General features: G+C 46.9%; 53 protein-coding genes (1 of these 53 running past the window's edge). 18 read left to right on the top strand and 35 right to left on the bottom strand.

All coding sequences use genetic code 11. The annotated features are described in order from the left end of the window. The 4 genes from Nant_RS13080 to Nant_RS13065 form a co-directional block, all read right to left on the bottom strand. Nucleotides 1-211, bottom strand: partial view of a hypothetical protein gene (locus Nant_RS13080; RefSeq protein ID WP_054342111.1) — the 5' portion only. The gene continues 173 nt to the left of window position 1, outside the view; only the first 211 of its 384 coding nucleotides appear in the window; the start codon lies at nt 209-211; its stop codon lies off the left edge, out of view. A 306-nt stretch (nt 212-517) separates the two neighbouring features. Then, complete coding sequence (locus Nant_RS13075) at nt 518-1,081, bottom strand: lipid-binding SYLF domain-containing protein (protein ID WP_054342110.1); 564 nt, start codon at nt 1,079-1,081, stop codon at nt 518-520. 178 nt (nt 1,082-1,259) lie between these two features. Beyond that, nucleotides 1,260-1,448 carry a PLDc N-terminal domain-containing protein gene (locus tag Nant_RS13070; protein WP_054342109.1) on the bottom strand — a complete coding sequence of 63 codons (189 nt, stop codon included), beginning with the start codon at nt 1,446-1,448 and terminating at the stop codon, nt 1,260-1,262. A gap of 476 nt (nt 1,449-1,924) precedes the next feature. Beyond that, nucleotides 1,925-2,506: a PIN domain-containing protein gene (locus tag Nant_RS13065; RefSeq protein ID WP_054342108.1), complete on the bottom strand. Its 582-nt coding sequence runs from the start codon at nt 2,504-2,506 to the stop codon at nt 1,925-1,927. A gap of 158 nt (nt 2,507-2,664) precedes the next feature. Here Nant_RS13065 and Nant_RS21925 point away from each other — a divergent pair, with 158 nt between their 5' ends. Further along, nucleotides 2,665-2,859 (top strand): fatty acid cis/trans isomerase, encoded by a 195-nt coding sequence (locus Nant_RS21925; protein WP_420798930.1) that lies wholly within the window; start codon nt 2,665-2,667, stop codon nt 2,857-2,859. A gap of 134 nt (nt 2,860-2,993) precedes the next feature. Here Nant_RS21925 and Nant_RS13060 read toward each other — a convergent pair whose 3' ends face one another. The 7 genes from Nant_RS13060 to Nant_RS13030 form a co-directional block, all read right to left on the bottom strand. Then, nucleotides 2,994-3,641, bottom strand: a complete 648-nt coding sequence (locus Nant_RS13060; RefSeq protein WP_238377139.1) for a lysophospholipid acyltransferase family protein — start codon at nt 3,639-3,641, stop codon at nt 2,994-2,996. A gap of 14 nt (nt 3,642-3,655) precedes the next feature. Further along, a complete protein-coding gene (locus Nant_RS13055; RefSeq protein WP_054342106.1) occupies nt 3,656-4,591 on the bottom strand; it encodes a phosphatidate cytidylyltransferase in 936 nt (311 codons plus the stop codon). Between the two features lie 57 nt (nt 4,592-4,648). Beyond that, nucleotides 4,649-5,116, bottom strand: coding sequence for a hypothetical protein (locus Nant_RS13050; RefSeq protein WP_054342105.1), 468 nt, complete (start codon nt 5,114-5,116; stop codon nt 4,649-4,651). A gap of 50 nt (nt 5,117-5,166) precedes the next feature. Beyond that, nucleotides 5,167-6,513 carry a phosphatase PAP2/dual specificity phosphatase family protein gene (locus Nant_RS13045; RefSeq protein ID WP_202905015.1) on the bottom strand — a complete coding sequence of 449 codons (1,347 nt, stop codon included), beginning with the start codon at nt 6,511-6,513 and terminating at the stop codon, nt 5,167-5,169. A 59-nt stretch (nt 6,514-6,572) separates the two neighbouring features. Continuing rightward, nucleotides 6,573-8,399: a bifunctional alpha/beta hydrolase/class I SAM-dependent methyltransferase gene (locus Nant_RS13040; protein WP_202905014.1), complete on the bottom strand. Its 1,827-nt coding sequence runs from the start codon at nt 8,397-8,399 to the stop codon at nt 6,573-6,575. A gap of 3 nt (nt 8,400-8,402) precedes the next feature. Then, nucleotides 8,403-8,936: a CDP-alcohol phosphatidyltransferase family protein gene (locus Nant_RS13035; RefSeq protein ID WP_202905013.1), complete on the bottom strand. Its 534-nt coding sequence runs from the start codon at nt 8,934-8,936 to the stop codon at nt 8,403-8,405. Nucleotides 8,937-9,596: 660 nt separating this feature from the next. Then, nucleotides 9,597-10,940, bottom strand: a complete 1,344-nt coding sequence (locus tag Nant_RS13030; RefSeq protein WP_054342103.1) for an ABC1 kinase family protein — start codon at nt 10,938-10,940, stop codon at nt 9,597-9,599. Between the two features lie 286 nt (nt 10,941-11,226). Between Nant_RS13030 and Nant_RS21835 the strand changes: the two genes are divergently transcribed. Next, nucleotides 11,227-11,358 (top strand): hypothetical protein, encoded by a 132-nt coding sequence (locus Nant_RS21835; RefSeq protein WP_274378334.1) that lies wholly within the window; start codon nt 11,227-11,229, stop codon nt 11,356-11,358. Between the two features lie 373 nt (nt 11,359-11,731). On the opposite strand, the gene Nant_RS13025 is transcribed toward Nant_RS21835, so the two are convergent. The 7 genes from Nant_RS13025 to Nant_RS12995 all read right to left on the bottom strand — a co-directional run bounded on the left by Nant_RS13025 (nt 11,732) and on the right by Nant_RS12995 (nt 20,115). Next, a complete protein-coding gene (locus Nant_RS13025) occupies nt 11,732-13,366 on the bottom strand; it encodes a GMC family oxidoreductase (protein WP_054342102.1) in 1,635 nt (544 codons plus the stop codon). Nucleotides 13,367-13,395: 29 nt separating this feature from the next. Beyond that, nucleotides 13,396-14,787, bottom strand: coding sequence for an aldehyde dehydrogenase family protein (locus Nant_RS13020; protein ID WP_054342101.1), 1,392 nt, complete (start codon nt 14,785-14,787; stop codon nt 13,396-13,398). Between the two features lie 78 nt (nt 14,788-14,865). Continuing rightward, complete coding sequence (locus Nant_RS13015; protein WP_054342100.1) at nt 14,866-16,230, bottom strand: glutamine synthetase family protein; 1,365 nt, start codon at nt 16,228-16,230, stop codon at nt 14,866-14,868. Nucleotides 16,231-16,322: 92 nt separating this feature from the next. Further along, nucleotides 16,323-17,075, bottom strand: a complete 753-nt coding sequence (locus Nant_RS13010; protein WP_054342099.1) for an N-formylglutamate amidohydrolase — start codon at nt 17,073-17,075, stop codon at nt 16,323-16,325. Between the two features lie 41 nt (nt 17,076-17,116). Continuing rightward, complete coding sequence (locus tag Nant_RS13005; protein ID WP_054342098.1) at nt 17,117-18,445, bottom strand: TRAP transporter large permease; 1,329 nt, start codon at nt 18,443-18,445, stop codon at nt 17,117-17,119. After that, nucleotides 18,442-18,981, bottom strand: coding sequence for a TRAP transporter small permease subunit (locus tag Nant_RS13000; RefSeq protein ID WP_054342097.1), 540 nt, complete (start codon nt 18,979-18,981; stop codon nt 18,442-18,444). The genes Nant_RS13005 and Nant_RS13000 overlap by 4 nt, the downstream gene beginning before the upstream one ends. A gap of 81 nt (nt 18,982-19,062) precedes the next feature. After that, nucleotides 19,063-20,115 carry a TRAP transporter substrate-binding protein gene (locus Nant_RS12995; protein ID WP_054342096.1) on the bottom strand — a complete coding sequence of 351 codons (1,053 nt, stop codon included), beginning with the start codon at nt 20,113-20,115 and terminating at the stop codon, nt 19,063-19,065. 208 nt (nt 20,116-20,323) lie between these two features. On the opposite strand from Nant_RS12995, the gene Nant_RS12990 reads away from it, so the two are divergent. Further along, nucleotides 20,324-21,217: a MurR/RpiR family transcriptional regulator gene (locus tag Nant_RS12990; protein ID WP_054342095.1), complete on the top strand. Its 894-nt coding sequence runs from the start codon at nt 20,324-20,326 to the stop codon at nt 21,215-21,217. Between the two features lie 54 nt (nt 21,218-21,271). On the opposite strand, the gene Nant_RS12985 is transcribed toward Nant_RS12990, so the two are convergent. Next, nucleotides 21,272-21,625: a hypothetical protein gene (locus Nant_RS12985; RefSeq protein WP_143773584.1), complete on the bottom strand. Its 354-nt coding sequence runs from the start codon at nt 21,623-21,625 to the stop codon at nt 21,272-21,274. Nucleotides 21,626-22,119: 494 nt separating this feature from the next. On the opposite strand from Nant_RS12985, the gene Nant_RS12980 reads away from it, so the two are divergent. Next, entirely contained in the window at nt 22,120-22,434 is a 315-nt protein-coding gene (locus Nant_RS12980; RefSeq protein WP_054342093.1) for a hypothetical protein, read from the top strand. 198 nt (nt 22,435-22,632) lie between these two features. After that, nucleotides 22,633-24,234 (top strand): diguanylate cyclase domain-containing protein, encoded by a 1,602-nt coding sequence (locus tag Nant_RS12975; RefSeq protein WP_054342092.1) that lies wholly within the window; start codon nt 22,633-22,635, stop codon nt 24,232-24,234. A gap of 16 nt (nt 24,235-24,250) precedes the next feature. Here Nant_RS12975 and Nant_RS12970 read toward each other — a convergent pair whose 3' ends face one another. Further along, nucleotides 24,251-24,883 carry a MepB family protein gene (locus Nant_RS12970; protein ID WP_202905012.1) on the bottom strand — a complete coding sequence of 211 codons (633 nt, stop codon included), beginning with the start codon at nt 24,881-24,883 and terminating at the stop codon, nt 24,251-24,253. Nucleotides 24,884-25,424: 541 nt separating this feature from the next. Between Nant_RS12970 and Nant_RS12965 the strand changes: the two genes are divergently transcribed. Continuing rightward, a complete protein-coding gene (locus Nant_RS12965; RefSeq protein WP_202905011.1) occupies nt 25,425-27,983 on the top strand; it encodes an EAL domain-containing protein in 2,559 nt (852 codons plus the stop codon). 82 nt (nt 27,984-28,065) lie between these two features. On the opposite strand, the gene moaA is transcribed toward Nant_RS12965, so the two are convergent. The 6 genes from moaA to Nant_RS12940 form a co-directional block, all read right to left on the bottom strand. Continuing rightward, on the bottom strand, nt 28,066-29,061 hold the full coding sequence (gene moaA / locus Nant_RS12960; RefSeq protein WP_054342090.1) for a GTP 3',8-cyclase MoaA: 996 nt from the start codon (nt 29,059-29,061) through the stop codon (nt 28,066-28,068). Between the two features lie 14 nt (nt 29,062-29,075). After that, the gene (locus tag Nant_RS21580; protein ID WP_076496083.1) at nt 29,076-30,335 is read right to left on the bottom strand and encodes a bifunctional molybdopterin-guanine dinucleotide biosynthesis adaptor protein MobB/molybdopterin molybdotransferase MoeA; all 1,260 of its coding nucleotides are present in this window, start codon (nt 30,333-30,335) and stop codon (nt 29,076-29,078) included. Then, nucleotides 30,332-31,444, bottom strand: coding sequence for a molybdenum cofactor guanylyltransferase MobA (gene mobA / locus Nant_RS21920; RefSeq protein WP_076496082.1), 1,113 nt, complete (start codon nt 31,442-31,444; stop codon nt 30,332-30,334). The genes Nant_RS21580 and mobA overlap by 4 nt, the downstream gene beginning before the upstream one ends. Beyond that, a complete protein-coding gene (locus tag Nant_RS12950; protein ID WP_054342089.1) occupies nt 31,431-32,144 on the bottom strand; it encodes an energy-coupling factor ABC transporter ATP-binding protein in 714 nt (237 codons plus the stop codon). The genes mobA and Nant_RS12950 overlap by 14 nt, the downstream gene beginning before the upstream one ends. Nucleotides 32,145-32,208: 64 nt before the next feature. Beyond that, entirely contained in the window at nt 32,209-32,910 is a 702-nt protein-coding gene (locus Nant_RS12945; protein WP_054342088.1) for an ABC transporter permease, read from the bottom strand. A 58-nt stretch (nt 32,911-32,968) separates the two neighbouring features. Next, the gene (locus tag Nant_RS12940; protein ID WP_054342087.1) at nt 32,969-33,796 is read right to left on the bottom strand and encodes an ABC transporter substrate-binding protein; all 828 of its coding nucleotides are present in this window, start codon (nt 33,794-33,796) and stop codon (nt 32,969-32,971) included. A 318-nt stretch (nt 33,797-34,114) separates the two neighbouring features. Between Nant_RS12940 and Nant_RS12935 the strand changes: the two genes are divergently transcribed. Together Nant_RS12935 and Nant_RS12930 are read left to right on the top strand one after the other, a co-directional pair. Beyond that, complete coding sequence (locus Nant_RS12935; RefSeq protein ID WP_054342086.1) at nt 34,115-35,524, top strand: sigma-54-dependent transcriptional regulator; 1,410 nt, start codon at nt 34,115-34,117, stop codon at nt 35,522-35,524. Continuing rightward, nucleotides 35,521-37,698 (top strand): sensor histidine kinase, encoded by a 2,178-nt coding sequence (locus tag Nant_RS12930; RefSeq protein WP_054342085.1) that lies wholly within the window; start codon nt 35,521-35,523, stop codon nt 37,696-37,698. The genes Nant_RS12935 and Nant_RS12930 overlap by 4 nt, the downstream gene beginning before the upstream one ends. 20 nt (nt 37,699-37,718) lie before the next feature. On the opposite strand, the gene Nant_RS12925 is transcribed toward Nant_RS12930, so the two are convergent. Together Nant_RS12925 and fdhD are read right to left on the bottom strand one after the other, a co-directional pair. Continuing rightward, complete coding sequence (locus tag Nant_RS12925) at nt 37,719-38,627, bottom strand: helix-turn-helix transcriptional regulator (protein WP_054342084.1); 909 nt, start codon at nt 38,625-38,627, stop codon at nt 37,719-37,721. After that, nucleotides 38,624-39,493, bottom strand: coding sequence for a formate dehydrogenase accessory sulfurtransferase FdhD (gene fdhD / locus Nant_RS12920; RefSeq protein ID WP_054342083.1), 870 nt, complete (start codon nt 39,491-39,493; stop codon nt 38,624-38,626). Before fdhD ends, Nant_RS12925 begins: the two co-directional genes overlap by 4 nt. On the opposite strand from fdhD, the gene Nant_RS12915 reads away from it, so the two are divergent. From Nant_RS12915 to Nant_RS12875, 9 genes are all read left to right on the top strand, one after another. Next, entirely contained in the window at nt 39,492-39,821 is a 330-nt protein-coding gene (locus tag Nant_RS12915; protein WP_054342082.1) for a hypothetical protein, read from the top strand. The genes fdhD and Nant_RS12915 overlap by 2 nt on opposite strands. A gap of 81 nt (nt 39,822-39,902) precedes the next feature. Then, a complete protein-coding gene (locus tag Nant_RS12910; RefSeq protein ID WP_076496081.1) occupies nt 39,903-40,352 on the top strand; it encodes a DUF3305 domain-containing protein in 450 nt (149 codons plus the stop codon). Further along, a complete protein-coding gene (locus tag Nant_RS12905) occupies nt 40,342-41,121 on the top strand; it encodes a DUF3306 domain-containing protein (RefSeq protein ID WP_054342080.1) in 780 nt (259 codons plus the stop codon). The genes Nant_RS12910 and Nant_RS12905 overlap by 11 nt, the downstream gene beginning before the upstream one ends. 279 nt (nt 41,122-41,400) lie before the next feature. Continuing rightward, nucleotides 41,401-43,203: a 4Fe-4S binding protein gene (locus Nant_RS12900; protein ID WP_054342079.1), complete on the top strand. Its 1,803-nt coding sequence runs from the start codon at nt 41,401-41,403 to the stop codon at nt 43,201-43,203. Between the two features lie 19 nt (nt 43,204-43,222). Continuing rightward, complete coding sequence (locus Nant_RS12895) at nt 43,223-43,855, top strand: TorD/DmsD family molecular chaperone (protein ID WP_054342078.1); 633 nt, start codon at nt 43,223-43,225, stop codon at nt 43,853-43,855. A 75-nt stretch (nt 43,856-43,930) separates the two neighbouring features. Beyond that, complete coding sequence (locus Nant_RS12890; protein ID WP_054342077.1) at nt 43,931-44,134, top strand: twin-arginine translocation signal domain-containing protein; 204 nt, start codon at nt 43,931-43,933, stop codon at nt 44,132-44,134. A gap of 26 nt (nt 44,135-44,160) precedes the next feature. Then, nucleotides 44,161-47,028, top strand: a complete 2,868-nt coding sequence (locus Nant_RS12885) for a formate dehydrogenase subunit alpha (RefSeq protein WP_054342076.1) — start codon at nt 44,161-44,163, stop codon at nt 47,026-47,028. A 13-nt stretch (nt 47,029-47,041) separates the two neighbouring features. Continuing rightward, complete coding sequence (fdh3B, locus tag Nant_RS12880; protein WP_054342075.1) at nt 47,042-47,668, top strand: formate dehydrogenase FDH3 subunit beta; 627 nt, start codon at nt 47,042-47,044, stop codon at nt 47,666-47,668. Nucleotides 47,669-47,725: 57 nt separating this feature from the next. Beyond that, on the top strand, nt 47,726-48,784 hold the full coding sequence (locus Nant_RS12875; protein ID WP_054342074.1) for a formate dehydrogenase subunit gamma: 1,059 nt from the start codon (nt 47,726-47,728) through the stop codon (nt 48,782-48,784). 177 nt (nt 48,785-48,961) lie between these two features. On the opposite strand, the gene katG is transcribed toward Nant_RS12875, so the two are convergent. From katG to Nant_RS12850, 5 genes are all read right to left on the bottom strand, one after another. Then, nucleotides 48,962-51,136, bottom strand: a complete 2,175-nt coding sequence (gene katG, locus Nant_RS12870; protein ID WP_054342073.1) for a catalase/peroxidase HPI — start codon at nt 51,134-51,136, stop codon at nt 48,962-48,964. Between the two features lie 141 nt (nt 51,137-51,277). After that, nucleotides 51,278-52,906: an alkyl hydroperoxide reductase subunit F gene (gene ahpF / locus Nant_RS12865; protein ID WP_082400251.1), complete on the bottom strand. Its 1,629-nt coding sequence runs from the start codon at nt 52,904-52,906 to the stop codon at nt 51,278-51,280. Nucleotides 52,907-53,089: 183 nt separating this feature from the next. After that, nucleotides 53,090-53,659, bottom strand: a complete 570-nt coding sequence (ahpC, locus tag Nant_RS12860; protein ID WP_054342072.1) for an alkyl hydroperoxide reductase subunit C — start codon at nt 53,657-53,659, stop codon at nt 53,090-53,092. Nucleotides 53,660-54,040: 381 nt separating this feature from the next. Then, nucleotides 54,041-54,559: a DinB family protein gene (locus tag Nant_RS12855; protein WP_054342071.1), complete on the bottom strand. Its 519-nt coding sequence runs from the start codon at nt 54,557-54,559 to the stop codon at nt 54,041-54,043. 130 nt (nt 54,560-54,689) lie between these two features. After that, a complete protein-coding gene (locus tag Nant_RS12850; RefSeq protein WP_054342070.1) occupies nt 54,690-55,097 on the bottom strand; it encodes a GFA family protein in 408 nt (135 codons plus the stop codon). A 175-nt stretch (nt 55,098-55,272) separates the two neighbouring features. Between Nant_RS12850 and Nant_RS12845 the strand changes: the two genes are divergently transcribed. Next, entirely contained in the window at nt 55,273-56,316 is a 1,044-nt protein-coding gene (locus Nant_RS12845) for an IS110 family RNA-guided transposase (protein ID WP_054342069.1), read from the top strand. 549 nt (nt 56,317-56,865) lie between these two features. Here the strand turns inward: Nant_RS12845 and Nant_RS12840 are convergent. Beyond that, entirely contained in the window at nt 56,866-57,171 is a 306-nt protein-coding gene (locus tag Nant_RS12840; RefSeq protein ID WP_054342068.1) for a hypothetical protein, read from the bottom strand. 33 nt (nt 57,172-57,204) lie between these two features. Beyond that, a complete protein-coding gene (locus Nant_RS12835) occupies nt 57,205-57,588 on the bottom strand; it encodes a hypothetical protein (protein WP_054342067.1) in 384 nt (127 codons plus the stop codon). Between the last annotated feature and the right edge of the window lie 83 nt (nt 57,589-57,671).

Here is a 57,671-nt window from a genome sequence, read left to right as displayed (position 1 = left end):
GATGACCAATTACCTTAAAAGCACGTTCAAAGGGAAGTTCTCTAACCTGAAAAGAGGAGGCTATATCATTTTTATTTTTTAACATGATGGGTACATTGGCATCGATCACTTCTACGTCTGCAACTACATTACTTATAAATAATGACATTGATAAAACAAGAAGAAGACTAGATTTATTAACAACAACTTTCAATGGAAAAGTATTAAACATAATATTCCCCTGAATGCACTATCATCGACTAACAACCTAACTATTAATCAAATATTTGCTTATTTTAAATTTCAGAAAAAACACATCACTATTATTAATATCTATATTCATTGGAAAGTATAATCAATTAAAATGAGTTTTATTGATTTTTTGAGGTGACAGAAACGTAACACAGAGGCTATATCATAAATTTTTAAGCACTAATGAAAAATCCATCTGCAGTATTGCTTTTACTATAGAGCCCTCTTCAGTTGAGTGCAGCGACGACTCAGGGCGGACGCAAATCGCATCCGCCATTTTGTTAGTTTACCGCTTGATACGGGAAATTTTTGTGCCCTCAATACTAATCCCTGCCATCAATCCCTGCTGGCTGAATATAAAGGCATAGGCATCATCTTTTAGTGAAGATGTCGACAGATTCTTTGCAACTCCTTCGTCAACTACAACGACGGTTGGACCCACTCCAATTTCCCAACCGTTCGATTTCTTGAGATAGTTAACGGCATTATCGGTCATCAGAAAGACAGCATAACCATAGGACTGGGCTCCGATCTGCATCCCCCAGGACCCGGTAACGGTGTTGTAATAATCTATAACTTGCGAACCCACAAGCAACTCCCCTTCACCATAACTGCCACCAAACACTAAGCCGGCCTTTACGATATTCGGAAATACGAGCACTGCCTTTGCACTGCGCGATAGGATTTTAGCAACAGGCCGAGTATCAGAAAGTGTCTGCAAGGCCTGTCGGGAATCCTTGTCCAGATCCTCAGCGGTTGCCGCGTTGGCCTGAGTCATTACGCTTATCGAGACGATAGCGGTCGCCGCAAACAACATGAGTGTTCTGATATAACTTCGTATGTTGTACATGTTAATACTCCTTTTTACTTTATGCATGGATAGTATGTACGCTTTCGCACATAACACTGCACTTGCCCCAGAACCCAGTGCCTAGGCGACGCTGCGTTCCCTATAGTAGTTTGAAGATCCGCCCCTTATACCTATACAGGCATAACTGTGTCATTTATCATAAAGAGTAGTAAAAAAGCTAAATTTTCTTCCTGCCTGGACCTAAAAACAACCAAAAAACAAAGCCCAGCACAGGTAAAAATAATATTAATAAAACCCACAGAATTTTTGAACCTGTAGTGGCAGAACTTTGCATTGCTTGAATAATTGCCCAAATATCAAAAACAAGAATGAGCAGCCCTAAAATCCCACTTACTTCAATACCCATAATACTTACTCCTCAAATTTTACATGCACTGGTGAGTAAACCCGACGTTGGTATTTAAGGAAAAACGTGCATCTGTTTACTCATGCCACTATGGAAAAACAATGTCACGCAGAATAGTTTCACCTATTACCCAATAGTTACCCCAGGTTATCAGGACTTTAAAAACTAATAATACATATAAAATCTTTTTTATCAAAAGCATAAAGCGCTTTATGAAACATTATGTATAAACTACTTTGCTACTAATTCCATGCTTTATTATCATAGATTAATAAGGCTAATAATTTATTATTTTTGATTTTTTTTCACTTATTACAAATAACTTACCGTTAAAAATATGATATTTATTATGCTCTCTTGTTAAATTTTAAGAACTTTAAATCAACTCAAAAATACTTAAGAAAGTGTAAAGGAACATATATGACCCCTATGGTAATCATCCCAGTTATAACGAGGGCTAAAGCAGAAGTAATGCATCATTTGTACTCAACACTATCACCTGAGACCTTGATGATTTTCTCATTAACTAATTGATTGACATAATTTTGTATTGCGACTTCATTTCCTTTGACACCCATATGTGCAGCAATGTGATTTCGAAGGCTAATGATTTTTTTAGGACGCTTGTCTTTTGACGTAGAGGTTATAAATGATATTAGTTTGCTCTTTGGGGTGGGAACCGAAGCTACTTTTACTTGCTTACCCTTTGCGCTGAGAGCAACCGTCACTTCCACTTGCTTACACGCTCTGCCGTTTATCTTGATGTGAGCGATGAGGGGAGAAAAACCTTTGTCGTTGCTGATAATATCAAAGCTAACCCCGACGGGAGCATCGCCGTCATATTTCCCAAGGTAATAGGAAAGATGAAAGTCCAGATTATTGGACTGGGTCGCTTTCAGTTGAATCAGAACCAGCTCTATCGGTGAATCGTATTTTTTGTCTCCGAGGTCGATTTTCGGCTGTTTTGCTCCAACAAACAGAACGACTTTACTGTAAATCGAAAGATCGACTTTACTCAAACATCCGGTGTTTTCATAATCGATAAATGCCCACTTCATTGTGAAACCTCCTTGTAATTTATATAAGGGAACGCAGCAAAGCCCTGCTGTAACATGATACAGCGCGCACATGTAACAGATAAGGGGTCATATATGGTCCGCCCAGCGATGCAAGGTTACTGGGTGAGTCATTACGCTATTAAGAAGAACTCGACAGTTTGACCATTATGCCCGCCCCTATAGGAAGTTACCCTAATTGGATCCTACAAATGAACTTAGCAGAGCTACGTAGTTTTGTGACGTCATTCCGTGCCATAAATTCCGAAAAATCCTTCAAACAATTTATCCAACGCTGGAGCTTAGGTCCTATGAATCTGCAATTCTGGAATGTATTCCATAGTTTCAAAGATTAATTACAAGCAACCAGACCACTAGAAGCTGGCATCTATGACATGAACCGTTATGGGAATTGGTAACACGCAGCCCAGACGGTATCTATGATGATGTGGCGTTAAATTTATTATCAGACTTCTTAAAAAATGCCCTTTTAAAGGCTTTCCTCCGCTGTATCGCTTTTAGTTAAGCAATACTGGGACAACTGCTTAAATTGCTCAGATATAGCGTCCACGTAGGACGATGAATTATCTGTTACGGGTACGCTGTTTCCCACCACAACATCACAGTTAAACGGCACTAACAACACTTCGCCTTTGGGTAACGAGCGGCCTAAGCCATGCATCATAACTGGCGTTACCGGGATATGGGGACGATCTTTAACGATAAAATACACACCCTTTTTTAACGCACTCATCTCTTCAGGCTTCCCACGGCTACCCTCGGGGAACAATATCAGAATGTCATTATTATCTAGTGCTTGGTGACAACCCTTAAATAAACCTTCTTTGCCAGATTTACCGCTTCTATCCATCCCGATAATGCCAATACAGACAAGTGACAACCATGCCAGAAAGCCTCCATTCCCCAAAAAGTAGTCGGCAGCTGCCACCGGCCTTACTTTATGAATCATTGATAATGGGTATAAACTCATTAATACTAATGTATCTAAGTGGCTGTTATGGTTGGCGACTATGATGGCAGGCCCTGACATCGGGAGCTTTTCTCGATTTCTCAAGTTGATTCCAAGCACAATCAACACAACCGGCTTAACAATCAGGGCAAAAAACAAAATTTTCATAACTCGATTCATGATTAATAGTACGTGTAATACAAAAAATGGAAAAACAGCGGAGCAGTGTAGGTCAGGCTATCGAGTCGATCCAATATGCCACCATGCCCAGGTATAAAATTGCCACTGTCTTTTATATCCAGATCACGCTTAACTGATGAAATCACCACATCTCCGATAAAACCACTGGCGCCAATCAGGGCTCCCGCCATCAGGCCTTGTAGGTTGCTTAAGGGCGTCAATAGTGGCGCCACGAGACCCGCACAAATCGTGATAGTGACTAGTCCGCCAAGAAAGCCTTCCCATGTTTTATTGGGACTAACTTTAGGAATAATTTTATGCTTACCTAACAGCTTGCCCCATACATACTGGCAGACATCATTAAACTGCGTCATAAACAGTAAAAACAGTACAGGTCCGACAAAGCCTGCCAGTTCATTTTTAACAGGCAGCATGAGTAAAAAGGCAATATGACTGATACTAAACACAGTGAGCATGGTTGCCCAATGGATAATACCCGCCGATCGGATAAAGCCTTTTGTATCCCCCTTCAGTACCATACACATGGGCAGGAAAAGAAAAACGTACACGGGTATAAAGATGATAAACATCCCGTACCAGCCAGCACTCACCCAATAATATTGAAAAGGTATGGACAAATACGCCCAGAAAATAACCTTTCGGTCAGTTAAGCGCGTCGGCACAATCGAGAGAAACTCTTTGAGCGCCAAAAAACTTAAAAAACCAAAAAAAACAACTGCCGCTGTTTTACTCACCGTCAGCACCACGAACAGGAGCCCAATCATGACCCACCATGACTGAATTCTTTGCCGCAGCTCTGTGTAATCTGTTGCTGGATATTTATTCTTTAAATACAGCCTGACTACGGTCGCTAAAACGAGTAAGCCGACAACTGTCGCCATCGTATAAAATGAATATTGGGGAATATTAAAAAACATTGAACAAATCACTTCCTTAGTAAAATAAATATAATCGACACCCAGCCGGGGCGAATATCATACGCTAAACACGTTCACCAATAAGATACCGAGCAATAACACACCTTGTATCGACAGGCATGCAACCTGACCCTTAAATAGCCTGAATGCTCCCTGACACCGGTCTCGCAATGACCGAGTTCCTTCATTCGCTTTGATTAACCCTAAATGTAGCATTGCACTATCGAGATCTTGAAGTTCACTCTCAATTTCACCGGCTTTCACTTCCCGCCTGGCGGTAATCAGCGGCACTAATTGAGCAAATATTTCAGCATCTATACTTACTCGGATTGCGTAATATTTTTGCATAATACCGACGAGTACTATGATGCCAAAAGCGATCATTTGAAACGTATTAATTAATAGACTGCGCTGCAAGAATGACATGACGATACTTAATAATGTAAAGCCAAGCGATGTTCTATCAATAGCAACTCCACACTTTAATAAGCTGACCTGGAGTAACACACTCATTTGCTGGCTCATCCATTTTCCTTACGATTCAGCATTGTAGATTTCGCATTTAGCGGCCCTATTTAGCCACGCTTTTCAGTCACTCTTTGAAGCAACTGATAATCATAAAATTCGGGAAGGAACACCATCTCATTAAGCATCTCCAAATGGTATGGTTTAATCACTACTTGTGGCCGAGCATGTTCAATTATCAACTTCGCATGCTCAGGATTTTTTGCCTGCTCAGTCAGTAATAGCCACGCCATCAATGCCACACTACTGCGTGAATAACCTAATGCACAAAATACTAAAATCGGCTGGCTATCCGCGTTAACAAGGCCATCAATAATGCGTGCCGCTTGCCAACATTGCTCAGGAGTCAACGGCGTTAAATCGAGCACTGGCAAATAACGGTAATCGCAACCATCAGCCACTGTGACGGGCAGTTCGGCACACATGTCCATTAATCCCGCGTATCGCTTTGCTTCCCTTGCATCTGGAATACGCCCAAGCCAGACACCGGCAACTACTTCATCTGCAGGGGATTGCCCTTTTGTCCAATACTTAGTATTAATCCAGGCCCCCAATAAATAGGGAGCAAATAATATAGTGGCAGCAATACTGAGGCGCCCCGATGGTTGCTTCTGAAACCCCTGAGCACCCCAAAAAGCATAATTAATAGCAACCAGCATTAGCGTAATACAAGGCCAAATCAGCAGCAGCGCTATACCAGGAAAACCGGCCGCACCGATGCTAAGAATAATTCCCAAAATAAGACTCGCCAGCGCGTAATAACAAGCCAATATCCAACGCCGTCGACGCACTATTCGAGAGATGTTCTTTCCACGCTGCGGGACAGAGTTCAGGCTTTTCATTGGGCAACACCACAAACAAAAATACCCCGCTAAAATACCGGCAGGAAGATCAATAAAGTGATGCTGCCATGTGGTTAATACCGACAACCCTATTAATGCAAACCAACCGTGCATCAACCAGCGCCAAGCGCCCTTTAAGTGCACAGCATAACAAGCCCAGAGCACCACTAATAAAGTGATATGCAAGGAGGGTGCTTGATTAAACGGCTTATCAAAGCCCATTAAGAGGTCAAACATCGAGCCAAATAAACCGTCTAGTTCGGGACGTTCAACACTAAAACGCAACGGCCAAAGGAAGAAGCATGCAATGCAAACAATTTGGGCCGTAAGCAGTCGCCAACCCAAAGTATCAATATGCCTACGTTCACATGGCAATAAAAAGGCTAAACCGTAGAGCAAATCAATAGACCAGTAAGGAATAATGGTCCATGGCACTAATGGAATGGCACTTTCCCATCCAAACACCACGCTACCAACGTCTGGCAAACTGGCTGCATACTGATTAGACAGGTTATAACTCAGAAAAAAGAGGGGCGCTAATAAAGCCAGCCACATCAAACTTCTTAGCCATAAAACAGATTTATAAGATGAAAAAGTCCATTGAAACATCCTTTTTAAGCTACTTTCTGCGCGATTGATACGCTAAAAATACCCATTTCATCAATGCGTTGTTCAAGCTTTTTAAATCCGGCAGCAGCAACTAGTTGATCCATTTCTGCTTGGCTACGGCGACGCATCACCCAAGCCTCTCCTTCACGGTGGCTTGTGAGCGCACGCGCAATCAGGGCTAACTGCGGATGCCAGGGTTGCCCGGTGTAAATTAAATACCCTCCTGCTTCCATGCTTTGGGATAGCCCCGCTAATGATGCTGATACCATGCTATTGTCACTAAACAGCTCATATAACCCGGAAACAACAGCTAGATTTGGTTTAGGATTCAATGCAGCCAAATCGGCTTTATCAAAAGCATCGCCTTTAACAAATTGCACTATGTCAGCAAGGCCCTTCTCTTTAATAAGGTTATTGCCATCTCTAACGTTAATATCACTGTAGTCACGCAACAATACAGACGTAGGCTTAACGTTGGCTTGTTCGATAGCAGATAAAATATAACGCCCGTGGCCTGCCGCAATATCTACCAACTTCACATCACGATTCTGTGCTTGTAGCTTATCCATAACGATGCACAGCAACTCTTCCAGGTTCATTCTGCGTTGACGAATACCTTTCCAACCGACCGAATTTAAATAGTTTTTATCTATAAACTCCCCGAATTTATTGGTGCCCGTTGGTTTGTTACGATAGACATAATCTAAGGTACTCCCAGAATCAAACCCCGTATCAATGCCTAATTTAACACCCGCAGAAAAACGGCTGCTAAATACAAGTGAGGCGCGATAAAAAGACCAATAACGCGCTTGCAGGGATTTTTCCGGAAGCGGCGATGCGAGCGATTCGGCTTCAGCACAAAAATAGCCTACCTTATCGGCATCAAGTAACACTTTGCTGTAATGAACCTGCGCAAAAGAGCGTCTAACGAAGCGTTGAATGCGCGATAATGTCTCAGCCCTCGCCAGTTCGCCTAATGTGTCATGATAGAAACCCGGCAAAATATGTTGCTCTTTACAGTCGGATCCCAAACGCTCATAGAACTGCTGTTGGGGCTTACTCCGCACGACCCAATCGGAACCTGAAATAAATAACTGCGTTGGCACAGTGATAGAAGCGGCATCGGCAACTACTCTTTTAGCGGCATCATGCAGCCCAAGTAACATGTCGACCGAAATAGCGCGAGCGATGAGAGGATCATTTTCAAATGATGAAATACGCTCAGGATCATGGGTTAATAAATTAGCTTTAACATAGCTATTAACAAAGAAATTACCTTTTAACTTCCTTAATATGCGCAGGCCAGGAATAGCGAAAGGCACATATAACTTAATACTAAAAGCGGGAGAGGCTAACACTAAAGCACGGATATTCGGCGCGTAATCATGTACCCACGTCGATGCCAGCACGGCTCCGACACTTTGAGCCAACACCACCGTGTGCTCAACATCAACATTATGCTGCACAGCCAAATGATCAAAAAAAGTCTGAACATCGCGCACGCTGGTTCCAAAACTCGGACTACTTCCCCTCACCCCCGGAGAATTGCCGTGTCCTCGGGCATCCCATGCAAAGAAATCACATTCATCGAGTTCTAGTTCATCCACTAAATGCGCCATACGCGCGCTATGTTCGTGGCCTCGATGGAACATCACAATACTTTTCTTAATGCCGGATACCGGCTTTTTAGCGGGCCAATGGCGATACTTGAGTTCAACACCATCATGGGTGGTAAAACTCAAGATAGAGTCGAATGGCACTTCACTGTCCACCGAATCGACAAGTCTATCGGTTGCAGTGAGATCTGATGGTCCTTTCATGGATGATTGCATAAACTATCCTTGCTTATGTGCGTTAGTTGCAGGCTCGGCTAAACCGCATCGAATCCGATTGATGATAGTGACGAGTAGTAACAATAGGGTGATAACTAAAGCGGCATTAAACCAAAAAGAGGTAATACCATTGAACGCCCAAAGTATAGCGATCAAACCAAATACAAAGGCGCGATCGCTTTTCCCCATAGGCCCGTCATAACGCCGGGATGCCCCGACCATAAGCCCTAGCACACCCGTAAATTCACTCAATGCCGCCAGAAAAACAACCCCGAAAACCAAACTCGACTCCACACCCAATAACAACGCAAAAGGCAGCAACAGGGCAGCATCTGCGATCACATCAGACAACTCATTGAGATAAGCACCGAGCGCAGATTGCTGCTTAAATTCACGCGCCAACATACCATCGATGGCATTAAATGCCATACGCAAAAACATCCACACAGGCAGCAACAAAAACCAAAGCGGATCAATGCCGGGTAACGATAAAAATGCCCCTAACATCACCGATATCACCAATGCGATTACTGTCACTTGGTTAGCCGTTACCCCATGAGCATAAAGCCACTTCACACTCGGGCGTAAACAGTTTTGAAAGCCGGACTTTAATTGATATATAGACAAGATAAACATCTCGGATCAGTAAATTATATTAAGCCTTATTTTTCATACAAACGAAAAACAAGACAGTGATTATTAATGCTTATGTTCTAGAAAATCTATGAAGGGGAAAATACAAGTTCTTTAAACTTTGGGCATCCTGCGGGGTAAAGTAATTTTTCCAGATTTTAGCTGATTGACAGTTCGAAGGCTACGGGCTGTGGGATTAATCCGACAGCCCGTCTGACTGGCCTTGTTAACTGCTGACTCTCTGAAAATCATAGTCATCAGCTTCATATTCAAATGTACAATCACGCCAATAAAACACTTACCTTGATACCAGCCTTCATCGTTGGTAAGGCCAAGGCGATATTTAGAGCAGGACTTGAATATTACCCGCGCTCTTTATTCTTCATCACACCCTAGTATGCCTATGGATTGACTGTAAATGCCAAAACTACATTCGAACTTACAACAAACACTATTTCTACTAATAAGCATGGGATCAGATGAAACTTACTTATATTATTTCCGGCATGTTTCTTCTGACCCGACTTGATTTCTCATCTGATCTCACGTAATTCTTTCTATTAATCACTTCATATAGGGTAAAAACAATGCCCGCATATCGACTCTGGCTTTTAATTTGGCCGCTAACAGATAAAAGCCGCCTAATTTGCGATGCAGGAATATGGCGTCTGCCGGTGGCGTATGCCAATAACCTTTGTCCATACTAAGCGCCATCCCTGTTTCGCTGATGCGTTTTGCAAGATTAGATTGAGCAAAATCATAAAGTCCATCATGGGTTAATGGCTCACAGGCTTGTACGAACAGGTCAATCACGGCTTCGCGTTGCTCAGGCTGAATGTTTTCCTGAAAAAAACCAATCTGTGCGGCCGCGTCATTAATACTTGCCCGATCGTTTTCTATGGCACCCTGCATAAGGGCACGATAAGCCTCCGTTATTTTGAGGGGGTATTCACGTGTGGCGCCAAAATCCAGCAGGATTATTTTTCCTGTGTGGCTATCGTAATGATAGTTGGCAAAGTTGGGATCTGTTTGAATTATTCTGAATTCGAAAATTTCGCGAAACAGCAATTCCATCAATAAGCTCATAACCCGATCACGTTCATCCTGAGAGACTGGCGGTTGTGTTTTGTCATGAGCGTTATGACCTCCAATAGTTTCAACAGGGACACCGGCAACAAAGGACATGGCCAGTATATTCTGCGTACTAAACTCATCATAAACGTCAGGCAATAAAAATTCGGGCCTATCCGACAACAGTTCCTTATATCGACGTAACCAGTTAGCCTCTTGCTCATAATCAGCTTCGGCATGCAGTTGCTGCTTGGCTTCTTCGAGGAGCGGCTTATAGTTAATTTCTTTAGGGATGAGACCAGATACCCGCAGTAAGGTCGCGACATTATCGACATCACTGGAAATGCTCTGACGAATCCCGGGATATTGAATTTTAAGCGCTAAATGTCGCCCATCTTTGGTATGCGCTGAATGTACCTGACCTATCGACGCCGCCGCTGTTGCTTCAAAAGAAAACTGTTGAAACTGATCATTCCAGCCTTCGCCCCAATTATCCTGCAGCACTTTAGTAACCTGGCTAAAAGGCATAGGTTTAGCGTCAGAACGTAAGCGCGACAGTATCTCGGTAAGTTCAGGCGGTAACAGATCACCCGAATCCATTGACAGTAACTGCCCTACTTTCATCGCGGCGCCACGTAATTGTGAGAGCTGATCTGCGACGCGTTTTGCATTCGACGGCGTCAGTAATAATTCACTGGCTTTAGGGCGGTTTCCTTTGGCAAGCTGACGCGCACCTTCAGCAATCATCCCCCCTGCGACGCCCGTCATGAGTGAGCCTAACTTCGCAAACCGTGAAATACGCCCCGTAGGAACGCGCGCGTTATCTTTAGTGCTCATGCTAGTGTCCCGTTCAAGTTTTTGATAATGAACTCCTGCACCCTGGACTTATGGCTGTCAGGTTTATAGTGTGGCTTTTAAGTGAAATTTTTACTGCCTTACAACAACTGAAAAGTGTAATGGGATCAATTTTTACAGATCTATTAAATCTGAGTATGTATTTGATATTTTTACGTCTACTAAGCGTAAAAAGATCATAAAGCACGGCATAAATGCTTAATAATATAGTTGATCTACCCGATAACGCTCTGATTTGTCGGTAACAATCTGACCGGACTGGCCTCCGATGTCACAAACTGACGCAGGCTTAGGTGTCGGTGTCACCTGGGTCTTTGGTCAAGGCCTTGCTGTTGGCGTTAAAAATTTTACTAATGATGACGAAAACAAAGGTATTGGTTCTGTCGGTATGACTATGTAATGTGTTCGGGTGCATGGCGTCCGAATGTTGGTATTGGGCTTTATAACTCTTTGGCCCCCTTAATAAGGAGACAAGCAATAAGGCTCGCAGAACATAGACTTATAAATCAATAACTTGAAGAGAGAACAAGGGTAGCGTCGATCGACAAACGAAGCCTCCATGCTCTTACTATTATCCATTCCATTGTTGAGGAGCATAAACCACTTACCTTAAAGATCAATAAGTTATCACTATTATTTCCTTGTTAAGGGGGAAGGGGCCACTGAACAAGGTATTTCACAAGAGCTGATAGTCGCTGCATGAGTAAGAATTTTCTATACAAAAAAGCCTCCATTACTCTGTAATGGAGGCTTACTTTAGACCAACTTGTCAGCTACTTAACAGACGGCTCTGCCAGTATCATTTGCGAGCCCTTTTCTGCGATCATCATTGAGGGGGCTGATGTATTCCCACTGATTAAAGTCGGCATGACCGAGGCATCCATCACTCGCAGATTCTGCATACCTTTCACTTTGAGTGTTGCCGGATCGACAACAGCCATCTCGTCAATACCCATTTTGCAGGTGCCGACAGGATGATAAACCGTTGTCGTTGTGTTTATCAGATAGTCGAGGATTTGTTCATCCGTTTGGATATGCTTACCCGGTGCCATCTCTTCACCCCGCAGGGGATCAAACTCTGGCGCTGCCAGAATTTCACGGGCTTTTTTCAGCCCTTCTATCAGCACTTTTTGATCCCGTTCATCGGCAAAAAAGTTATGGTCGATCAGTACATTGCGGCGTGTGCCATCATTGGAGAGCTTCACCGTGCCGGCACTGCGCGGACGCAGTACACAGGTAAACACCGAGTAACCATGGCCCAGCTCAAACTTTTTACCGCGAGGGCTACGGTACAACGGCGTTAAGTGAAACTGCACGTCCGGATCGGCATCGGCCGAACCGGGTTCGGCGGCTTCAGCCAGTTTAGTTTTTGCAAAGCCCCCCGCTTCTACATAATTAGTCGTCCACCAGCCTTTGCGTGCCAACCAATATTTAAACGGCGCAGGGATAATGTGCGGCAATATTGTACCGAGTGAAATACCAATGGAGTCGGATGTAGATGAGCGAACTGTCACCATGCTATCAACATGATCTTGCAGATTCTCGCCGACACCGGGCACATGCTGTTTGCACTCAATGCCCAGTGCGCTTAACGCGGTCTGATCACCAATACCGGAAGCCAGTAAGAGGCGTGGTGAAAGAATCGTCCCGGCACACAGAATCACTTCTTTGTTACATCGCCATTGCTGGGCGTTCCCGTTTACCTCAACCTCCAGCCCGGTGACCGTATCGCCCTGTATCTGCAACGACACCACTTCGGTATAGGTCATCAGCGTCAGGTTAGGTCGTGATAATACCGGCTTTACAAACGCGGTGTAGCTGCTGACCCGTTCGCCCCGGTGTTGCTTCACATCATAAATGCCCAGGCCAAACTGCGTGGCTGCATTGAAGTCGGTATTTTCCGGTAAGCCTGCAGCCTTACCCGCTTTGACGAAAACCTGATCCACTGGATTCGGGTCCTGTGGTTTAGTAACGCTTAGCTCGCCGTTAAAACCGTGATAGTCAGCACTCTGGCCGTTCTGGTTAGCTTCCATCTGTTTAAAAAGCGGCAGCACGTCTGCATATGACCAGCCCTGGCAACCGAGTTTGGCCCAGCCGTCGTAATCATTCTTATTACCGCGGATATACACCATGCTGTTAATGGCGCTCGAACCGCCTAAGGCTTTGCCACGGTTGACCATCATGGTGCGGTTATTCAGATGACGCTGCGGTACCCCTTCAAACGTGTAGTCATACTTTTTATTCCCGTAGAGACCAAAAATACCGGCCGGAATCGATACTAATGGGCTTTTACCGCCGCCGCCTGCTTCAATCAAACAGACGCTGACGGCTGGATCAGCGCTGAGTCGATTAGCGACGACACAACCGGCAGAACCGGCGCCAACAATGATGTAATCATAGGATTTCATTGCTTACCTTCCTCGCATCAGCGCACTTATTAATGGGTGGAGGTTTTAAAGTTAAAGCTTTTCGGGCGGGTCAGTGCAGCAAAGCCCATCGCCGACAGAGTGCAGCCGCGTCCGGTATCTTTAACACCGGTCCAGGCTAATGCCGGATCCAGATAATCACAACGGTTCATAAAGACCGTGCCCGCTTCCAATTGCGACCCGATTCGCTCAGCAGCGGCCAGATCTTCCGTCCAGATACCTGCCGTTAAACCAAAATCCGAATCGTTCATCAGGGCAATGGCTTCATCATCGCTGGATACTTTAATCACGCCAACCACAGGGCCGAAGCTTTCATCCATCATGATAGACATCTCATGCGTTACATCGGTCAGTACTTGCGGGGCCATATATGCGGACCCCGGCTGATCCAGAGGGAATTTGCTGGTATCGACGTGGATTTTCGCACCCGCCGCCACCGCATCCGCTACTTGCTTACGCACAAAATCAGCGGCAGCCGGCTTAATCATAGGGCCAAGATTCGTCGTCGTCTCTAAAGGATTTCCCAACACATATGCCTGCCCGGCGGCGGCTAAACCCGCGACAAACTCATCATGAATACTCTCGTGAACATAGATGCGCTCGATACTGCAACATGACTGCCCACTGTTGAAAAAAGCGCCATCGGCTAAATTTTCAATCGCATAAGGCAAGTTACAATCAGCCCGGACATACGCAGGATCTTTGCCGCCTAACTCCAGACCCAGAGGGATAAACTGCCCCGCTGCCGCCTGTTCCATCGCTTTTCCGCCGCCAACGGAGCCAGTAAAGCACACCATGTCGACATTGCCTGAGCCAATTAACTCACTGGTGGTGGGGTGATCCAGCACGATATGCTGGAACACGCCTTCGGGCAGCCCGGCCTGATCAAAGGCATCCTGCATGCGTTCTGCAACCAACAAGGTGTTAGATGCATGCTTTAGCACCACAGCATTGCCCGCCAGCAAGGCCGGAATAACAGAATTGATCGCAGTCATAAACGGAAAATTCCACGGCGCGATAGTCATGATCACACCCAGCGGCTCATGGCTTATTTTACGTACGAAGCCCGGCCTGTCGCCCGGATTCAGCGCTTGTAGCGAGGCCTCTGCGATAGAAATCATGTGACGGGCGCGCTCTTCTAAACCCCCGACTTCGCCAGCACCTTGGCTGATTGGGCGGCCCATCTGCCACGCCAGCTCTTCAGCGATACGCGCTTTCATCGCGACCAGCGCATCGACTGCCGCGGTACAATACTGGCAGCGCTGCGCAACACTCAGTTGAGCCCACTGGAATTGAGCGGTTTTGCTGCGGGCAAACAATGCGGCAACCTGCTCAGCATTGGCGACCGGACGTTCAGCATAAATACTGCCATCGACCGGTGAAATAGATTGGATGTTACTCATAGCTTATTACTCAATTCATTCATAAAAGTGTTTAAAAATTTTAACGGCCTTAAAAGGGTTTGAACGGATTTTCAAAAGCTAAGAACGCTCGAAACCGCGCGCCGTTTCCCAGTCCGTAACACACTTATCATGTTGTTTCTGTTCCCAGCGTGCGGCATGCACATAATGATCAACCACATCGTCGCCAAAGGCTTCACGCAGCATCGTTGATTGATCCATTTTCTCAACCGCCACACGTAACGTATCGGGTACCCGGCGCGCATGTTCACTGGCATAAGCATCACCGACAAATTCCGGTTCCAGTTCTAATTTCTGCTCGATACCGGCCATCCCCGCCGCTAACTGACCCGCCAGTGCAAGGTAAGGATTAAGATCAGCCCCACCGATGCGGCACTCAATACGGATCGCTTTAGTCCCTTCGCCACATAAACGGAAACCTGCTGTGCGGTTATCCAGACTCCATACCGCTTTTGTGGGTGCAAACGTACCTTCCTGGAAGCGCTTATAGGAGTTTATATAAGGTGCTAATAAACAAGTCACATCATCGGCGTGCGCCAACAATCCGGCCAGATAGTGGCACATAAGTTCAGACATGCCATGAGGCCGGCTTTCATCCAAAAATAACGGCTTGCCCGCCGCGCTCCACATAGACTGATGCACATGCGATGAACTACCCGATGCATCGCTGTGCCACTTAGCCATAAAGGTCACAGATTTTCCATTAGCCCACGCGATCTCTTTACAGGCATTCTTAACAATGGAGTGCTGATCTGCGGTTGTCAGGGCTTTATCGTATTTAACGTTGATCTCTTCCTGCCCTGCAGATGCTTCACCTTTAGAACACTCGACGGTGATACCCGCACCGTAAATGCCATTTCGTATAGCGCGAATAACACCCTCTTCCTTGGTGGTTTGGAAGATGTTGTAATCCTCGTTGTAGGCACTGGCTAACTTCAAATCACGATAGCCGGACTGACAAGCCTCAGCAAAGGTCTGATCAAACAGGAAAAACTCCAATTCGGTCGCCATCATCGGCTGAATGCCTAACGCGGTTAAGCGATCAATCTGCTTACGAAGAATGGCACGTGGAGAATGCGGAATGGGGTTGTGATCATGATCCAATACATCACATAGCACTAATGCCGTGCCTTCTAACCAAGGCACCCTACGTAGCGTGCTCATGTCCGGTTTCATCACATAGTCGCCATAACCGGCTTCCCAGCCCGTAGACTTATAGCCTTCAACCGTTTCCATCTCTAAATCGGTGGCAAGCAGATAATTACAGGAATGCGTTTCTTCTACGGCGTGATTGATAAAGTAATCAGCATGGAAACGCTTTCCCATCAAACGACCTTGCATATCAACCATACAGACCAATACCGTATCGATACTGCCTGCCGTAAATTCTTCTTTTAAGTCGTCCAGTGTCAGCATAGCGTTCATCAGGTTTCCTCTTAACTTTTTATAATTCTTAGCATTCTTATTGAGTTTATTGCGCAAGGCTTTTTAAGTTCGCTCAAGGCTATTATTACCGTTTAAGAGCGCTCAAGGCTGTTCAGGGCATCAGCCACGCGCTGTGCCCAAGCGTGCTGCCCAACTGCATCAATAAGCAAATCATTACGCACTTCCAACATGACATTCGGTATCTGCTGCTCATCGCCGTGACGAGTCACCATGTGCAACACCGGGTCAGACGGTCCATAAGGTTCATTCATGCGGATATCAAAACCACTTTCCAGGCTCGCTTGTTGATAGAAAGCCTTAGCAAACGTATTGCTTTCATGACAGATAACACCCAGCTGCACGGTTCTGCTTTGCCCCATATAGAGGGGGGTAAAACTATGAATCGTCACCAGAATAGTCTGCCTGCCGGCTGCTTTACGTGCGGCAATTTGCTGAGCAATTTCCGCATGAAATGGCCTATAAATATGCTGCACGCGATAATCCCGTTGCTCCGCTGTCAGGTCTTTATTACCCGGAATTTCAGTCATTTCACTCAGCGGTGGTACAGCACTGGCTTCACTCGGCGGCCGGTTACAGTCATACAGCAAGCGTGAATAGCGCTGTAAGATCAAACTCGCATCCAGCTTAGTGCTTAAAGCCTGCGCCATACCCGCTGCGCCAATATCCCAACCAATATGACTCAACCGCTCGGCTTCACTTAATCCTAAATTGGCAAAGTTTTCCGGGATGTAATGGCTGGCGTGCTCACACACCAGCAACACATCGGATTGCCCCTGAGGATTAATCAATTCTGCCGATGACTGCTCTAAACCTTGCATCATCATCGTTGCCATACTCCTGCTGTTGTTCTGCAAATCCTCATCCCTTACCCCTTACCAAAGACAAGTTCAGGTAGCCATAACGATATCTGTGGAAAAGCCATGAACAGTACCAGTGCGAATATCATGATGGTCACAAAGGGCGTAATCGATTTATAGATGTCCATTAACCCTATCTCCTTCGGTGCCATCGCCCGCATGAGGAAGAGGTTGTAGCCAAAGGGCGGGGTCATATAGGCAATCTGGCACGTAACGGTGTAAAGCACGCCGTACCAGATAGGATTGAATTCCAATGCAATAATCAGCGGAATATACAACGGCGCTACAATAACCAGCATCGCGGTATCATCCAGAAACATACCCATGATGATGTATGACAGTTGCATCATGACGAGTATCTGCCAAGGGCTCAGACCCCACTGTTCAGTGAACAAGGATTCAATCGCGTTAACGGCACCCAGACCATCAAATACCGCACCGAAACACAGCGCCGCCATAATAATCCACATAAACATGCAGCTAACCCCTAAGGTTTTACGCAGTGTTACGTGAATCAAACGGAAGTTAAGGCGACCTTTAACCAGAGCAGCCAGCATAGCGACGGATGCCCCTACGGCGGAACACTCAACCAGGCTGGTGTAGCCCATCAGAAATAAGCCGATGACGGAAAATATGACTACTAGCGGTAAGACACCCGCCCCCAGTAGCATGTACTTTTCTTTACGTGTGATCAGATCACGCTCAGCCTTAGGCAACGGCGGACCCAGTTCGGGCTGAATGTGGCAACGGATAACAATATAAGCAATAAACATCACGGCTAAAATCAAACCCGGAACAGCGCCGGCTAACCACAACTGGCTGACGGGTTGGCGGGCTATCATGCCGTACAGGACTAGAACGATACTCGGCGGTACCAGAATACCTAACGAACTACCCGCCTGAATAACACCGGTCACCATACGTTTGTCATAACCACGCTTGAGCATTTCTGGTAATGCGATACTGGTACCGATCGCCATACCTGCGACACTCAGGCCGTTCATGGCTGAAATAGCAACCATCAACACAATCGTACCTATTCCCAAGCCTCCTTTGAGATTACCCATCCAGACGTGCAACATTCGGTAGAGATCTCCGGCCACACCGGATTCTGAAAGCATATACCCCATAAAAACGAACAGAGGCAGCGTTAATAACGGATACCAGTTCATTAGCTTCATAGTGGAATTAAACGCCATTTCTGAACCACCGTCACCCCACAGTGTCAGTGAAGCAACCACGGCCACAAAGCCTACGGCACCGAACACTCGCTGCCCGGTCAATAACAGCAACATCAGCGATGAGAACATCAGCAACGCTATCATTTCATAACTCATACGGATGTTTCCTCAGGGTGCTGCTCAACATCAAAAGGCTTACCGATTGCATCCGCGACATTCTGAGCAAAAGTGGCTAACACCTGCAATAACATTAAGGAAATACCCGTCGTCATAATGATTTTTATAGGCGCCAATGGCGGAGCCCAGGAAGAATAGTTTTTCTGACCATATTCAATGGCGTAGGCCGTGCTGGACAGTGCACCAAACAGCAACATACCCAGATAAGTCAGCAAACAAAGTACGGTAAAGGCGTCGGTAATCGCCTGTCGTCTCGAAGACCAATTGCCGTAAAACACATCCATACGAACGTGGGCATCCATCTGCATAGAATAACCACCGCCCAGAAGATAGTAAGCAGCCATAGTAAACTGCGCCATTTCGATCACCCACATCTGTGATGATCCCACGCCTTTAGAGATAGAGGAGAACAGCAAAATGCCCATCAACACTAGCACCAAGTACATGGCAAATATGCCGACTGTACGATTAAACTTATAGATAAACCGTACGTAGGCTTGAATCGCGTTATACACAATTACGTACCCAGAATAGAATTGAGAAGCCCTCTTCTGCCGGACGGCAAAAGAGGTTCTGACACGAACAACACAGATGATTTAGCTAGAGCGGTAAGGACGTCCCGCTTTAGACATCACGTCGTTGTATTTTTTGAAGATCTCGACCACTTTCTTAGTACGCGGGCTGGTTTCTGCTATTTCATCCCAATACTTATGTGCTTCAGCCTCAACCGTATCCCATTCTGCATCGGGAATAGTCGTTAGCTCCATTTTAGTACCTTCAGTACGCAAGGTAGCTTCGCCACCCCAGTACCAATGCTGGCGGTAATAATGAGAGCTGTCCATGCAGAGTCTCCACAGCTGTTGCAGATGCTCAGGCAATTCATTCCAGGAATCATTATTAGCGAAAAACGACCCGATCCAGGCGCCTGAAATATTGTTAGTCAGGAAGTAGTTAGTCGCATCTGCCCAACCGACCGTATAGTCCTCTGTGATACCAGACCATGCGACGCCATCCAGCTCACCGGTTTGCAATGCAACTTCAATATCTTCCCATGGCAAGGTCACCGGAATAACACCAAAGCGATTCAAAAAGCGGCCCGCCGTTGGGAAAGTAAATATGCGCTTTCCTTTTAAATCAGCCAGACTATTGATCGGCTCTTTCGTGGCAAAGTGACAGGGATCCCACGCGCCCGCGCTTAGCCATTTAACACCGACTTCGTCGTATGCTTCCTGCCATATTTCTTTCAGGCCATATTGTTCGAACAGTACCGGCACATCAAGACTGTAACGGGTAGCAAACGGGAAGTAGCCGCCAAATACAGAAATATCAACCGGGGCTCCCATAGAGTCATCGTCACTCTGTACGGCGTCGATTGTGCCATTTTGTAGCGCCCGAAATAGTTCAGGCGTCGGTACTAGCTGATCCGCGTAATAGAGTTCAATTTCCATCTCGCCATTGGCGGCTAAGTTGAATGCATCTACCGCAGGTTTAATAACGTGAGCACCCAATGCCGCACCAGCGTAGGTTTGTAAACGCCATTTAATCGGTGCTGTTTTTGCTTGTACATAAGGCGCGCTGGCACCGAGTGTTACGGCAGCGGCGCCACCCACCACTGCTTTTTTCATAAAATCGCGTTTATTCTTATTCATTTTCAGTCCTCTGCAACATAGGCAATTATTTTTTTGTATTGCGGGCTTCACGATGTTTTAAGATCTCTCGTTTTAGAGGTATTACTAATTGACCGCTAAAACTGAAGATGTAAACATTTAGACATTATAATTTTTACTTGTCAATTTTTTTATGTGATGTACATTACAGGCTAATAACAACGTTATTCAGACGACGAGCAGGCTACTTATGAACGACGCACCAGCCAAACATGACAACAGCCACACCATTGCCGAATTACTCCGCTCACAGTTAAATAAATTCAGTCCGGCAGAAATGAAAATAGTTAATCATCTGCAGGCTAACTACCCCATGTCTGGTCTGGTATCGATTACTGAACTGTCAGAAAACTGTGGTGTATCGACACCAACAGTGATGCGTACATTAAAGAAAATAGATTATTCAAGCTTTCCTACCTTTCAAAAAGCACTCAAGGATGAATTGCAGCAAACGCTTTCAGACCCGATAGCCAAGCACGACAAATGGGCAACTGACGCCCCGGAAAGCCATGTGCTTAATAAAGTAGCCGACACGGTTACCACCAACTTACGCCACAGCCTGAATCAGATTAGCCATGAGCAATTTGATGCCATCATTGATTTGCTCGCCCAACAGGATCAGGCATTGCATATAGTCGGCGGCCGTATCACCAGTGCTTTTGCCCGCTATCTGAATACGCATTTAGAAGTCATCCGTGAAAATGTTTACCTCTTTCCGGAAGCCGTAGCACTCTGGCCGCATCATATGCTGAAAATAAAACCTAATGACGTAATGATCGTTTTCGATGTGCGTCGATATGAACAAGACCTTATAACCATCAGTAAATTAGCCGATACTCGCGGCGCTAAAATCATCCTCTTTACTGACCAATGGCTGTCACCCATCGCCGGCTATGCCACCCACACGCTACCGATTCGTATTGAAGGCAAATCTGGGTGGGATTCTGGTGTCGTCACATTATTTTTTGCTGAAGCTATCGTGGTCGCGCTGGAAGAAAAACTCTGGGCACAAACATCCGCGCGTATGCGTGAATTAGAAGATATGTTTGACCTGACTGAACGCTTTAAAAAGCGAATGGAATAAACGTCGGGTCACCTACATCAACGACGTAGGTGACGCCATTATCACTACAGCGGATTATGCGTGTATGTCGGCATTTACAATCGCAAAGCCTTTGTCATTTTCTTCGAAATCATAGACAAGAAGGACCGGAGCCTCACGCTTTTCACAGGTCATCGTCAGTATCAGCACCATTCCAACTGGATTTCTATGCAGCGCCAAAAAGGACAGGCCGACATGATTACCAAGGATTGGGTATAAATAATCTCTATGCTCTTTGAAATCTTCAGGAGCAGTCTCCTCTTTCATTTCATCTGAAAAATCATTTGAAAATTGTTCAATGTCATTTATATCCCACCCTTGTTGCGTGTTCTCGACAATTTCCATTAGTGCTTCAATCAGTTTTTCATCGTTTTCACGCATTACAGTCACAATTAATATTCCATAAGTTAGTTTTATAGTCAGGCGTCAACGTTAAGTCAGTCAGGCCGCTTACCGCCCCTAAGGGATATTTTCTCAGGGCTTTACAACCTGCGCTCAGTGCAAAATCCGGCTTTATTTTTGATCCACTTTTAGTTAAATTCAGACAAGCTACTATGGAAGCACTGGGGTAAAGCCTAATTACGGACAAGGATAGACCACATAATCCTGAAAATAAGAATTATTCCTATATATACATATCTTTTTGATGCGTATGGTGCACGGTTGATACGAGATTTAAAAATCTCCACAAGGAATGCTACATATGAAAACTAATATAGTAACCACGCATATTAAATAGTTAATTGGTTCTATCAGCCTAAATATATAAAGGCGTATTAATGTTATCGCTGGTTGCGGCAGAAAAAACTTAATGTACGAGCCCCTTCGATAGCAGGCTATACGGAATACTAACGGAACTGCGTTTTACTTCTAAAGAGTGACTAATGAAACTAGTTAAAAACCTAACAGATAATGGCATCAGATTTTATTGGATTGATGAATCGGAGGATCGCCTCAGCCCAGAACTGGCAACGCTCCAACTGGCTAAAGAATGGCGTATTCAAACTCTGTTTAACACCTATAAAGCGGTTGAACGACGCTCTTCAATTATTGATCGCCGGTCAGACTCGAATAAGCGCGAGAGGATAAGCAAAAATCACCATTCATTACAATCGAATCCTCAGGGACGGCGCGTTGCCGACAGAGTCGTAGAGGTTTACATCGATCTGGCAAAGAAACAGCTTCAAGCGCTTTGTTGAAAGCCCACTATGAACTGTTACTTCTGCAATTCTACTCCAAAACCATGATATTTCGTGAGATAATGCTGCGACGCAGCATTTCTGCTACTCTGTCCTTTAGCTTCAACGGCAAATGAAACCAAGCGAAGTTTGTGCTCGTCAACCCTGTCTTGGTGAATGGCAATCCCGGCATAAGAATACACGGAATAATATCTATCAATGATAGAACTACATGCTCCAACGGCTTTCCTGGTGACAGTCGCAGTCAACGTAGCGCTGGCTATTTCATTGGCGGCCGCTGGATCACGCGCTAACCGAGATGGCCTTTTTCTTTCGGCTATCGCGATAGTCTTGCATTCTCTGGCGTTTGGGCTCTTTGGTTTACAGGGTAAGATCAACGACACTGCCTTGATTATTGTCGCTGCCACGATACTTTCCGCGTCATGGTCCATGTTTGCAGAAGGATTATTCCAGTTTCAGCAGCGGCAGGCTAGACACGGATTGATCTGGCTTCCTGTAATCCTCATTTTGACCGTTTTTTTCCTCTTTCGGGATAATATCTCAGTACGAATTATAAGCAGTAGTGTTATCTATTGCGCTCAAGTCATCTTGATCCTGGTCGTACTGAATCAGGGGCGACGTTCAACGGTTGGCCGCGGTCAATATTTCATCGCCATCGGACTGGCGCCGGTCATTCCCGTATTCGCTTTTCGTGGTTTTCTGGCAGCAACGGAGCAAGCAGACAAAGTGCTGATATTGGCATCCAATCAAATCCAGGCCATGATTTTCCTGATCTCGATTGTCTCGACCATGTTCGTTGCCATCGGAATGCTGATTATGAGCAAGGAGCTTTCTGAAGATAGGAATCGACTCCTCGCAGCACAGGACCAGCTTACCGGCCTGGCCAATCGGCGCAGCATAGATCAAACCCTGAGTGATGAATGGGCAAGAGCGAGTCGGCATGGTAATCCGTTGGCGTTAGTCATGCTGGATGTCGATTTTTTCAAGAAATACAACGATCAGTATGGCCATCTGGCAGGTGATGAGTGTCTAAAAGACGTGGCTTGTGCCTTGCAGCAGGGCGCGCAGCGCGCCGGGGAAATGACCGCCCGCTACGGTGGCGAAGAATTCTTGCTGATCCTGCCGAACACCGATGCTGATACTGCGCAGCGCTTGGCTGAAAGAATGTGCGCTGCGATAGCGGCGCTTGAAATCCTGCACGAGCAATCACCTATGTGCGTCGTCACGGTCAGTGCCGGCGTTGCTACATTGACCGATGATACCTACAAAGATGTCGATAGCCTGCTACGGGGGGCGGATAAAGCGCTCTATCAGGCTAAGCAAAAAGGCCGCAACCAAGCGCAGATGGCTCCGGAACTTCATTTACAAAGCCGCCTTGATAAAAACGCCTTGAGCAGCTTTGTTCGTCTTTCGTGGCATCCAACCTACGAAAGCGGATATTCTGTCATTGATGAGCAGCATCGCGCCCTGTTTACCCAGATCAATAATCTTTTATCTGCAGTGCTCGACGGGAATTCAGCCGAAGATGTCGGCACCAGACTTGATGCCCTGACGACTGATATCGCCCAACACTTTCGGGATGTTGAAGCTATCATCACCCGCGCAGGATTGCCTGATTCTACGGAACACGCCGCTATCCATAACCAACTCGTTGAAAGAGCCATTGAAATGGTCAGTCGCTTTCACGACGGGACGCTTGGCATCGGAGAACTATTCCAATTTCTTGCTCACGATGTCTTAGCACGACATATGCTGGCTGCTGATCGTAAATACATCCCCTTCCAGCCAACGCCAAAATAAGGGAACCGTGGCATGTTCAGCTCTTAGTATGTTGAGAGCTGCAAGGTAATGCTCGGCCATGGCCGAACACTTTATTTAATTCACAAGAATCGATTAGACCATCTTCATCAATCTCCAGAAAATAGGGTAATTGCCAGCGCTGAGTTTTTTTACCCGATTCTGAAAAGACTTTCGTTCCAACCACGCCTCTATCTTGACTCCATGGAGGGAAAACTCGCAACCCGGTTTTTCCTTTACTTTTTATTGAAGATACAACGCCTTTATCTACCAATAGTGAAACAGGAAAAATGAATATCCCATTCTTAGGAATAGTTATCGATCCGTCCTTACTTGTGACATTAGAATGCCCATGCACTTGTACAAACAAGTAATCGAGTTCATTGGATTTTAATGGGATAGGTTTATTACTATTAATAGCTGTTGAAGATGGGCGCTGCCAAACGGATAAAAAGGCTCCGGGTCTATGTGGCGTCACTTTGCCTTTGCGATAGACAATATTCTGATCATTTAGCGCGAACACTAAAGCTTTATATTTTGAACTTTCCGGGGCAGAGTCTAACGTAATCTCTTTAGTCATTTTGCAGCCCACTGGAACAAACCCTTTAACTAAAAGAGATTCTAATGCATCCCGGTAGTGTTTATTTGTCAAAAGACACACTCTCAATTTTCATTATCTGTAATTGTTTTTTAAAAGAAAACATTATTACTCTAAAAATAGTTATCAAGGCTATTTCTTTACAAAAATTAAATATAATTAAGTTGGTTAGCTAATAGCTTTCACCTAACATTTTAATATTTAATATCTGTTTTATGATCCATGACATATGGACTATAAACGGAATAACAACCTAAGATTTCACAAACAAGCTGCCGTAAAATCTGCTTGTTTGTTTCAGAGAAGCCATCTCAGATAGCAAGGAACTATGTACTGACGAGGCAGGCATTTTAAATGCCTGGAGCGATAGAGCTGCCATGGATGGCCTGACAGGCGTCAATATCGACTGAACCTTATTTGCAACGAAGCCGAATCACAGGCAACCTGAAGAGGCTGTATACTTTATGTTAATAGTGTTGGGGCTTTATTTCTAGTGTAAGGTTGCAATATTACATAGGGAAATTCAGAGAGCGCCGTAATTTCTATTTTTGTAGTGTTTTAATATGGCATGATTTATGGGTGCATTTTGAGGAATATGAAACTTAATACCAAATCTCTATTGTTAATGATGCTCATTCTTCTGAGCGCTATAGTCTATTCAGACCAGACTAAAACGCTTATCGTTGGAAGTGAGCAAGACTTCCCGCCATTTGCTACAGGAATGACAGACTCAACGGCAGGTGGATTCACCGTGGATTTCTGGAAGGCAGTAGCAGCGGAAGCCAGACTGAAATATAGCATTCGCGTGCTGCCTTTTCGTGAGGCACTTCAGGAATTTAAAGAAGGCAGGATTGATGTTTTAATTAATCTTGCCATTTCTGATGAACGTCGTCAGTTTGCTGATTTTTCGGTACCGCATGTCATCGTTAATGGCGCTATATTTGTACGTAATGATAATACAAGCATCCAATCTGAAGACGATTTATCCGGACAGTCTATCATTGTGTTAAATGCTGACTTAGCACAAGACTATGCCATCTCTAAAGGATGGGCTAAACAACTGGTATTAGTAGACACTGTCGAAGAAGGCCTGAAATTACTGGCATCAGGCAAGCACGATGCTATGCTGCTGAGTAAACTGGTTGGCATGCAATCACTACAACTTCTTGGCCTGACGAATATTAAGCCATTAAGGACGCCCGTTGGATTCTCTCAGAAGTTTGCATTTGCCTTACCTAAAGGACAGTCTCAGTTATTAAGTCACATCAACGAAGCGATGGCAGTCACGAATACCAATGGTATTTACACTGAAATTTATAACAAATGGTTTGGCGTTTACGAAGTAAAAGAACCGACACTGCGGGAATTATCAATATACATCAGCCCTCTTATTGCGATATTTTTAGCCGTTTCTGGTTATTTTTACTATCGACGACAAATTGAACGCAAGCAAGCCGAAGAAAAACTAAAACTAGCTGCCAGTGTTTTCACGAACTCTCGTGAAGGGATTATCATTACGGATGCGGAAGGTAGCATTATCGAGGTCAACGATACCTTCACCGATATCACAGGCTTTAGTCGTGAAGAATCTATCGGCCGCAATCCACGATTCCTTCAATCTGGACGACAATTACCGGAATTTTATATCTCCATGTGGAAAACAATTTCCACCACGGGACAATGGTACGGTGAAGTATGGAATAAACGTAAGAATGGTGAAGTGTACCCAGAAATACTTACCATTTTTGCAGTGCACAATGATGCTGGCGAGTTAAAGAACTACATGGCTCTGTTTGGTGACATCAGCGTTATGAAAAGCAACATACGAAAACTTGAGCATATTGCCCATTACGACTTACTGACCAATCTGCCTAATCGCTCATTACTTACCGAACGCTTATCTAAAACCATGTTAACGTGCAGCCGCCATGCGCAGTCACTCGCCGTCGTATGCCTGGATTTAGATGGATTTAAACACGTCAATGATGGCTATGGTCACAATGTGGGTGATGAACTGCTAATTGCTCTCTCACTCCGCATGAAAAATGCATTACGTAAGGGTGATACGCTTGCCCGTATTGGTGGTGATGAGTTTATTGCTATATTGGTTGATTTAACCAGTGCCGAAGACTGTCAGCCGGTATTAGAACGGTTATTGCTCGCTGCATCCAAACCTATCACGGTAGGTGATGTTATATTCAATACATCAGCCAGTATTGGCGTCACCCTGTACCCGCAAGATAGTGTGGATGCCGACCAGCTTATCCGTCATGCAGACCAGGCCATGTATGTGGCTAAGGAATCAGGTAAGAACCGTTATCACATATTTGATACGGACCAAGATGACGCTGTTAAAGCGAAAAACCTGCGTCTAAAGGCTATTCGCAGCGCATTAGACAATCATCAATTTGTGCTCCATTATCAGCCTAAGGTTAATATGCGGACAGGTACGGTGATAGGTGTTGAGGCACTCATTCGCTGGCAACATCCAGAACGAGGTCTATTAAATCCAATCGAATTTCTGCCGGTCATTGAAAACCACGCCATGAGTATCGAGCTGGGCGAATGGGTCATTGCTACCGCACTGTCGCAAATCAGCCAATGGCAAGAAATGGAACTTAATATCCCCTTAAGTATTAGCGTCAATATTGCAGCAGTACAATTACAGCAGTGTGACTTTACCGCTAGGCTGGCAATATTACTAGCGACTTACCCTGATGTTGAACCTCACTATTTAGAACTGGAGGTGCTGGAAACAAGCGCCTTAGATGATGTGCAGCATGTGTCGGAAATCATGGATGCCTGTATAGCGCTGGGCGTAAAATTTGCCTTAGATGATTTTGGCACAGGTTATTCATCCCTGACGTACCTTAGACGTTTACCCGCGAGCCTAATTAAAATAGACCAGAGTTTTGTTCGAGACATGTTGAATGACGCTGGTGATTTAGCCATTGTTGAAGGCGTGATAGCCTTAGCTAAATTATTCAAACGCGAGGTCATTGCTGAAGGTGTTGAAAGCATTGAACACGGCCGGGCACTATTGCAACTGGGCTGTGAATTAGCACAAGGATATGGCATTGCAAGGCCGATGCCGGCAAGTGATTTTCCTGCGTGGATTAGTGACTGGAAGCCTGACATTAGCTGGCAGGATTGAGTCAATTCTAACTCGAGTTAAGACCCCTCGACTTTACCGTCGTGCCACTTCGCTCATCAGGCGTCAGCTGTTTTAATAACTATTAGCCCCCTGTCATATTCATAAAGCGAACGATCTGAACATCACCATCCGAGGTAAAACGATGCTCTTCAGGTTTGTGCTCAATGGCTTTACGTATCACCTCTTTTAAATGCTCAAGATCTCCGGGATAGCGACGCAGTATCGCTTTAAGGTCGACGGCATGTTCATTACCCAAGCATAAAAGCAGCAGTCCTTCCGCTGTGACTCGCACCCGATTACAGTCACCACAAAAATTATTACTATGCGGTGAGATAAAACCAATACGGCTGTTGCTGTCTGCCATACGCCAATATTTTGCCGGGCCACCGCTGGATTCTGTCGTCGGGATCAGAGGAAAGCGCTCTGTAATCAGCGCCTTTACCTGCTCGCTACTAAAATAAGTTTCGGCACGGTCATGCTCAGCAATCACACCTAGCGGCATCTCCTCAATAAAGCTAAGGTCGATCTGCTTGTCACGGGCGAAACTAACCAGGTCAACCACTTCATCATCATTGCGTCCACTCAACACCACGGCGTTAAGCTTAATGCCGCTAAAGCCAGCGGCACAGGCGGCATCGATTCCGGCAATGACCTGCTGTAGATCGCCGGTGCGGGTTAACGTTTTAAAACGTTCTTCCTGCAAACTATCTAAGCTGATATTAATACGCGTCAACCCGGCCTCTTTAAGCTGCTGAGCATAACGAGGCAACTGCGACCCATTGGTGGTTAAGCAAAAGTCTTTTAAGCCCGGTAATGCACCCACCTCTTTAAACAGCTTAATAACATCTCTGCGTACCAGCGGTTCCCCCCCGGTAAAACGAATCTTGTTAACACCCAGCTCGGTAAAGGCACGTGCTATCGTATGAATCTCTTCCAGCGTCAACACTTGTGCGCGTGGCAGGAAGGTCATGTCCTCACTCATACAATACACACAACGGAAATCGCAACGATCAGTGACCGAAATCCGCACATAAGTGATGTTTCTTCCAAACTTGTCTGTCAATTGTTCGCTAGCCATTTTTCACCTTCTCTCTATAGCAGGTCACTGAAAGGCTGAATCAATATACGATCGCCCGCGTCAACCTGGCTATATTGCTCCCCGATTTCTATCAGACAATTAGCCTGCACCATCGAGGTTAAGATTCCAGATCCTTGTGCACCGGTCGTTTGCACCACCAATTCACCCTGATCATTAATACGATAGACACCCCGGCTATAATCGATACGGCCCGCTCGTGATTTGATTTTCTCTTGTGCTACCGCCATCATTTTTATTGGCTGCCATCCACGCTGCCCCATCATTTTTCTAAGCGCTGGCTGCACAAATTGCAAAAATGTCACCATCACTGCAACGGGGTTTCCCGGCAAACCAAAAAACGGGACCTGCCCCACAACACCAAACGCCAACGGCCGGCCCGGGCGCATCGCTACCCGCCAAAAATCAATGTCACCGACAGTCTCCAACGCTTGTTTTATATAGTCTGCCTGCCCCATCGACACACCTCCCGATGAGATCACCATATCAGCTTGCCGGGCCGCTTCACGCAATACGCGCTCCATAGAATCTTGAGAGTCTTCAATAATACCAAGGTCAATGACAACACATCCCATGCGCTGCAACAACCCGGTGAGCGTAAAACGATTAGTATCGTAGATGCAATTTTCCGGTAAGACTTGCCCTTGAGCGACGACTTCATCGCCCGTCGAGAAAATAGCAACCCGTAAAGGCTTGAATACGACGACGTGCTGCATGCCTAACGACGCCAGCAAACCCAGTTCTTGTGGCCGAATTAAACATCCTGCAGATAAAGCGACCGAACCCGCCTTAATATCTTCGCCCTTTTGGCGTACATGCTGACCTATTTTCACGGTTTCAGAGAACATCATCTGCTCTCCCTCTCGCGTTACCGCTTCACGGATAACGATGGAGTCCGCACCTGCAGGCAATGCCGCACCTGTCATGATTTCAACCGCTTCACCCGGCGCCAGTACACCTGTGTATGCGCCTCCTGCTAATACCCGCCCAACCACCTTCAGCGTGTGTTGCTTTTGTACGGGCAGCGTTTCAGCACAAATAGCGTAGCCATCCATCGCCGAGTTAGTGTGTGGTGGCACATGTAGAGCAGAGATTTGATCTTCAGCCAGAACATGATTGATGGCGCGCGACAGGGGCATCCTTTCAACCTGAGCAGACTCTGCTATCTGTACCAGAATAGCGGCGACACCCTGTTCAACTGAGATCATCCCGTTAGGGTTTGCGATGGGATCAAAGCAGCTAATGGCGTCGCTCATGGCCTCTCTCCTTTTAAATAGGTCTGAATAAACGCGGCAATCTGGTCAATATTATTCAGATCTAATAACGGGATATCAGACGTAAGCGGAATCACTTCATCGCACGCTACCGCGATAATATTTTTATCCTCACTATACAGTTGCGGCTTATTAACCTCTCGACGATAGAGCTCAATCTTTGCAAAGCTCGCTGTTTTGAAGCCTTCGACTAACACCAAATCCAATTTGGAATAATCCAACTGGGTGAGCATTGTGGAAAGAGAGGGCATACCCACCTGCTTTTCTTCAACCATCAGTGCCCAGCGGTTAGAAGAACAGATCAGCATCTGATCAGCCCCGGCATGACGTAACTCGTAACTGTCTTTACCCGGATGATCTACATCAAACTGATGATGAGCATGCTTTATCACTCCCACTCTAACGCCCTGTGCTTTTAATACAGGTAGTAACTGTTTCAGCAAGGTGGTTTTACCGGTACCACTCCAGGCTGCCAGTCCAAGTAACTTTGGCATCTGTTGTAATTCAGCGATGTCACTTTTACGATTTACATTAACAAAAGCATCTGGATAATCAGAGAAATCAACCTCGACCGTACGTTGCTGCGCATACCAATAATCTATCTTACGCTCACCTTTTGCCAAGATAGCTTGTACGCTTGACAGCATGCTTCTGTTGATTAAAGCCACCACCGGTTGCAGACGCTTGCCATCATGAGCCACGGCTATTTCTGCATTGCTCTGCAGCGCGCTCTCCAGTAATCGTGCGGCCAACCCTTCTGGCAAAAAAGGTCCATCACAAGGAACAAATAATACCCAGTCAGTGGTGGCATGGTGTAAACCCGTCGCTATCCCCATTAAAGGGCCTTCGAAACCACCTTCGAGGTCAGTAATTACAGGCAAACTCAATGTACCGTAAGCATCTAAGCTGCGATTAGCATTGATAAGACAACGAGAAACCTGCGGCAAGATTCTATCCAGCACATGACGAATCAGAGGTTTTCCGTTGAGGTCCATCCAGCCTTTATCGACGCCTCCCATTCGGCTGGCTTTACCACCCGCCAAGACAACGGCGGTTACCTGTTCGGCAGCTATCTGTTCAATGTTGTGCATAGCGCTGTGGCTCCATCATGCTATCGATTTCGTGAGGCATATTTTCGTGATGTACGCCTTCATGTAACGCACCGCCTTCTAATAGGAGATGACGGGTGCATAGCTCAGTCACCCGGTTACTTTGATGGCTTGAAACCATAATGGTGGTTCCCTGCTTTAACAGCTGACTTACCAGTTCTGCTACCGTACTCACTGAATGGCGATCTAAATTAGCAGTGGGCTCGTCAAGAAACAATAAGCGGGGTGCCAAAATCCAGGCACGCGCTAACGCCAGACGCTGCCTCTCGCCGCCGGAAAGCGAATGAGCGGGTTGTTCTGCAAGATGCTCTAAACGCGCCCAGACCAAAGCCTGTTTCACTTTGATTTTAATATTTTGTCGGCTACCTCCGCGAAGTTTCAAACCATAAGCAACGTTATCAATAACCTTGCTCATAAACACATAAGGAGTTTGGTGTAAATAAATGACGTCAGGATGGATTCGGCCTGACCACCAGCGGCGTTGTTTTGGCGTTACTATTACCGTGCCACTACAAGGTTTTTCCAACCCCGCCATAATTTTCATTAAGGTGGTTTTACCCACACCGTTTTCACCCTTCAAGTGTACGCTTTCACCTTCCCTCACCTGAAGTTGTTCAATAGCAAACAACTCACGAGTTCCGAAGCGCTTCACTAGATTATCTACAGTTAATTCAAGGCCCACGCTAATTTTCCTCATGAAATGATTTACTACCGCTATCTTCAGGCCACTTTTTGCACAGTGACGTTTAGACTAGCTGCCCTTTACCGCGCACCGATGCCAACGCAAAGTTCAATACCAGCGCTAAAAGTAACAACACAAAACCTAATGCAATGCCCTGAGCAAACTCACCTTTGCTGGTTTCCAGCGCGATGGCTGTTGGGATGTTACGGCTATAACCAAGAATATTTCCACCCACCATCATCGAACAACCCACTTCAGATATAATCCGGCTAAAGCCCGCTAACAATGCTGCCAATAAAGCAAATCGTGCTTCGCAGGCCAACGTAACAGAAGCCCTCGCGCAATGTGCGCCTAGAGTGCGTGCCGTTTCCCATGCACGCCGGTCGATACCTTGAAAGGCGGCGTGACTCATACACACCAAAACAGGAAAACACAGCAGAATTTGTCCGATCACCATAGCAGGCTGACTGAATAGCAGGTGCATTTCACCAAACGGCCCGCTACGTGACAGCAGCAAGTACAGCGTCAGACCAATAACAACGGTAGGCACTGCCATTAACGCATTAAACACCGCAATAACAATCCAGCGGCCCGGAAAATCAGTCATCGCCAACAAAAAGCCGACTAAAATAGCAGGTATCGCCGACAATAAAATAGCCATCGTCGATACCCTGAAAGAGACGCCAATAATGCTCCACAATTCAGCATCCCAGCTGAACAACAATGCCAGCGCCTCTCTACAGGTGCTCAATAGGCTCGTGTCCATCAGCAACCCATCGATAAAATAATAGCTAATCCGCTCTGCATACGTGTGCTTTGCATAATTATTGAGTCGTTACCACGGGTTGAGCTGAGCCATGAAACAACACTTCTCCATTGATACGAAATCCATTAATCATGGATTGCCCTTCGACGGAGACTAACCACTGTGCCAATGATCGCGCATCCTCTGTATTAAGCCCTTCGTAACGTGCCGGATTCACCAGGATAACCTGATAAGGGTTAAATAAACGCGGGTCACCCGCCACCAGCAATGTGAGCTGCAGACGTTTTTGATAAGCCAGCCAGGTGCCACGATCAGTTAAGGTATACCCCTGCAGCTCATCAGAAACCTGGAGCACTTTACCCATTCCCTGACCAATCTCTTTATAACCCTCAAATCCCACCGCAACTCCCGCAGATTTCAATAGAGCCAGCTCTTTTTTATGAGTACCCGAATCATCTCCACGGGAAATAAACACCGATTGGCTATCCGCTATGGCGCGCAATGCACTGACAACATCGGAACTTCCCTTAATGCCAGCAGGGTCATTGGCCGGACCGACCACAACAAAATCGTTATACATAACACTTTTTGCCTCAACGCCGTGCCCCTGATCAACAAACTCCTTTTCAGCGGCCGGTGCGTGTGTGACCAGCAAATCCACATCACCATCACGCCCCATACGCAACGCTTTACCTGTGCCTACAGAGATAACATGAACTTTAACGCCATATTTTTTCTCGAATACTGGCAATAACTCATCGAGCAAACCGGAGTTATAAGTACTCGTGGTGGTCGCCAGGCGAATAATATTTTCTGCAGCGCTAATCGTGAACGATAGGCAAAACAGCAAGACCATTGATGACAAACATGAGATCCATTTTTTCATTGCTTTTACTCTCGTAAATAATGTCGGTGTCGTTATTGATGATGTAGCTATAACCCCAAAAGCAATTTAAGTGCCAACCTCATAGCAGAGTAAAAAATGCACATAAAACTAACTTAACTTATTGTTTATATTAATATTTAATAAAATAATATCTTAATTATTTCTCGACTAAAAACTAACTAAGACAATAGTTGTAGCTACAAAATTAATCAATATGGGTCATAATGACCACACTAAAACACTACAGGGTCAATTTGACCCTTGTGCATAAGCTTTTGATCAGCAGCTTACCCATAAGAGTCACGTAGAGAGATTTAAATGCATTCAGAGTCAGATAAGTCCCACATAACGCCTATAGCCGTTTCAGTATTGATCGTCGATGACGAGCCAGGGATGTGCAGCTTCCTGAACAAAGCACTCAAAAAGAAATTTGCGTTAGTAGAGACCGCAGGTAGTGTTGAAGAAGCGGAAGAGTTACGCAAACGCTGCCATTTTGACCTCTTGATTGTTGATATCAATTTGCCTGGCCGCTCCGGCATGGAGTGGAGCGAAGCGCTGGAACACACACAACACAGCAGTGACATTATTTTTATGACGGCCTTTGCTGATTTTGAAATTATAATCAAAGCGCTACGGGCGGGTGCCAGCGACTTTATCCTGAAACCTTTCAGGCTAGAGCAAATGATGAACGCAGTCGAACGCTGCCTCGAACGTCGCGCCATGAGCCGAGCAAACTTTGTCTTACAACGCGAGGTCGAGAAAGCATTTCCTATTACCGACATGATGGGAAACAGCCCATCAATACGACAGGTACAAGAAGTTATTCACCGTGTCGCGCCGACGCCTTCTGCGGTTATGATTGAAGGCGAATCAGGTACCGGCAAAGAGCTCGCCGCCCGCATGCTGCATCAGTTCAGTAATCGCAGTGGCGCTTTTGTTCCGATTAACTGCGGCGCAATCTCACCTGATTTATTAGAAGCAGAACTGTTCGGCCACACCAAGGGCTCGTTTACCGGCGCAGTAAAAGCACGTGATGGTCTATTCAGTTTTGCCAACGGTGGCACCCTGTTTCTGGATGAAGTGGGTGAAATGCCAGTTTTGATGCAGGCGAAACTATTACGCGCCTTAGAACAAAAAGCAGTGCGCCCGGTCGGTAGCGAGCAAGAGATCAAGATTGATGTTCGTATTATTGCGGCGACTAACCGCCTGCTAAAGGAGGAAGTCGCCGCGGGACGCTTCCGTGAAGACCTGTATTATCGTCTCAATGTCTTAAGCATCACGCTACCTCCATTGCGAGACCGTCGCGAAGATATTCCTGAGCTTATCCATCATTTTTCGAATACCTTATCCCAGGAACTAGGGCTTGCCGCCATTCCTTTCAGCCATGATGACCTCAAAGAAATGCAACACTATCCATGGCCAGGCAATATTCGAGAACTGAAGAATCTGATTGAACGTTGTATTTTATTAGGGAAATTACCGGCCGAGTATTTTCGTGAGCAAAACACCGACCCGTCCAAAACAGCAGGCAACTTTGCAGGCTGGTCGATGGAAGCCGTAGAAAAACAGCATATTTTGCAAACACTCACGCAACATGGTGGTAATAAGTCTTCAGCCGCTCGCGGCCTTGGAATTTCACGAAAAACGCTGGACCGAAAATTGGCTTACTGGGCAACCGAAGAACAAACACCTGTTCATGCTCATACCGACGTTGAGCCAATCACATGATCTCTGCCGGGTGGCATAAAATTAATAGTTCACTACGTAACAAACTTTTATTGTTGACCTTAGCTCCCCTGATTCTCACCGCCATAGGTTTTGTGATGATGACGGTCTATTGGACCAGTAGTTACACTGACCGGCAGCTGTATATGAAAGTGAGGGCTGACCTTGCCGTAGCTCAGGGCACACTTGACATCATGCAGCAACAGCAGCTTGACGCTCTCAGCCAGCTTGCAAGCAGTTATGAGTTTCGCACAAATCTACAATGGGGTAATCAACGCGATATTCAAATACAACTACAGGAAACACGCAAAGGACGACAACTAGACTTTTTGCGCTTTCTGCCTACGGGCCTGATATCCGACATCAAAGATCCTGCACTGGCATCCTTACTGCCTCGTCTATACCAGGGCGAGCCTATAAAAGGTTTAACCGTACTCAATAAAAAAATGCTCGATCGCATCAGTGCAGACCTCGAAAAGCAAGCACACATATCACTGACTAAAACCCCCAGAGCCATCCCCAGCAATCGTATTATTGAAGAAAATGCAATGTTAATCAGAACCTTGCAGCCGGTTAACGATGAGTTTGGTGAACTGATCGGGATTCTCGATTCGGGCAGGATTCTTAACAACACAACTCAGGCCGTCGATACCATCCGCGACCTGGTTTATGGACCCGGTACGCTCCCCGAAGGAGGCATTGGTACCGTAACGCTATTTCTGGATGATGTACGCATCAGCACTAACGTCCCTCAGAATCAGCACATCAGCTATAACAAACAGATGTCTTTGCAAGAGCGCGCTATTGGCACACGGGTATCCGCAGAGGTTCATCAACATGTGATGACACAAGGGCTCACCTGGATCAACCGGGCATTTGTGGTAAACGATTGGTATATCTCTGCTTACAAGCCTTTAGTTGACTTAAATAATCATCGTATTGGGATGATATATGCCGGTTTTACCGAAGCCCCCTTCAACGATATTTACTATACAACACTTTTTGAATCTGGCAGCCTCATCGGCCTTATTATGCTGGTCTCGGGATTCCTAATCCTACGCCATACACGCTTGTTGCTTAATCCTTTAGCACGTATCCACTCCATCGTGACCGCTGTACGTGATGACGGCTCTATGCAGTTGCGCATTGGCACGCTAAACACATCTGATGAACTGGTTGACCTTGCGCGACAATTTGATGCCATGCTGGATCTGCTGGAAAATCGTGAACAAGAGATTTTACAAGCCCACGACCAGCTGGAGATCACGGTTGAAAAACGCACCCGTTCACTACGCAACAGAACAGAAGCGCTGAAGCAACATATACGCTTACTGAAAACCACCCGTAAAAAGCTATTAGCCAATGAAAAGCTGGCCGTCTTAGGCGAACTAACAGCCGGCATTGCTCATGAAATAAATAATCCCGCGGCTGTCATACTCGGTAATATAGATTTACTGGTTGCCGAACTGGGTGATGCGGCAGAGCCTGTTCAAGAGGAAGTCGATATGGTAATTCGACAGGTCTATCGCATCCGCTCACTGATTAACAACTTGCTACAATACAGCCGCCCCGACCATTACGTCGATAGCTATGAAAGCTACCCGATAGACCAGATTATTGATGACACTCTGCTTTTAGTCTCTCACGCACTCGAAAAGCAGCAAGTAAACATAGATAAATTTTATACTGCCAACTGCCTGGTACAAGTCAATTATCAGCAAGTACAACAAGTGCTAGTTAATCTTATCCTTAACGCATCCCATGCACTGACTGAACCCGGGAGTATCCAGCTACACACAGCAGACTGGTTCAATGAAACGAACCAGCAAGGCGAATTGAATGGGGAGCTAAGAGCTGAATTAAAAGGTGTCGTTATTCAGGTAAAAGACAAAGGACTCGGCATTAAAGAGGAAGATTTACAACATATATTTGATCCGTTTTTTACGACCAAAAAGAGTGGTACCGGCCTCGGACTCTCGGTAAGCTCCGGCATTATCCGTCGTCATGGCGGCGACATTACGGTGGACTCAACACCCGGTGAAGGCACGGTGTTCTCAGTTTATTTACTTAGGCAAGCTAACCTATCAGAAGACAGCGAATTAGAAGCGATACTCGACGGTTTAACGGCAACAGAGCGCACCCATCGGCGCAGCTTAGCCAGTACACCAACCAGCTAACTCACATCTCTATTGAACCTCTACTCGCCATCAGCATTCCAGATTAACCGCCCGCTGCGGTTTAGATTATAACCTTGCAAACGATGCGCCAGCAGTGTTCCTTCAGAGCCTTGCAAATACTCAAATAATTGCTGTAACAAGCGACGGAAATACACACCTCTGGGCACCACCAGATCAAAGTTTTCCTCGCATACCGGTATGAACCCTAAACCAAATTCTTTTGCCACACTGAGCGTTCCCGGGCCAATATCGGCCTCTCCCCTGGCAATCATAGACACCATCTCTCGCTCAGAGTAAGCCGTATGACTCACCGTTAAACGCTCAAAGGGATAGGAATATGACATCAGCCATTCCTTTAAGAAACGCTGTGACCCAGATCCCTGTTGCCGAACTACCCAGCGAGTACTCTGATGCATAGCTACGTCAGGATCTTCAAAGCGTGACTGATCCTGAGCGCGCACAATCAAGCCCTGACTACGACAAAACAGATGAACAAGAATCCAGTTTTTGGATTGGCTGTATTGCTGTATTAATGCGGGATGTCGTATTTCACTTTCTTCAGCCCGCCCCCAATGGATAACACACGCATCCGCATGTCCTTTTTCTAACAACTCCAGCCCCATCTTTGTTCCCGTCACGGAATAACTGAACAATGCTTGTGCGCGGAGCTGCTGAGTCAGACGAATAGCCGCCGCCTGCAAGAGAGGGTCATCACTGCCCGCCAATATAAGACGGTCAGTCAGCAAACCGCCATGACAACTATCCAACAACCAACGATCTACCAATACTCTTGGAAACAACCACTTACCTGTTAGTTTAGTGGCAGGAATTTTACCTTCAGCAGCCATAACATAGATTTTTTTCTCATTCAGGTGCAGATATTCTGTCAATTCACGCACTGTTAAAAATGCTGAGGGTAATTCACTCACGATAGTGCATCCGCAACGTCCATTTTGCGTGACGGCACAGCATCCAGTAGCAGTGAATCTTTACCGCTAAATAACAAAAAATGCTTACCTTTAGCACGCGCCAACATGGTAATTCCCAGCTCTTGCGCCAACGCCAATCCCATCTGCGTGACGCCTGATCGTGATAACAGCACGGGGATTCCCATCTGCGCGACTTTAATCACCATCTCAGACGTTAAGCGCCCCGTGGTGTAGAAAATTTTATTCTCATCACTGATACCATCCAGCCACATCCTGCCAGCCAGAGTATCCACCGCGTTGTGCCGGCCAACATCCTCGACAAAGGCAACCACCTCTTCTCCTTCGCAGATAGCACAACCATGCACAGCGCCCGCATTTTTATAGGTTTCATTGTGCGCATTCAGATTATTAAGCAGCGCATAAATAGTACTTTGCTTTATATTGACGCCAGGCAATGACACTTCAGCTAATTTATCCATCAAGCTGCCAAACATGGTGCCCTGTCCACAGCCGCTGGTGACAGTACGTTGCTGCAACTTCTCTTCCAGCCCCGGCGGCTCACCCTCTGTGACCACCACCGCAGATTCAACCTCCCAATCCACCTGAATGGCCCGCACTTCCTCCAACGCAAGAATAAACCCCTGATTGCGCAGATAACCCAGAACCAAGGCTTCAGGATCACTGCCCAGCGTCATCAGGGTGACAATTTCACGTTTATTAAGGTAGATCGTCAGAGGGCGCTCGCAGGCGACCTCTACCACACGAAGATCACCCTTTTCATCAAACGCTTGCACTGACTCCGTTAAATTAGTCGCCGCCTTACTTAACACTAACGCCGTATTTTTCGCTTCATGGGAACGGGTCATGGGAATACTCATTAATTTCTTGTCAATTACTATTGGCTTAGCAATTTCTATTCCTGTTTCTTACATAAGCCAGCAACAGTCTAAAATTCCAGAATATCCAGAGAAAATAAGACAATACAAGGCAACAGCGGATCTGCAGCATAGATACACTTATTTACAAGCTCAGATCATAGGTCAAAATGTCCCACTTGCTGTTACAACTGTCCCTTTTTTACCAACAATAGCCAGATCAAATACGACTCAGCTTCCAGTTTATATCTCACACGCCCCCCTGAAATCGCCTCAACTCCCTTTAAACCACCCCGGCTCCGCCCAAAACTTATCGTAAACAGCATACTGGCTCGCCCCTTGCTAAGACTTTATACACAGCAATAGATACACCTATATATACACCCATAACCGGAGTCGGATGATGTCAGCTAGCAAAAGCACCGATCGTTGGCCCATGCAAATCACCCTACAGCATGAAACATTACTGACGCGCGGCTGGGAAACCGAGCGCTGGAGCATTAAGGATTTAATGCCTGACGTAGCCGAACGCGCAGGTTATAGCAACATTGAACTAACGCTTCATAAAGATGAACGCAGCGCTTATCGCTTCAATTTAAACGCAGCATCCCCTCACCTTTTCGTGTTATGTAGCGAAGATGAAACAGACAACGCATTAACAGCCATACATATGACGGCCAGCCAGGACGAAGCCGCTTCGTTTATGGACGGTGAACATCAGGTATTGGAAATACCGATGCCGGCGGCGGTGCAATGCTGGATAGATAGCTACCTCGGAATTCACGGAGAGCTGATAGACGAAGGCAAGAAAAAGAAGAGAAAAGGTAAGGGGCGCAGCAGTGAACGATAAAACATTTATCTCGCGCTGGTCCCGTCTGAAATCTGAAAAGGCCGCTCAGGCACGCACCTCCGAAGACGCTCCTGACACAGCAACACAAACAAGCACGTTAGCAACGGGCGACATCATTGAAGCATACCCCGACGCGCCACTCGGTGAATTTTCCACACCCGATAGTGAAAACGACTCCGCGTTAACCGAATCATCTGAGCCTACCGAATCATCTGAGCTTACCGATTCATCTGAGCTTACCGAAACATCTGAGCTTCCCGAAACACCTGCGCTTACCGATGAAGATATGCCTGCGCTCGAGAGTTTAAGCGAACAATCCGACTTTAGTCAGTTTTTCTCTTCCGGTGTCAGCGATGAACTTCGCAACCTGGCCTTGCGCAAACTATTTAACCTACCGCAATTCAACATCCGCGATGGACTCAATGATTATGACGATGATTTTAGCAAAATCCCGGTACTCGCCAAAGAAGTAGCCGCCAAGGTGCTGGATTGGTTACATGAAAACCAAAACCCACTGACATCAGGACTAGAAAAAGAGCCCTCAGCCGAGCAAATACAAGAGCCCTCAGCCGAATTAGCACAAGAGCCCTCAGCAGGACTAATACAAGAGCCCTCAGCCGAATTAGCACAAGAGCCGGCAATAGCCGCATCCGACCTAACCGAAAAGCACATAAGTGATTTTCACGAAGACGTTAGGGAACCCTATGCCAATAGCAAACACTTCATTGAGGCAGAAGATGACTTGGGTGACGCCGATCTACACGGCTAATAGCCGAATTGATACATAAGCCAGGGGGCAGGCAGACAATATGTCCCGTTCTTAAGCAAATCGAAACAAAACGATCCGATCGATACCGACTTTAAGGCGTTATTCTCAGATTTTTCTGGTTCAGCTTTTGCTTTACTTATAACAGTGACAACAACCTGTCCGATTGAAAACAGGTTGTACCGTTGACAACATGAATAATAAGCAGCTGTCGATACCAAGACAGACTGTCCGTAATCGTTAAAGGTTACACATGTTGGCAGTGGCCAGGTGAGGTATGACATGAAGAACGAGCAATCCCTGAACAATCTGGCACGACAAGCAGCACAACAGCGTGTACTGCCCCCCCATAACCTGGCACCGGCTACCGTCGGTTTTAGCACCCAGGGGCACCTGCTGATTACCGGCTCAGAAGATATGATTCGCCTGGCTGCCGATCAGCTGCAAGACATGGCCAGTATCACCCTATTATGTACTGAGGCTATTCAGAATACCGACAACGCTCATATTGAGCAGGCACTGGCGGCGGCAGCGACCTTGCCTGCCTACCAAACAAAGATAGAAGCGGTAAAAGGTTTTTTGGGGCAGTTTCAAGTCAGTATTCGACACGAAGAGCAGTCAATCGAACTCGCCAAATTAGCGCAAAACCGAGCTACCTTTGATTTAATACTCAATCTGGGTAAAAACTCACTGTTTACCACTGAGCTGGCGCCTGCCGGTTATTTTCACATAGCCCCTGACGCCGACAATTTTAGTGATGTTATCCAGCAGCTCCCCGAGTACATCGGCGAATTTGAAAAGCCGCGATACTTTCAGGTTAATCAGGATATCTGTGCGCATTCCAACCGTGGCCAAACCGGTTGTACCCGTTGTCTTGATGTATGCCCGGCCAATGCCATCAGCTCGATTAAGGATCTGATTAGTATCGATCCTTACCTGTGTCATGGCGCGGGAGGCTGCTCCACCGCCTGCCCAACCGGCGCTATCACCTACACCTTACCTAAGCCGACTCGTCTTCTGGATTACCTACACAAACTGCTGCACGCCTACAAGGAAGCCGGCGGCACACAACCTGCTCTGCTACTGCATGATCATGAACAAGGCCAGCAGATTGTTACTGAACTGCTCGCTCAATTGCCGGGTAATATTATACCGATTCAGCTCGAAGAACTGGCGGCGGCGGGTCAGGAGATTTGGCTGTCTGCCCTGGCAGCAGGCGTTAGCCATATACTGTTATTGGATACACCGACGTTACCTGAATCCATGCGTGCATTGCTCACACGTGAAGTCAGGCTCACACAAATAATGCTCAGCGGTTTAGGCTATAGCGAATCCCGGTTACAGATAATTGACCGCGAACAGTTAAACGGTAACAGCCTTGAGCTAATAAACAGCCTCTTGGCCGATCAATTAAACAGCCATGAGCGAATAAACAGCCCTGAGCTCTTAAACAGCCCTGAGCCAGCTAACAACTCCCTGGCTATTGACATAACCACCCCTACAACGACGCCTGCAGCCATGCCGGAACAGCACGACAACAAACGTGATGTACTGTTTGCGGCCCTGGATCAGCTTATTGCACAGGCACCTGCGCATGAATCTACACCTGAAACGCCGCCATTACCCGCACACCTCACCCTGCCGGCGGGCTCTCCTTTTGGTCAAGTAAGCATTGATCCGTCAAGCTGCACCTTATGCTTGTCCTGTGTCGCCGTTTGCCCGACGCAAGCGCTGACCAGTGGAGGAGAAAAGCCGGCACTTAATTTTACTGAGCAGAACTGCGTGCAATGCAATCTGTGCGAACGCGCCTGTCCTGAAAATGCCATCACGCTCGAGCCACGCCTGCTGCTATCGGACACTCGCAAACAGGCTGTCGAAATCCATGCCGATGAAGCGTTCGAGTGCATCACCTGCAGCATGCCTTTTGCGCCGCGCCGCACGATTGACAAAATGCTCGACAAGCTTAGCGAACACCGCATGTTTCAAGGCGCAGCGATTAATCGTTTAAAAATGTGTGCAGACTGTCGGGTTAAAGATATTTATACCGACCTGAATCAGCATCCAGAAAAACAACTTGAACTGTAAGCACGCGGAGTCATCGACCATGAATATGATTAATACTACGCCTGCGCTGCAGGAAACCGACCAGTTAAGAGCAGATATCTACGCCCTGCTAGCGACATTACTCCGCAACGCACCTGAAACTGAACTCTTGGCGTGGCTAGCCAGCCTTGAACCCGACCAAGACGAAGACACGCCCATGGCGAGAGCCTGGAGCACGCTGGCACTGACCGCCAGACATAGCAAGCCACAGCAACTCGATAATGAATATCACCATCTTTTTATTGGTGTCGGCCGTGGCGAATTGATGCCTTTCGCCTGTTGGTATCTGACAGGCTCCCTGATGGAAAAACCACTGGTGCTGTTACGGGAAGACTTAAAGCGACTCGGTTTTGAGCGTCAACCCAGCGTTAAAGAACCCGAAGACCACATTGCCGCACTCTGTGAGGTTATGAGCCTGCTGATCACCAATGGTCACGGCTATGCCACACAGCATCAGTTTTGGCAGCAGCATTTAGCGAGCTGGGCTAATCGATTTTTTAGCGATGTACAGACCGCAGATAATGCCGTTTTTTACACGGCGGCGGGCCTGCTAGGCAACGCTTTTATGCAACAAGAGGATAACTGGTTTATACAACTATCACCGGCGGTACGCGAAAACGGACAGCAACAATAACAGCAACAATAATAAAAACAGCATGCTTGACAGTTAAGCCACTGACATAGCGATTTTAAAGAGCGGAGATATATTATGAGCCAGCAAGAAAAACCCAATACAGAACGCCGCGGATTTCTGAAAACACTAGGCCTGGCAGGCACCGCGCTCGGAGCGGCGGCCGTTGTGGGCACAGTAGAAGCACAAGCAAGCACGCCAGAAACTGACGAAAAAAAGCAAAGTGCGGGTTATCAGGAAACTGAACATGTACGTAGCTTTTACAACACATTGCGTAACTGATAGCCGTACAGCTGAGGATCTGAAAAATGAGACTAACCAAAAAATCTGACTCGTGCGCCGCTACATCTAAGACGTCGGGGCTGGGCCTTAGCCGCCGCCGCTTCCTGCAAAACTCGGGTATTGCTGCGGGGGGTGTCGCCACTGTCGGCATGATGGCACCCGGCATGATGCAACAAGCAAAAGCAGCCGCAGTGCCAACAACGGGTGCACCCATTGAAGTAAAGCGTACTATCTGTACGCACTGCTCGGTTGGCTGTGGTGTCTACGCTGAAGTTCAGAATGGCGTTTGGACAGGCCAGGAGCCTGCTTTTGATCACCCTTTCAATTTAGGTGCCCACTGCGCTAAAGGGGCAGCCGTGCGTGAACACGGTCATGGTGATCGTCGTCTGAAATACCCAATGAAATTGGTGGATGGCGAATGGAAAAAGGTCACCTGGGCACAAGCCATCGATGAAGTCGGTGACAGGATGCTGAAAGTACGCGAAGAATCCGGCCCGGATTCTGTTTACTGGCTCGGCTCCGCTAAATTCAGTAATGAGCAGGCCTATCTGTTCCGTAAGTACGCGGCGCTTTGGGGTACCAATAACGTCGACCATCAGGCCCGGATTTGCCACTCTACTACGGTAGCCGGTGTAGCCAATACCTGGGGTTATGGAGCGATGACAAACTCGTTCAATGATATCCATTTCTCCAAATCTATTCTCCTGATCGGTTCCAATCCGGCAGAAGCGCACCCGGTGGCCATGCAGCACATACTGCGCGCCAAAGAACGCAACAAAGCACATATCATCTGTGTTGATCCACGCTTCACTCGTACGGCGGCTCACGCCAATGAATATATCCGCATTCGCCCGGGCTCTGATGTGGCGTTCGTCTGGGGTCTGTTGTGGCATATTTTCGAAAACGGCTGGGAAGATAAACAGTTCATCCAGCAACGTGTTTACGGCATGGATGAAGTACGCGAAGAAGTCAGCAAATGGACACCTGAGGAAGTCGAGCGTGTCACCAGTGTAACCGGCGAGCAGATGCACCGCGCCGCCAGAGAGCTGGCTGAAAACCGCCCTGGCACCATTATTTGGTGCATGGGTGGCACCCAGCACACCACAGGTAACAACAATACCCGTGCCTACTGCATCCTGATGCTGGCGCTGGGTAACATGGGCGTTTCGGGCGGCGGTACTAACATCTTCCGTGGCCATGATAACGTACAAGGCGCGACGGATCTGGGTGTACTATCGCATACATTACCCGGCTATTACGGACTTTCTGATGGCGCCTGGAAGCATTGGGCCAAGGTCTGGGATGTAGATATGGAATGGATCAAAAACCGTTTCGATCAGAACGTCTATCGCAAACTTAAGCCAATGAACGACAAAGGCATTCCGGTTTCTCGCTGGATTGACGGCGTACTTGAAGATAAAGACCGCATCGACCAAAACGACAATCTACGTGTTATGGTCTGCTGGGGCCACGCGGTTAACTCCCAGACACGCGGCGTTGAGATGAAAAAAGCGATCGAGAATCTCGATACGCTGGTCATTATTGACCCCTACCCAACCCATGCGGCCGTTATGTCCGACCGCAAAGACGGTATTTATCTACTACCGGCCTGCACCCAGTTTGAGACGTACGGTTCTGTGACGGCATCAAACCGCTCGATACAATGGCGAGACCAGGTCATTGAGCCGCTTTTTGACTCCAAACCTGATCACGAAATCATGAATCTGCTTGCAACAAAACTCGGTTTTTCCGAACAGCTATTCAAAAATATCGAAGTTAAAAACGACCAGCCCGTCATCGAAGACATTACTCGCGAATTCAACAAAGGGATGTGGACGATTGGTTACACCGGCCAAAGCCCTGAACGTTTGAAGCTGCATCAGAAAAACTGGCACACCTTCAACTACGATACGTTACAAGGTGAAGGTGGCCCGATATCAGGCGAATACTACGGTATGCCGTGGCCCTGCTGGGGAACCGCAGAACAAGGCCATCCGGGCACACCGATTCTGTACGATACCAGCAAGACCGTTGCCGAAGGTGGCTTAACCTTCCGCGCCCGCTTTGGTGTTGAACGTGAAGGCGAAAACCTGCTGGCTGAGAACTCCTTCTCTAAAGATTCAGATATCAAAGATGGCTACCCTGAATTCAGCGATAAGTTACTCAAAAAACTCGGCTGGTGGGATGACCTGAGCGCCGCTGAAAAAGTACAGGCTGAAGGCAAAAACTGGAAAACCGATCTCTCCGGCGGTATCCAGCGTGTAGCGATCAAACATGGCTGCTCTCCTTTCGGTAACGCCAAAGCGCGTGCCGTAGTCTGGACCTTCCCGGATAAAGTACCCCTGCATCGTGAGCCGTTATACAGTTCACGCCGCGATCTGGTCAGCAAGTATCCTACCTGGGATGACGCCGAATCCATCTACCGCTTACCGACCCTCTACAAATCAATTCAGGATAAAGACCTGTCTGAAAAATACCCTATCACCATGACGTCTGGCCGTCTGGTCGAGTACGAAGGCGGCGGTGAAGAGACCCGTTCCAACCCTTGGCTGGCAGAGCTTCAACAGGAGATGTTTGTTGAAGTAAACCCGGTGGATGCCAACAATATCGGCTTCAGGGATGGCGACGATGTCTGGGTCGAAGGGGCTGAAGGCGGTAAGGTTCTGGTGAAAGCGCTGGTAACTCGCCGTGTTGCTGAAGGCGTTGTGTTTATGCCCTTCCATTTCGGCGGACGTTTCCAGGGTAAAAACCTCACCGACAAATACCCTAAAGGGGCAGCACCTTATGTCACGGGTGAAGCCGCCAATACCGCCTTCACATACGGTTATGATCCCGTCACTCAGATGCAGGAAACGAAAGTTACCTTGTGTCGTATTAACAAAGCAACCGCCTAAGGAGTAACAGATTATGGCTAATATGAAATTCCTCTGTGACTCCAAGCGTTGCATCGAATGCAACGGCTGTGTCACCGCATGTAAAAACGAAAACGACGTTGAATGGGGCATCCAACGCCGCCGCGTTATTACCATCAATGACGGCGAACCCGGAGAAACCTCAATCTCTGTCGCCTGTATGCATTGCTCAGATGCGCCTTGTATGGCGGTGTGCCCTACGGACGTTTTCTATCGGACCGAAGATGGCATAGTGCTACACAATAAAGACGGTTGCATCGGTTGTGGCTACTGCTTGTTCGCCTGCCCATTTGGCGCGCCGCAGTTCCCGAGTAGTGCCGCCTTTGGTGAACGAGGGAAAATGGATAAGTGCACCTTCTGCGCAGGCGGCCCTGAAGAGGATCACAGCCCGGAAGAGAAAGCCAAATACGGTTCCAACCGTATCGCTGAAGGCAAACTGCCCCTGTGTGCCGAGATGTGCTCTACCAAAGCACTGCTGGCCGGTGATGCCGCGGAGGTATCTGACATCTTCCGTGAGCGCGTCATCTATCGTGGTCACAATGATGGTGCCTGGGCACAAACCCAGAACGCATCTCAATACGAAGCAGACCTGGCTTACGATGCAACCCAACCTAAAGCCTGATAAGCCTTAACCCTTAACGCGCCGGAATATTCCGGCGCCTTAGCATGAGGGGGATCTATGATTCCACACAAATGGTTCAGTCTTAAACTGCCATTTCACATCATACTGCTGCCCTTGTTGGCGCTGACATTAGCACTCTCACTGTCGTTTGCAGGGCTTACACACGCCGCCAGTGCTTCAGAAGGCGACGCGTCTGACACACGCTCTTCTGCAGCCCGTTCTTCGACAGCAAAAGTGGCAGGTTTTGCCGGCCCCGAGTACTGGAGAGCCGTCCAACAAGGTGAAACCGGTCGTACCCAGTCACAGGCAAGAGAAGCGAATCAACTGATCAACGTACAAGGTGAAGAGTGGCGACAATGGCGTAACCAGTGGGTCACACCAATAGGCGCCTATGCACTGGGGGGTACACTTGCCGTACTGCTTACTTTCTACCTCTTAGTAGGCCAAAGTAAACTCGCCTCCCCGCGCACGGGTAACACCATTGAACGCTGGAAACGTTTTGATCGTGCCCTACACTGGACTGTCGCAACGCTGTTTATCATCTTAACGATATCGGGCTTAACCCTGCTGTACGGGAAGTTCTTCCTCCGTGCCGCTCTGGGAGATTCGCTCTGGGGTAACTATGCCACCGCCTGTAAATTAGCGCATAACTACCTTGGCCCACTCTTTGTACTCGGCTTATTAGTTATGATCATCAAATGGATGAAACATAACTTCTTTAACAGCACAGACATTAAATGGTTTATGCAAGGCGGCGGCATGGTGGGTAAAGCCCATCCGAGTGCGGGCTACATGAATGGCGGTGAAAAAGCCTGGTTTTGGCTCCTGACAATAGCCGGGCTTGTGGTTTGCGTCAGCGGTCTGGTAATGGATTTTCCAAACTTTGACCAATATCGCGAGACCATGCAACTGGCTAATCTGATTCATGGCTCCGTATCGCTATTGCTGATAGCCGCTTCGTTTGGGCATATCTATATCGGCACCGCCGGTACAGAAGGTGCGCTCGAAGGTATGAAAACAGGCCATGTCGATGAAGCATGGGCTAAACAGCATCATGATCTTTGGTATAAAGAGATGAAAGGCGAAGTGCGAACAGAAGGAACCGACAGGCACTAGTACGAGGCTTTTTAACAAGCGGCTCTTTAACAAGAGCCTTTCGAACAAGGGACTAATAACTTCAAACTTTATAGCAAAAATAAGGCCTGTATAGACTATTAATAAGCATATACAGGCCTGGTTTCGTTTGAACCCCAAGTAACCCGGCTCTGTGGTCACAATGGGTAGCTTACAGGATTACACCAAATCGAAACGGTCTGCGTTCATGACCTTTGTCCAGGCGGCCACGAAGTCTTCCACGAACTTCTGCTGGTTGTCGTCCTGAGCATAGACCTCAGCGTAGGCACGCAGCACCGAGTTGGAGCCAAACACCAGATCGACTCGGGAAGCAGTCCACTTCACGGCATCCGTTTTACGATCGCGGATTTCGTACAGGTTGCGTCCGGCCGGCTTCCAGGTGTAAGCCATATCGGTCAGGTTGACGAAGAAGTCGTTAGTCAGCACTCCGACACGATCGCTGAACACGCCATGCTGGCTGTCACCGTGGTTGGTACCCAACACACGCATCCCCCCCACCAAAACAGTCATCTCGCAAGCGGTCAATCGCATCAATTGAGCACGGTCGAGCAGCAACTCTTCGGCGCTGACGACGTAGTCTGTCTTCAGCCAATTACGGAAACCATCCGCCAGCGGCTCAAGTACGTCGAAAGACTCAGCATCCGTCATGTCGGGCGTGGCGTCGCCACGGCCAGGGGCAAACCAAACCGTCACATCAACACCTGCGGCCTTAGCCGCTTGTTCAACACCTACGTTACCCGCCAGCACAATCACATCTGCTACGCTGACGCCAGTCTCGGCGGCAATCTTCTCCAGCACCACCAGTACCTTGGCCAACCGGGGCGGTTCATTGCCTTCCCAGTCCTTTTGCGGAGCCAAACGAATGCGTGCACCGTTGGCACCGCCGCGCTTGTCTGAACCACGGAAAGTGCGGGCACTGTCCCACGCCGTGGATACCATATCACTGATGCTGAGGCCACTGTCGGTAATCTTCGCTTTGACGGCGGCTACGTCATAGTCCTTACGACCGGCAGGTACCGGATCTTGCCAGATAAGGTCTTCTTTGGGTGCATCCGGGCCAATGTAGCGGGACTTCGGCCCCATGTCGCGATGGGTCAGCTTGAACCAGGCGCGGGCGAAGGTCTCAGAGAAGTAAGCCGGATCATTATAAAAGCGTTCCGATATTTCCCGATAGGCCGGGTCCATCTTCATGGCCATATCGGCATCGGTCATAATCGGATTATGACGGATGGAAGGATCTTCTACATCAACCGGCTTGTCTTCTTCTTTAATGTTAATGGGCTGCCACTGCCACGCTCCGGCCGGGCTTTTTTGCAGTTCCCAGTCGTAGTTCAACAGCATGTCGAAGTAGCCGTTGTCCCATTTAGTGGGATGAGTAGTCCAGGCACCTTCAATACCACTAGTTACTGTGTCACGGCCGATGCCACGACTGGTCTGATTGTTCCAGCCCAACCCTTGCTCTTCAAGGTCGGCGCCTTCCGGTGCGTCACCAAGATTGTCAGCACTGCCGTTACCGTGGCACTTACCGACGGTGTGCCCACCCGCGGTCAAGGCCACGGTTTCTTCATCATCCATCGCCATGCGGGCAAAAGTGATGCGTATGTCATGGGCGGTTTTGAGCGGGTCAGGCTTTCCGTCCACCCCTTCCGGGTTCACATAGATCAGCCCCATCATCACAGACGCGAGCGGGTTTTCCAGGTCGCGCTCACCAGAGTAGCGACTGTTAGCGCTGCCGCTGGGCGCTAGCCATTCCTTTTCTGCGCCCCAATAGGTGTCTTTTTCCGGGTGCCAGATATCCTCCCGGCCGAAGGCAAAGCCGAACGTCTTCAGGCCCATGCTCTCGTAGGCCATGCTGCCCGCGAGGAGAATAAGATCGGCCCAGCTGAGTTTATTGCCGTACTTCTTTTTAATCGGCCACAGCAGGCGGCGGGCCTTGTCGAGATTGGCGTTGTCAGGCCAGGAATTCAACGGCGCAAAGCGCTGATTGCCTGTGCCGCCACCGCCACGACCATCGGCAATGCGGTATGTGCCCGCAGAGTGCCAGGCCATGCGGATCATCAGGCCGCCGTAGTGTCCCCAGTCCGCAGGCCACCAGTCCTGACTGTCGGCCATCAGGGCTTTGAGGTCTTTCTTCAGTGCATCGACATCGAGCTGCTTAACCTCTTCGCGGTAGTTGAAACCAACCCCCAGCGGATTTGTCTTACTATCGTGCTGGTGCAAGATGTCAAGATTCAGGGCATTGGGCCACCACTCCATGTTCGATAGGCTGGCCGAGGTAACCCCACCGTGCATCACCGGACATTTTCCCGCTGTGCTCAGATCTTTTGTATTCATATTTTTCTCCGTTCTCAGCTACGTTGATTGAGTTTTGTGAATATGACGACCGGATCGTGAAAATAACGTCGTATGGAATGGCCTGAACGTGCAGATAATTCAATGGCCATCAATTCGCGGTGGGCCGTAACGACTATTCAGTTAAGCCGCCTGAATTTTTACTTCAGGTTGTTCATTATCATACTTACCGGCATCAAACGTTCCAGTATCAATAAGTGGTGATCTGATTAAATGATCAAATGCGCTTAATGCGGCAGTTGAGCCTGCTCCCATCGCGATAATAATCTGCTTATAGGGAACAGTGGTTACATCCCCTGCAGCAAAAACACCGGGTATCGATGTTTGACCTCGATTGTCGATAACAATTTCACCGTGCTTGCTCAGTTCAATATCACCTTGCAACCATTCAGTATTAGGTATCAGACCAATCTGCACAAAAATACCCGCTAACTCAACATAATGCGGCTCATTAGTGGCGCGATCTGTATAGTTCAAGCCCGTTACACGCTGCCCGTCACCGCTGACATCTGTCGTCAGCGCCTGTTTGATAATGGTGATGTTACTCATTGAATTCGCCTTGCGTTGTAATATCGCATCGGCGCGTAATGTATCGCTAAATTCAAGTACGGTTACGTGCTCAACAATACCTGCCAAATCGATAGCAGCTTCGATACCTGAATTACCGCCACCAATAACAGCAACGCGTTTGCCTTTAAACAATGGCCCATCACAATGCGGGCAGTAGGCAACGCCTTTACCGCGATACTCCTGCTCACCCGGCACATTCATTTCGCGCCATCTGGCACCTGTTGAGAGGATCACCGATCGACTTTTTAACGTTGCACCGTTTTCCAACTCAACACTGATCAAGTCACCTGCTGTTAGTTTTTTGGCTTTCTGGCTGTTCATCACGTCAACATCATAACTCAGCACATGCTGCTCAAGATTTGCTGCCAATCCAGGGCCATCGGTTTCATTAACGGAGATAAAGTTCTCGATCGACATCGTATCTAATACTTGCCCGCCAAACCTATCAGCAATAACCCCGGTTCGGATTCCTTTACGTGCAGCGTAAATCGCTGCGGCTGCACCTGCAGGGCCACCGCCGACTATCAGCACATCATAAGGTTCTTTTTCAGATAACGCGGCGGCGTGCTTTTGGCCGCCACTCGTATCGACCTTGTTTAGAATTTCAGCTAATGTCATTCGGCCTTGTCCGAACAATTCACCATTAAGATAAATAGAAGGCACAGCCAGTATGTTTCGCTCATTCACTTCATTCTGAAACAGTGCGCCATCAATCATGGTATGCGTAACATTCGGGTTCAACACTGCGATCAGGTTCAACGCCTGCACAACATCCGGGCAGTTCTGACATGCCAGGGAAATGTAAGTTTCGAAATGAAACTCCCCTTGCAACTGTTCAGCCTGCTGCTGTAATGCGGCTTCCGCTTTAGAGGGATGACCGCCAGCTTGCAGTAAAGCGAGGACTAAAGACGTGAATTCGTGCCCCATGGGTATACCGGCAAACCCGACACGGGCATCTTTTCCTGCCGCTCCAATTGCCATTAATGGTGCACGATGTGTACTGTTCGCCTCTATTTGTTGTGTTTGTAACGTAATTTTTTCTGAAAGCGCCGCAATTTCCGTGGCTAACGCTTGTAGTTCTGCAGACTTAGGCGAGTTGTTAACGGACACAGAGATCTCAACCGGATTAACGATTTTTTGTAGGTATGTGTCTAATTGGTTCTTAATACTTGCATCTAACATAACCTTCTCCTATTGACTGTGGTCCGGAAAATTTCGGGAAGCCTATAATGAAAACCGGATGAAACTCTAATAAAAATGATACTAAACACGGCCAATACATCGATAACAACCGGCTCAATCCGGCAAGAAAGAGCCAGCTCTAATCGATTGATAAATATGTACTTTATCTTTTATTGACCACTATTAAATTTTACCGACCAGATCCAATGAAGGCGCTAGTGTTGCTTCACCCTCTTTCCATTTTGCTGGGCACACTTCACCCGGATGTGTAGCTACATACTGAGCCGCTTTAATTTTGCGCAGCAATTCGCTTGCATCACGCCCGATGCCACCAGCATTAATTTCGATAATCTGGATTTTTCCTTCTGGATCGATAACGAAGGTTCCACGTTCAGCCAGACCGACTTCTTCAATCATCACACCGAAGTTACGTGTAATAGCACCGGTTGGGTCGCCGATCATTGGGTAGTTGATCTTACCGATCGTTTCTGAAGAGTCGTGCCATGCTTTGTGCGTGAAATGCGTGTCAGTTGACACTGAATAAACTTCTACACCAATAGCCTGCATTTGGTCGTAATGATCAGCAAGGTCGCCAAGTTCTGTTGGGCAGACAAAAGTGAAATCCGCAGGGTAGAAAAACACAACTGACCACTTCGCTTTCATGTCTGCGTCAGTTACATCAATGAACGCACCGTTATGAAATGCAGAGGCTTTAAAAGGTTTTACTTCGGTATTAATGAGTGACTGTGACATCGTATTTCTCCTGGAAAGTTCATGTTGTTTCGATAAGGAGATAATAGAAAATAGCGGGAATTTATTGAAATTGAACATTGCTAACCGGGCGATAAATATTTCCTATCGCCACTTTTAGCTAACTGATAAATAACATTTCGATCGGCGTTTCGCGGGCTGGTTTTTTCGATGCGCGGGTTCTGTTACCAGAGAAAGGAGTTCGGTCACCTTAAGCTAAGGAGTCACGAACTAAGGCAAATCAACTAGGAAACTAAGGTAAAAAGGGCTTTAACCTTTAACCGCCGACAAAGACAGATGAAGTAAACAGTCTTGCTGATGGTTTTATTATTGGCCGCTGACGCGGCCGATAAGAGTTACTTTGGCCTATTTACTTGAGAAGGCTCATATGTGTGATGCATTTTCGTGAATTTCTCTCAAATATACAGGGTAATCATTCGCAGGTGGGATTGCAGGGACCTGATACATTAAATCGCCCACAAAACCTCTGTGGTAGGTTGAGTGATTTACAACATGAATAATCATGTCTGCACGTGACATAACTCCCTCACCACCGCCTACGAATTGAAACTTAATTATTTCAGATAATCTTTCATCTGATAATTTTTCGGCATAATCGACATACCACTTATCCATAACCCTTTGCAGCTTCCAAAGTTCTTCAAGTGGTGGATGGCTCTCAGTGTTACGTGCAGTATAGCTATGAGAATTTCCAAGAATATGTGCTTTAAAAATATCGTCAATGACGTAAACATGATTAAGGGTATGGACCATATTAGCGAAGCGCGTTTGTCGTTTCTTTGTGGCTTCCCCCTCCGGAAGATCATGAACTGCTGAAAAAGTTAATTCATTTGCCCATGCTTTGTATTTCGTGAGAATCTTAATCGTTTGAGATAGCTTCATAACACTCCCTAGCTTTATTCATGGTAGTCATACCAACGCCCATTTAAGGGGCTGATAATTGTTTGCAAAAATGTGAGCGAAGCGGAACCGAGTAAACTGTTAGCAGTCCCGCTTTAAATTCTTGTTATGTTTACTTTGGAAATCCTGAAACTTTAGCTACTTGCACACCATTTTTATGCCATTCAGCTTGTTCAGAACAAAATATTTGAGCGTCGAGCTTTATAGACGGCTCTCCATTTAAACTACCCGCTGGCACAATTAAAGATTTACCACTTTGCGACAAAAACGGTAAACCAGAACCACAGTTTTCACAAAAGGCTTTAGAAAAGGAACGTTTTGGATGATCATAGCGTTTTATTTTATCAGCCCCATTAACCCAATTTATATTGTCAGGTGAAGTAAATAGGTTAGATGCGTGAGCAGTACCTGTTAATTTTCTGCATTGCTCACAATGACAAAAGAAAAAATTGCTGAAATTATCTTCAAGTATAAATTCAACGTCCCCACAGCAACAGCTACCTGAAATTATATTAGCCATAGTTAACTCCAAGTTGAGTAAATGATTGTAAACATAACGCCGCGCTCTGCGGCAATTTTGGAGCGCAGCGGAAAATTGTCCGGCAGCAGCGCCTTGATACTTATTGAGCCTTCTCCCCCAGCCACCGCAGTCGCGGTAAGCTGGAAGGCAATCCAACCAAAAAAGGAGAAGACCCATGAATTTCTACAATACCACTCATCTCCATTATTGTGGAATCGATTTACATGCCCGATCCCTTTACGTATGCATCATCGATCATGAAGGCAAAACGCTGTTGCATAAAGAGATATCCGCCAACCCAGAACCACTTTACCAACTGATTGAACCCTATCTTGATGATCTCGTCATGGGTGTCGAATGCATGCACTGCTGGTACTGGGTGGCCGACTTTTGTGAAGATCACGGTATTCACTTTATTCTGGGCCATGCGTTATATATGAAAGCCATACATGGCGGTAAAACTAAGAATGATCGGATCGATTCTTACAAAATTGTTAAATTGATGCGCGGTGGCAATTTTCCGTTCGCTTATGTCTACCCACGAGAGATGCGGGTCACACGCGATTTACTACGGCGACGGACACGTATTGTCCGCCACGGTGCTGATCTTAAAGCGCATATCGTGAATACGACGAGCCAATATAATCTGCCACCGAATAAAGTTAATCTGAAAAATATCTGTGCGCGCGATCAACTCAAATCGACGTTTGAGAATCCCGAGGCGCAACTCAATATCGATTTAGATCTCAATATTCTGGAGTGCTACCACCGCGAGCTAAGCAAACTCGAATGGCACCTGGAACAAAAGGCTAAACACCATAACCCCGTCTGCTTCACCTTACTCAGAAGCATACCCGGTGTCGGCCGTATTTTGGCACTCACGATCTTGTATGAAATTGGCGATATCCAACGTTTTGAATCAGTACAAAATTTTGCCTCATACTCACGACTGGTCAAATGTAAGGCCGAGTCCGCCGATAAAACGTACGGTACTCAGGGTAATAAGATTGGTAATGCCCATTTAAAGTGGGCGTTTTCTGAAGCCGCCGTCCTCTTTTTACGCGGCAATCCAAATGCTCAAAAATACTTACAACGACTCCAAAAACGGATGAATAAAGCCAAAGCATTATCGGCACTGGCCCATAAATTAGGGCGTGCTGTGTATTTTATGCTGAAGCAGGAGAAGGTCTTCGATGAGAATAAGTTTTTAGCGGGTTAGTCACGCAACGAGGTGAGCTGAACGTCTAACTGGATCGCACTCGGGAGAGTGATGAGTACTTACGTGTGTTAACTGATGCTCGACATCTGAAAAGGTACTCTACTCCTATTCATGAAGCCCGTGCTCTTGATTAGACACCTCGTTGGCGTGCATTAGCATCATCAGCAAGTGCGCTTACACCTGAGCTGAACCTGAAACTAACTGGAGCGTGCAGCCCGTCTTTTGAATAGGACAGCCACAGGTTAACCGATGAATATCTCGGCTTTGGCTTCCTGCGTCGCTCTATCTCCTGCATCCTTGCAGTCGTAGTGCCCCTGATATTACTGAAGGACCGGTAATCAGGCAGCGGATAACTCCGCAGTAAGAGAGCCTCTATGCGCCCGAAGAAGTGCCCGTGGTATGTTTGCTGTAAGTGTACTTAACAGCCGACAAAGACAGATGAAGTAAAGAGCCTTGCTGATAGTTTTATTATCGGCCGCTGACGCGGCCGATAAGAGTTACTTTGGCCTATTTACTTGAGAAGGCTCATATGTGTTATGTGTGGCCTTGCTATGTTGCATTTAGAAATGCCCCACCGTTTACTCCTGCCATAGTAAAGCTAAATAAAAACACAAGAATACTTAACATTGATAACCCTGCTTTAAGCCAAAACTTTTTAGCCAAGCAATATAAGAATACAGCCGCACCAAAGAGAGAACTAATAAGGCCTAAAATAACAACCGAAATTTCCCGAATTAGCATTGCCTGAACAGTGACGTCCTTTGCACTAAATAAGTATAAATCATAATGCACCACTCCTAGCAGGACTAAGCCAAGTAACGCTGGAACGATGATTAATGAACTCAACTTATTCATACGGCTACACAAAACGTCGGCTGAACAAATTTATTATGCATTAATGCCCAATATTCCAAATACTTCATTCTTTCTTAAAGTCCAAACTCTTAACTCACACCCCAAATATTTAGGAGAACTATACCTTATCCCTGATGAAAAAAGTCCATCTGCAACCTCAACAATGAGGCTTTCTCTTGGAATAATGTATGTTCCTCCAATACAGCTTAAGACAATAAATTCTTTATATACAGCGTGTCTAACCAACGGCCAAGTATAATTTAGAAGATTTATTCTGCCGCCGCAGATCTCCTCAATTTCGGGATGCAATCCTGTTTCTTCTGGCGTTCTCATTCTTTGTGCTCGGATAGCAACAAATGCAACCAATGTAAATATTGCAAAAAACACTGAAACTATATAAATAATAGATAACTCCATATCTACTCACTGATGCATAACGTCGCCAACAGTGGCGACTAAATGTGGCGGCCTATTTTTGGCCGGCGCGTTTAGGCGTCCGG

Origin of the sequence: Neptunomonas antarctica (assembly GCF_001305295.1) — a bacterium.
GTDB lineage: Bacteria > Pseudomonadota > Gammaproteobacteria > Pseudomonadales > Balneatricaceae > Neptunomonas > Neptunomonas antarctica.
The sequence above is the reverse complement of the archived record's forward strand: the minus strand, read 5'-3'. Positions and strand labels throughout refer to the sequence as shown.

Bases quoted from the DNA above. Each gene is read 5' to 3' on its own strand.
- Nant_RS13075 (WP_054342110.1), bottom strand. From the start codon at position 1,081: ATGTACAACATACGAAGTTATATCAGAACACTCATGTTGTTTGCGGCG.
- Nant_RS13070 (WP_054342109.1), bottom strand. From the start codon at position 1,448: ATGGGTATTGAAGTAAGTGGGATTTTAGGGCTGCTCATTCTTGTTTTT.
- Nant_RS13065 (WP_054342108.1), bottom strand. From the start codon at position 2,506: ATGAAGTGGGCATTTATCGATTATGAAAACACCGGATGTTTGAGTAAA.
- Nant_RS13060 (WP_238377139.1), bottom strand. From the start codon at position 3,641: ATGAAAATTTTGTTTTTTGCCCTGATTGTTAAGCCGGTTGTGTTGATT.
- Nant_RS13055 (WP_054342106.1), bottom strand. From the start codon at position 4,591: ATGTTTTTTAATATTCCCCAATATTCATTTTATACGATGGCGACAGTT.
- Nant_RS13050 (WP_054342105.1), bottom strand. From the start codon at position 5,116: ATGAGCCAGCAAATGAGTGTGTTACTCCAGGTCAGCTTATTAAAGTGT.
- Nant_RS13045 (WP_202905015.1), bottom strand. From the start codon at position 6,513: ATGTGGCTGGCTTTATTAGCGCCCCTCTTTTTTCTGAGTTATAACCTG.
- Nant_RS13040 (WP_202905014.1), bottom strand. From the start codon at position 8,399: ATGCAATCATCCATGAAAGGACCATCAGATCTCACTGCAACCGATAGA.
- Nant_RS13030 (WP_054342103.1), bottom strand. From the start codon at position 10,940: ATGAGCACTAAAGATAACGCGCGCGTTCCTACGGGGCGTATTTCACGG.
- Nant_RS21835 (WP_274378334.1), top strand. From the start codon at position 11,227: ATGTCACAAACTGACGCAGGCTTAGGTGTCGGTGTCACCTGGGTCTTT.
- Nant_RS13025 (WP_054342102.1), bottom strand. From the start codon at position 13,366: ATGAAATCCTATGATTACATCATTGTTGGCGCCGGTTCTGCCGGTTGT.
- Nant_RS13020 (WP_054342101.1), bottom strand. From the start codon at position 14,787: ATGAGTAACATCCAATCTATTTCACCGGTCGATGGCAGTATTTATGCT.
- Nant_RS13015 (WP_054342100.1), bottom strand. From the start codon at position 16,230: ATGAACGCTATGCTGACACTGGACGACTTAAAAGAAGAATTTACGGCA.
- Nant_RS13010 (WP_054342099.1), bottom strand. From the start codon at position 17,075: ATGATGATGCAAGGTTTAGAGCAGTCATCGGCAGAATTGATTAATCCT.
- Nant_RS13005 (WP_054342098.1), bottom strand. From the start codon at position 18,445: ATGAGTTATGAAATGATAGCGTTGCTGATGTTCTCATCGCTGATGTTG.
- Nant_RS12995 (WP_054342096.1), bottom strand. From the start codon at position 20,115: ATGAATAAGAATAAACGCGATTTTATGAAAAAAGCAGTGGTGGGTGGC.
- Nant_RS12990 (WP_054342095.1), top strand. From the start codon at position 20,324: ATGAACGACGCACCAGCCAAACATGACAACAGCCACACCATTGCCGAA.
- Nant_RS12980 (WP_054342093.1), top strand. From the start codon at position 22,120: ATGAAACTAGTTAAAAACCTAACAGATAATGGCATCAGATTTTATTGG.
- Nant_RS12975 (WP_054342092.1), top strand. From the start codon at position 22,633: ATGATAGAACTACATGCTCCAACGGCTTTCCTGGTGACAGTCGCAGTC.
- Nant_RS12965 (WP_202905011.1), top strand. From the start codon at position 25,425: ATGAAACTTAATACCAAATCTCTATTGTTAATGATGCTCATTCTTCTG.
- moaA (WP_054342090.1), bottom strand. From the start codon at position 29,061: ATGGCTAGCGAACAATTGACAGACAAGTTTGGAAGAAACATCACTTAT.
- Nant_RS21580 (WP_076496083.1), bottom strand. From the start codon at position 30,335: ATGAGCGACGCCATTAGCTGCTTTGATCCCATCGCAAACCCTAACGGG.
- mobA (WP_076496082.1), bottom strand. From the start codon at position 31,444: ATGCACAACATTGAACAGATAGCTGCCGAACAGGTAACCGCCGTTGTC.
- Nant_RS12945 (WP_054342088.1), bottom strand. From the start codon at position 32,910: ATGGACACGAGCCTATTGAGCACCTGTAGAGAGGCGCTGGCATTGTTG.
- Nant_RS12940 (WP_054342087.1), bottom strand. From the start codon at position 33,796: ATGAAAAAATGGATCTCATGTTTGTCATCAATGGTCTTGCTGTTTTGC.
- Nant_RS12935 (WP_054342086.1), top strand. From the start codon at position 34,115: ATGCATTCAGAGTCAGATAAGTCCCACATAACGCCTATAGCCGTTTCA.
- Nant_RS12930 (WP_054342085.1), top strand. From the start codon at position 35,521: ATGATCTCTGCCGGGTGGCATAAAATTAATAGTTCACTACGTAACAAA.
- Nant_RS12915 (WP_054342082.1), top strand. From the start codon at position 39,492: ATGGGAATACTCATTAATTTCTTGTCAATTACTATTGGCTTAGCAATT.
- fdhD (WP_054342083.1), bottom strand. From the start codon at position 39,493: ATGACCCGTTCCCATGAAGCGAAAAATACGGCGTTAGTGTTAAGTAAG.
- Nant_RS12910 (WP_076496081.1), top strand. From the start codon at position 39,903: ATGATGTCAGCTAGCAAAAGCACCGATCGTTGGCCCATGCAAATCACC.
- Nant_RS12900 (WP_054342079.1), top strand. From the start codon at position 41,401: ATGAAGAACGAGCAATCCCTGAACAATCTGGCACGACAAGCAGCACAA.
- Nant_RS12895 (WP_054342078.1), top strand. From the start codon at position 43,223: ATGAATATGATTAATACTACGCCTGCGCTGCAGGAAACCGACCAGTTA.
- Nant_RS12890 (WP_054342077.1), top strand. From the start codon at position 43,931: ATGAGCCAGCAAGAAAAACCCAATACAGAACGCCGCGGATTTCTGAAA.
- Nant_RS12885 (WP_054342076.1), top strand. From the start codon at position 44,161: ATGAGACTAACCAAAAAATCTGACTCGTGCGCCGCTACATCTAAGACG.
- fdh3B (WP_054342075.1), top strand. From the start codon at position 47,042: ATGGCTAATATGAAATTCCTCTGTGACTCCAAGCGTTGCATCGAATGC.
- Nant_RS12875 (WP_054342074.1), top strand. From the start codon at position 47,726: ATGATTCCACACAAATGGTTCAGTCTTAAACTGCCATTTCACATCATA.
- katG (WP_054342073.1), bottom strand. From the start codon at position 51,136: ATGAATACAAAAGATCTGAGCACAGCGGGAAAATGTCCGGTGATGCAC.
- ahpF (WP_082400251.1), bottom strand. From the start codon at position 52,906: ATGTTAGATGCAAGTATTAAGAACCAATTAGACACATACCTACAAAAA.
- ahpC (WP_054342072.1), bottom strand. From the start codon at position 53,659: ATGTCACAGTCACTCATTAATACCGAAGTAAAACCTTTTAAAGCCTCT.
- Nant_RS12855 (WP_054342071.1), bottom strand. From the start codon at position 54,559: ATGAAGCTATCTCAAACGATTAAGATTCTCACGAAATACAAAGCATGG.
- Nant_RS12850 (WP_054342070.1), bottom strand. From the start codon at position 55,097: ATGGCTAATATAATTTCAGGTAGCTGTTGCTGTGGGGACGTTGAATTT.
- Nant_RS12845 (WP_054342069.1), top strand. From the start codon at position 55,273: ATGAATTTCTACAATACCACTCATCTCCATTATTGTGGAATCGATTTA.
- Nant_RS12840 (WP_054342068.1), bottom strand. From the start codon at position 57,171: ATGAATAAGTTGAGTTCATTAATCATCGTTCCAGCGTTACTTGGCTTA.
- Nant_RS12835 (WP_054342067.1), bottom strand. From the start codon at position 57,588: ATGGAGTTATCTATTATTTATATAGTTTCAGTGTTTTTTGCAATATTT.